This window comes from Shinella lacus, from assembly GCF_010994755.1.
GTDB lineage: Bacteria > Pseudomonadota > Alphaproteobacteria > Rhizobiales > Rhizobiaceae > Shinella > Shinella lacus.
In genome coordinates this window covers 1-55,597 of record NZ_WHSB02000014.1, presented here as the reverse complement: position 1 = coordinate 55,597, position 55,597 = coordinate 1, and the positions used below count along the sequence as shown (strand labels likewise).

Here is a 55,597-nt window from a genome sequence, read left to right as displayed (position 1 = left end):
GGATGAGCGTCAAGCCCTCACGTCATTCGCGGCCCTGTCGCAGGAGACCCGCCTCGCCATCGTCCGCACCTTGGTCGTCGCCGGACCGGACGGGTTGGCCGCCGGCCTGATCGCAGAGCGTATGGGCGTGTCGCCCTCGAACGTATCCTTCCATCTGAAGGAATTGGAGCGATCGGGCCTGATCGCGCAGCGGCGGGAATCCCGCTCGATCGTCTACAGCGCCAGCTACGATGCCCTGGCCGAACTCGTAAAGTTCCTGATGGAGGACTGCTGCGCCGGCCATCCGGTCATCCGTGAGGGTGTCCAGCGGTCCGATGGCTGTTGCAAGCCGGATCCTGCCCGGAACGAGGGCGACGTCGTTGCGTGATCGGAATGTACCTGTCGGTATCGTCGCCGCGCTCGGCCTTACCCAGATCATTGGTTACGGCACCCTCTATTACAGCTTCAGCATCCTGGCGCCCGGCATGGCGGCGGATCTTGGCATCACCGTCGCGCAGGTCTTTGCCGTCTTCTCCGCCTCGCTCTTCGTTGGCGGTCTATCAGCGCCCTACATCGGCCGGCAGATGGATCGCATGGGCGCCGCGACGGTTATGGCGATCGGCTCGGCATTGTCCGCGCTGACCTTGATCCTCTGCGCCTGGTCGCCATCAGTGGCCGTCTTCGCGCTGGCCATCGTCCTGTTGGAGATATCGTCCGGCATGGTCCAGTATCAGGCTGCCTTCGCGGCGCTGGTCGAGGCCGATCCCCGGTCAGCATCGCGGAGTATCACTTATCTCACGCTGATCGCGGGATTTGCTTCGACGATCTTCTGGCCGATCGCCACGGCGCTGCTTGGCTATCTGTCCTGGCGAGAAATCTACCTCGTCTATGCCGGTCTCAACCTTCTCGTCTGCATGCCGTTCCACGCCTGGATCATGCGGAAAGGCAAGGTGGCCGCGGCCGGTGGGCAAAGACCGATGCGCGATCCTGTCATCGGGGCCATTCCGCGCGAGCGTCGGCGCGGCGCGGTCGTCGTCGTGTCGGCTGCATTCGCGCTGATCAGCTTCACCCTTGGCGCGATGCTGGCGCATATGGTGCCGATGCTCGGAGCGCTCGGCTTCGGAAGCGCCGCCGTCGTCATCGGCTCGCTGTTTGGCCCGGCCCAGGTTCTTAGCCGCCTGATCAACATGATCTTCGGCACGCGGCTCGCACCGCCGGGCCTTGCGGTGGTCTCCGCAACACTCATGGTCCTGAGTGTCGTCATCCTGGCGCTGTCCGGCAATTGGCTTCCCGGTGCCGTTGCCTTCTCGATCTGCCTTGGCCTCGGATCGGGCATCAACAGCATCGCCCAGGGCAGCTTGCCCCTCTACCTGTTCGGCTCCGACGGATACGGCGCGCTGACCGGTAAGATGGCCGCCTCAAGACTGGCTGCAGGCGCAGCAGCCCCCTTCGCCTTCGCGGCGACGATGGAGCAGTTCGGCATAGGCGCGTCGCTCATCTTGAGCGCGGCTCTCGGTTTTATAGGCATAGCTGCCTTTATCTCGGTGGCGATGGCGACGAAGCGGACCCTCGTCGCCAGCCCGAGCCCGTCAAATTGACCGCAACGCCACGCGCTTCTCAAGTTCGGCCGCCTGTTCCTTGCGCTCGCTATAGCGGTCGGTGAGATAGGCCGAAGCATTGCGCGTGAGGATGGTGAACTTCACCAGTTCTTCGCAGACGTCCACGACCCGGTCGTAGTAGGGCGAGGGCTTCATCCGGCCGTCAGCGTCGAACTCCTGATAGGCCTTGGCGACGGAGGACTGGTTGGGGATGGTGATCATCCGCATCCAGCGACCGAGGATACGCATCTGGTTCACGGCATTGAACGACTGGCTACCGCCCGAGACCTCCATGACGGCGAGCGTCTTGCCCTGCGTCGGCCGGACCGATCCGACCGAAAGCGGAATCCAGTCGATCTGCGACTTCATGATGCCAGTCATCGCGCCGTGGCGTTCCGGGCTCACCCACACTTGCCCTTCCGACCATTGGGAAAGCTCCCGCAGCTCCTGCACCTTGGGGTGGCTCACCGGCGCTTCATCCGGGAGCGGCAAGCCCTTCGGGTCGAACATGCGAACCTCGCATCCCAGCCGTTCAAGCAACCGGCGTGCCTCGAAGGCAAGGAGGCGGCTATACGACACCTCGCGCAGGGAGCCGTAGAGGATCAGGATACGCGGCTTGTGCGTCGAGAATGCCGGGCGCAGGGCATCGAGATCGGTCGAGTGCAGGTGCTGATCCTGCAAAGCGGGAAGCGTGTCAGGCAATGCGCTTTCCTTCCTGGTCGAGAACCTGCTCGCCGTCTTCCTTGAAGAATGGTCCATCGAACGTCTCCGGCAGGATATCGAGGACAGCCTCGGAAGGACGGGCGAGCCTAGTGCCAAGCGTCGTCACCACGAAAGGACGGTTGATGAGGATCGGCGTCGCGACCATCGCATCCAGCAACTGGTCATCGGTAAGGTCCGGATTGTCGAGCCCGAGTTCGGCATAGGGCGTGCCTTTCTCCCGAATGGCTTCCCGAACGTTCAAGCCAGCGTCCGCGATCATCGTTGCAAGCTGCTCGCGTGTCGGCGGGTTCAGCAAATACTCAATGACAACAGGTTCGATGCCGGCAGCGCGGATCAGCGCCAGCGTGTTGCGGGACGTCCCGCAGGCGGGGTTGTGATAGATGGTCGTGTCCATGGTCAGTGCCTTTCGGTGGCGGTGGTTCTGGAAACAGCGGGGGCGGCCTCGTACCAGTCCTTCGAGCGGTTCACGATCCAGACGACGGAAAGCATGACCGGAACCTCGATGAGCACGCCGACGACGGTGGCGAGCGCCGCGCCAGACTGGAAGCCGAAAAGGCTGATGGCGGCCGCGACCGCGAGTTCAAAGAAGTTGCTGGCGCCGATCAGCGCCGACGGCCCGGCAACGCAATGCCGTTCGCCGGTTATCCGGTTGAGCAGATAGGCGAGCCCGGAGTTGAAGCAGACCTGAATCAGGATCGGGATGGCGAGCAAGCCGATGACGGCGGGTTGGGCGATGATCTGTTCACCCTGAAAGGCGAAGAGAAGAACCAGCGTCGCGAGCAGCGCCACCAGTGAGATCGGCTGCAACCTCGCCAGCACGCCATCCAGTGCCCGCGTCGTACCGCCAACCGTGAGGCGGCGGCGGATGATCTGCGCGATAATGACGGGCACGATGATGTAGAGGGCGACGGAGAGAACGAGCGTATCCCACGGCACGGTGATGGCGGAGAGACCGAGCAGCAGGCCAACGATCGGAGCAAAGGCGACGACCATGATGGCATCGTTCAACGCGACCTGAGACAGCGTGAACAATGGCTCCCCGCGCGCCAGGTTGCTCCAGACGAACACCATAGCGGTGCAGGGAGCCGCGGCGAGAATGATCAGCCCCGCGATATAGGAGTCGATCTGGTCGGCAGGCAGGTAGGGGCGGAATAGCCAGCCGATGAACAGCCAGCCGAGCAGCGCCATGGAGAACGGCTTGACAGCCCAGTTGATGAACAAGGTCACGCCGATACCGCGCCAGTAGGTGCCGACCTGCGCCAGAGACCGGAAATCGATCTTGAGCAGCATCGGAATGATCATCAGCCAGATCAGGATCGCGACGGGAATGTTCACCTTGGCGACCTCGGCCGCGCCGATGATCTGGAAGAAACCGGGCATGACGTGGCCAACGGCCACGCCTACGATGATGCAAAGGAAGACCCAGATGGTGAGATAGCGTTCGAAGGTGGACATCAGGCGGACTTTCCTTCGGGGCTGGTCGTACCCTCCATCGCACCGATCTGGCGGAGCCCGGTCTCCAGCGCCATGCGATCGATCGAGGCAAGCGGGAGGTTGATGAAGGCCGTGATGCGGTTCTTGAGGAAGCGGGCGGCCTGGGCGAAAGCACGTTGGATCTCGACGTCCGATCCGACGGCGGCTGCCGGGTCCTCGACACCCCAATGCGCCGTCATCGGATGGCCGATCCAGACCGGACAAGCTTCGCCGGCGGCGCTGTCGCAGACCGTGAAGATGAAATCCATCTGTGGAGCACCGGGTCCCGCGAACACATCCCAGCTCTTCGACGAGAAGCCCGTCGATGGATAGCCGAGTGCCTCCAGTTCCTTCAGGGCATGCGGATTGACCTCGCCCTTCGGCTGGCTGCCTGCCGAGAAGGCTTTGAACTGTCCGCCGCCTTCCTTGTTGAGGATGGATTCGGCGAGAATAGAGCGAGCGGAATTGCCCGTGCAGAGGAACAGCACGTTGTAGGTTTTGTCGGTCATGGTCGTGGTCCGTGGTTAGCTCGGCGGCTTGATAAGCTTCATAATGGTCGCCGATGATGGGCAGATAGAGGAAAGCTGGCGTGTCGCCAGCACCGCAGCAGGCACGCTGTCCCGCGGCACTTCAGAAAATCCGATGCTCGCGAAGAAGGAAGCCGCGCTCGTCGTTACGAGGAAGACGCCGCCAGGGTCGAGACTCGCCACCGTCGCCTCGACGACGGCTTTGCCGAGGCCGGTTCCGCGTCGATCCGGATGCAAGACGACTGAACGGAGGAGGTAATTGCCATCGCAGCGCTCGACACCGGAGAAACCAACGATCTGGCCATCCGCTGACAGCGCCTTGAAGAAGGTCCGTCCACTATCCTCTATGTCATCGGTAGGCAGATGGGCGTCCGTCAATGCCGCCTTGAGGTCAGCATCGCTGCCTGTGATCTGCTCTAACTTGATGGTGCTCATGACACCTTCGCCTTCGGGCTGCAGCAGGGCGCCAATTCGGCGATCAGCGGGGCGCAAAGCTCCGTCGATCCGCCGCAGCAGTCCTTCAGCAGGAATAGCGTCAGCTCACGCAGGCGGTTGAGGTCGGCGCGATAAATGATCGATCGGCTCTGCCGCTCGCTCGTGACCAGGCCTGCCCGCAAAAGCGTCGCGAGATGCGCCGACATGGTGTTCTGCGGCACGTCGACGAGACGGGCGAGTTCACCGGCGGGTATACCGTCGGGTTCGTGCCGCACGAGGAGGCGGAAGGTCTCCAGCCGCGTTGTTTGAGCCAAGGCGCCGAGCGCCGCTATTGCTGCGATGCTTTCCATATATCCAGATTATAGGATATATGGAGATTGTCAACTGAAGCGAGCCGAAAGTCTGATAGGGCTGACCCACGCTTGGGCCCGCAAATGTCCGAACACTACGGTGGCCGCATTTCTGATTTCGTCACGAGAGCAGACTGTCAGCTGCTAACTCGGCGGTTCCCGACGGCAAGTAGTAGGCCAAAAACTAGGCTTGAGTAAAACGACTAAGCGGCGGGGTCGGCGGTTCGAGTCCTTTCAAGAGCTTAATTAGCACATGGCGGCGCGAAAATGGTTTGAGTTCCACTCTGGCGTTCGTCATGCAATTGCATTACTATCTCCTTAGATATGGGAGATAGCTATGGCTGCAAACGCTCTTGTCCAAACACGCATTGATTCCGACGTTCGGGACCGTGCCTCCGCCGTGCTTGAGAGCATGGGACTTACGGTATCTGATGCGGTCCGTATTTTGCTAACCCGTACAGCCAACGAGGGTGCGCTGCCACTTGAGCTTCTTTCGAGAAGTGAAGCGCATGATGCTTGGTTTCGCGCGAGGGTGCTCGAAGCGTTGAGCGATACTCGACCAGATGTGTCCGATGAAGAAGTCGGTTCGCATTTTGCGCAACGTCGAGCGGCGGCCCGTCGCAAATCCGTTGCATCCAAATCGTGAAGCTCACTTGGTCTGCGTTTGCATTATCGGATCGCGACGGCATTTTCACATATACTGAGGCAGTCAATCCTTCAGCCGCCATCTTGATCGACGAACGGATCGTGGGCGCCACTCGTCGCCTAATCGATTTTCCCGCGAGCGGGCGCGTTGGTAGGATTGCCGGGACGCGCGAACTTGTGATCAACGGCACGCCTTATATCGTGGCATATACCGTTGCCGAGACAACAATCCGTATTCTTCGCGTCCTACATGGTGCGCAGGAATGGCCGGACTCATTGCCAGGCGGGTGATTCGACTCCAATCGGCGGGGCGGCAGTTCGTATCCCTCCTAGACCAAAAGAGATCTCGCAGCCATTTGGATTTGAGTTTCTCGCCGCAGTTCCCGTCATGGACGCGTTCCTATCCCTAGCCTCGCATGACCAATTGCCAGCCGCTCCCGACAGCGGCCGACATCGCTAGGACCGCGATGACGGACACGCAGAGACGAAAGATGGCGAGCGCTGCCAACACGGTCAGGACCAGCGACGGCAGGAGCAGCGATCCGGGGACAGGCGCGTCGAAGGTGAGCGGACCTAGGGCGACAGACTTGACCTTGGCGAACGGCACGTTTGTGCCGAACCAGACTGCGAGGTTAGGAATGACTCCGACGACCGCCGCCGTGATTGCCGACATCGCGCCGCCGAGCGCGACGTTGCCGCGCATTTTCTCGATGAGGGGCGCCCCGGCGAATATCCAGAGGAGCTTGGCAGGGAGGTCACCCAGGTCGTCAAGATCGCGCCAAACGTCGCCGCTGCCAGAGGAGACAGTGCCCCCGGATCGCGATAGCCCGCGAGAAAACCGACAAACTGCGTCACCATGATGAGCGGACCGGGCGTCGTCTCGGCCATGCCAAGGCCATCGAGCATTTCTCCCGGACGGAGCCAGCCGTGGTTTTCCACGGCAGCCTGAGCCACGTAGGCAAGGACCGCATAGGCGCCGCCGAAGGTCACGACGGCCATCTGGCTGAAGAACAGAGCGATCTTCGAGAACACGGTGTCCCAGCCGAGCGCCAGGACCAGCCCCGCGACGGGAATGAGCCAGAGCGCCGCCAGAGCACCGGAGGTCTCGAGCGACCAGGCGAGATTGGGCCTGGCGTGATGCGGGATATCCTCGCCGAGAACGGAATTGCTGTCTTCCAGTATCTTGCCCGATCCCGACTTGTGCCCAGCCTGCCTTGAACGCAGGAAGACCCGCCCGCCCGCCCGCCCCCCGATGTAGCCTACAAGCCCGGCCGCGACGATGATCAGCGGGAAGGGCACGTCGAGGAAAAAAGAGCGCTACGAACGCTGCCGCCGCGATGGCAACCGTGACGTTGTTTTTCAGCGCCCCACTGCCGATCAGGAAGACCGCCTGGACGACGACGGCAAGGACGCAATCGTGGTCGCGCTGACTTCAACGGTTTGAGAGGCGCATGGACGATTGCGCTCAACTCCGCGATTTCCATCTATGCACGCCGACAAAATGCGCCAAACCGACCATCAGCAGATAATTTGGCAGGCTCGACAGTAAGCTTTAAAGTGTGAGTAAGTCCTAAGAATGGGCGGTGCCTGGCTTGCCTTTGTGCGGTTTCATTAGTTGCGTTTCACATGAACGGTGAGAGCGCCGCGGGGATACCGAGAACGATGGTGAGGCTCAGGACTATGCTCATTGCCAGCTTCAATCGATTGCGTTTACGCGTCGTTTCGCCGGTCCAGTCGTAGGCCATAGTTGTCCCTTCATAGGCATGCAAGCCGCATACTGATTTGCGGAAACGCAAATCTGTCCTCGGCATCGGCGTAAGACAACCCGTTAAATCTTGGGGCTCGGATGGTGGATAGGGAAAACCCGGGAGCGCCTCGTGACGCTCAACCGGGTCCCTGCGGGATCGATCTGATCTAGGTATCGAATCGATCCGTGCAGCTCGTGTGTTGGAAAGTATGGGGATAGGGGGCCCCACTCGCTTGGAGCAGCGGGCATGTGCCTCTCCCAGAATTCGCCGAGCGCGATAGGCGTCAAATGGAATGGGCTCGTTGGCGTGTCTAATTTGCTCAAGTCGTTCATCTATATCGGCAATTGCACGAGCCAGATCGTCGGCCGGCGCGTGTTTTGGCGCGATGCGGCGAAGGTACCGGTGCGGCATGTTCATTCCTCGAATCAGGCTCCATCCTGGAGCTCGGCCAACCTATCCTTCTGTTCGATCGATCCAAGCTACCGGAGATTGCGCAAGGCCTTTTGGTCTTCAAAACCTTAATTCCCTCGAGCCACTGTCGATATTCGTACTAATTTCATACACCGTTTACACAGGATTGAGTGCCGGCAACGATCGACTTAAGGGGCGGTCATAGAAGTGCTCGAGTACACCTGATGCCCATCGCCCGGCTGATTTTGATCCCGAGCTTCTTCATGACGGTGTAAAAGAAAATGGCTATTGAGGCATCCCAGTGCTTACGACATAGGCCTTTACCATATAATCGAGTTTTTGCTTCCGCCAGGTCCGTGTCAAAGCTGCCAAGCGGAGGAAACCAATGACCATCACCCCAGTGAAAGTCACGGTGAAGCATGCTGTTTTGGTCGAGGGATACATAGTCCATTACGGAATCTACGTCGGACAGAAGATTTCGGGACCTGAGATTGAGCAACAGCATCACCGGAAGCAGCTCTTTTTTGCTGCATTTAGTCGAACCGGCCCGTGGGAGGACGTCAAAAATCGTAGAACGGTTTGACGTCGACGTTACCGCCCTTGTCTCCACTGGGGCAAAAAGCCGATAAACACGGAACCGGATACGATAGGCAGCTTTGGGTCGGGTCATATGGCCTAGGCGAGCCACGGAAGACATTTCGAAAACGTGCCGATTAGCAGACCAATTGTTGGTGTTCCTTGAAGTACCGTCGTGTGATTTCTGTTGCATCGACTGGTTTGCTGAAGAGGTAACCCTGGAGACGGTCGCAACCCGACAGGCGAACGGCCGTAGCCTGCGCTTCGGTCTCGATTCCTTCTGCCGTTACAGGCAGATTCAACGCGTTCGCAAGGGCTATCGTTGCATGCAGCACAGCTCCGCCATTGCCCTCCTTGTCAAGGTTGAAGACGAGGGAGCGGTCGATTTTCATGCTATCAAATCCGAACTCTCTTAGTGTGCCAATACTGGCATAGCCGCATCCGAAGTCATCGAGTGCGATCTTGACCCCCAGTTTACGCAATCCGTCAAACGCTCGCTTTGCCTGGTCTGGATTAGAGATAAATACCCCTTCAGTTACCTCGATTGTCAGGCGAGCGGGGTGGAAACGATATTCCTCGAGCACCTCTTTGATCTGCCTGCAGAGATAGGGGTTCTTTAGTTGAAGAGGAGAGATATTCACGGCCACCCCTATAGACGGCCATTGTGCACTCTCTTGAATTGCCATTCGCAAGACCTGAAGACCGAGTTGATCGATCAAACCGGCCTTTTCAGCGACGCCAATAAAGGTCTCTGGCGATATCGGTCCTCGTGTCGGACTGGTCCATCGTGCGAGAGCTTCCACGCCTCCGATCTCGCGGGTGGATGCCTCGATCAATGGTTGGAATACGACGTGGATTTCGCCTGCCAGGAGACCCAGGCGCAGCTCTTGCTCGAGTTCAGCATGCCAGATCGCTTCTTCGTCCAAGCCGGGTTCGTATTCAACCGCTACACCTCGCCCGACGCTCTTTGCCCGGTATAAAGCGAGATCAGCGCGCCGGAGAAGTTCAGTGCTGTCCAGCGCACCGTTCCCGGCCCTTGCCCAGCCGATACTGCCACCGATCTCTATCGTTCTCCCCTCGATTTTGAACGGTATCGATAGCGCGCGGAGGATGGTTTCATGCACGGTGAAATTGGATCCGATATTATCGGTTGCGCTCAGTACCGCGAATTCATCGCCACCGAGACGTGCCACGATAGCGCTTACAGGAAGGCCCTCTAGGAGTCTCACGGCAACTGCGTTAATCAGTTTATCGCCAACCGGGTGTCCCCACGCGTCGTTAACTGGTTTGAAGCCGTCAAGGTCAAGGATATATAGGTTTGCATTGGATCCTCCAGTCTCGGGACGTAGCATTTCATCGAGCTGTTCCAGGCACCCAGCTCGGTTCCAAAGGCCTGTAAGGGCATCATGGCGTGCCTTGTATCTAGAGACCTGTTCACTTTTCCGCAGGCCACGAAATATCAAGAGTCCGCAGATCACCACAGCTAGGAGGACAGATACGAGCACTATTGCAGCTAGGATAATCGTTGGCCGCGCACGAATATAGCTTGCAGTCCCAGGATGCATCGGCGGCCACGTCACCCTTCCGATCTCATGGCCGTCAATATCCAGCACGTCTGCATGCAGCATCGCTGGGTTTCCCAGCCCAACCTCCACTGCCAGACCTGCAATACTGAATGTCCGAGCGATCTCGGCTACGACGTTCGCACTCATCTGCTTAGAAAAGAGGAGCACGTTGGCGTTTTTCATGTCAAATTCGGCATCATCGGCTGGCTGAATTGCCGCCGCGCCAACCAGTGCCATCCCCTCGCTCGTTTTTGCAAAAGCGACAGGAAGGTCGTCCGCGGCATATTCAACATCACGCGCGGCGGCAACGATTTTGGGAAGCTTACCGAGAAAGAAACGCTCAACAGCTTCGTCGGTCAGGGTTATGCCCTTATGGTAGGCCATTAAGGCGCTACCTGCCGCGTCTAAAACGATTGCGGTATCATACAATGGGTAATCAGCGGTTGTGGCTCCCCAGTTTTCAGTTGCCCAGGCCTGCGCTCCATTTCCCTTAAGGCTTAAGTAAGCGTCGTCCCAATAGGCGTTGTCTCTGACGGTTGCGCCCAGTTGTTTTCTCAACGCGTCTAAAGCGCCTTTCGCTGCTGCCAGCGCGCGCATATCGTCCATCTCGTCAGCCGATGCAGCCATGGAGGAGATTGCGGCTGACACGACATATGCTAGTCCACCGAGCGTTGATAAAATTAGTGCGCTCGTCATCGAGACGGCAAAAAGGCGGGCGCGAAGTCGCGGAGTAACGGTCATAGTCAATCCATGACGACAAGGATGCCCACACATCGGGCGGTTGCTCGGCGTCATGCCTGCGTTCAGCGTCAGCCGGCAACCGTAGTACAGGTAACTGAATCGTCCGTTAAGCGAGCTCTGTACGGTAGCGGACCAGACGCCCAGCTTTTACCGCCGGGGAGGGCAATCTTCTAATCCGGACTGTTCGTTCGGCGAAACCGCTTTTCGCGCGTCACCCAGATCGGGCGCGTGGACCAACCGATACCGTGCCTCGATAAGATTGTATCCGCCAAATGAGAATAGACCTAGTGCCGCCAGTACATAGAGGATCCCTCCAAACGGCAGTTGACGCAACCAAATGAGTGCATCAGCAAGGCTGCCTGCTTGTTGAGGATCGAGAGTGAACGCCGCATAACAGAAGAATACACCGGCGACCGCAAACAGGACGCCGCGAGCGCCAAGCCCGTACACGCAGATGATTTTTATCAGCGTGCTACCCCTTGCCTGCGGTTCAAGGTATCGCTCGTATTTTCCCATCACGCCTTTTGCGACCGTGACCACGCCCCCGACCAAGAAACCGGACCCGATCAACGCTGCGAAGTAGCGACCAAACGGTTGCGCCATTGCCCAACCGGCGAGGTCCTTTTCACCGTCGGAGCTTCGTGCAGCCGCAATGCCAAACGCGTGGTCAAAGCTGTAGTACGCGAGGCTTATGTAAACCGCCGCGCTGCCAAACAACATGGCCCTGACCGTGTAGCCCTTGAAGTCCTGCTCGTGATTGTCAGCGTTAGCGATCGATTGCGCCAGTCGCCAGGCCACGAACCCAACAAGGCCTAAGCCAATCAGCCCAAGCCATAACCGGCCGAATGGTTGGTCAAGCAGGGAATCGAGCGCAGATTTCGTCGTCGCAGTTCCCGTGTACAGTGCCAAAGCCGCCAGAAGAAGGAACACGATCCCTCGAGCGACATAACCACTGCGTGCCAGGATTTGAAAGCCAATTCGTCGATTCATGGGTCACTCCCCGTGTTCGCGTTTGGAACGCGAAAGGAGGCGTCTGGTTCTCTCTATATCGTGAGACCGGCTGTCAAACGCTCAAAATTGTGAATGCTGCGCCAGCGGCGTCGTCGTCCTTGCCGCGTCTTCGAAAGCGCTTCCGCACTGGCTACTTTACTTCCCCCGTTCGTGACGGTTCGCTTGCGCCGGCACGATCTGCTCTCGCCATGAGAATTGTCTCGATCTTTCCAGCTGGGACATCATCGATGATCTTGATGGTGCCGGACTGGTGGAGTTGAGCGAGCCCCTCCGGGATCGGGACGTTGCTGGCAGCTAATATTGCCTTGATGTCCTCAATCGTCTGCTCGAGCGAAGCGATCGTTGGTTCGTTGTTCTCCAACCGTGTTAGGAGATACCGATAGAGAGACCTGCTCATTTCCCTGAACTCCAGGAGTGTTGTGGACATACGTTCGAACGCGAGGGACAACATCACGGGTTTCCTTTAACGTCCGAGGCCAGATACACCTTCGTTGAAGGCGGCGGGATCTCCACACCCATAACAGCAAGATAGGCGGAAATTCCAAGCATGCAGAAGACAATAATTCCTACGGGAAGGCCTACGCTGAACTCTTGATCGGCCGACTTATCGAACGCGCGTTTCGTCATAATTTAGTTCCTTTTCGGAAGTACGAAGGGGCGGTGATGCTCGCCCCTTCTCAAGGGTCTCAACTCGTCGATCACGCGGCGATAACGTAAACCACCTCCAAAGTGCCAGGTTCGACGATGATGATGCGGCCATCGGCCAGCACGAAATATTCGTAGCTGCGGTAGGCCGGTACGATTTCGATGATGCGGGACGGCAACGGCCGAAGCTCGACCGTCCTGGGAACGATGACGCCGACATTGACCTCGATATCGAGATCGACGGGCTCCGCCTTGGTCTTGACGATCACGTTGCGAATCTCTGTGCGCTGCTCGGTCGTAATATCGATGCTCGCCGTGATTTCGTTCGACGGCTCGCTTGTCGCGGCCTCATTGGATTGCTCGGTGGCTGGCGCGTCAGCCGAAGCTTTAGCATCTTTTTCGACAGTTGCGGCCGTCGAGGGTTGCCCATTGGCGTCAAGCTGTGGGGACTTCGCATTGTCTTCGTCCACGCCGCTACCCGCCGATCTGGCTGTCTCGGAGTTGCTGCCGCTGCTCTCGGACTGCGCAGAACTTTCGGCTACAGAACCGTTTTCGAGCTTCTTTGACGCAGCAGCATCGGCGCCAACTTCACTTCCCTCCACCGACGTGTTCGCGCCGGCCCTTGTGTCCACCTCGCCGGACGCTCCGTCCTGGGGGAGAATCACCTTTGCACCGTTCTGCGACGTGCCGGCGCCATCTACGGATTGGTCCTGTGCGATGGCCATTCCACCCATGAAGGCAGTGCTGCCCAGCAGGACAGCAGCGATCGCTTTTCTCGAGACGATATTCATGAGGCTCATTCCTTCCGATTGTTGCTCTGCGCGCTTAGAATGCACACGGAGCCGTCAACGGAAGACCGCTGGCGGTGTTCCAGGGATGAGGCTTCTGCCGAAGAGGACAGGACTAAAGGCTTTCCCAGACTGGACCAATGGACCGGTCATTCCGACATCAGTCCCAACTTCAGCCACATGAATGAACGTATAATGTTCTTGCGCGTTTCATCGGCAAGAACGCAGGATGAGTATGATGAAGCCCTACAAACCCGCAACCGCCGTGTTAACGATCAGCATCGCCTTGGCGGTCGCTGCAGTACCCGTTCATGTCAGGTGGAAGGCAAGCGTCCCCTCCATCACGCTTGCCAGCGCGGATGCGAAGAACGGCGGCGGAAATGGCGGCGGCGGGGGCGACAAGGGGGGATCTGATAGCAAAGGCGGCAAGGGCGAGTCCGACGGCAAAGGCAAGGGGCCAAATGGCTCCAATGGCAAAGCAAAGGGTCGCGCTGCCTCCGTAACCAAGAAGGAAGTCACGCCCAATTCCGTTGCCGTTCGCTATCGTAATGGCTACCAGGAGCAGGTCGTCAAAGGCCGCTTCATCATGAAAGATCCGAGAGGTCGAACAATTGTCAACCGAAGGGCAACCGCGCAGGACCGTATGCGGCTTTGGCTCAAGACGATCATGCCCTAACCAGCGGATGGCCGGTGCGTTTCACCTGCATCCCGGAAGGCCATCGCCGCCTCGGTCCGGTTGCTGACGTTCAATTTAGTGAATATACGCGTCAAATGATGTTTAATCGTCTTCTCATGAAGGTCGAGATCGCGCGCAATTCTTTTATTGCTCAACCCCGCTGAGACAAGGCGCAGAACGGCGTGCTCGCGCTCCGTCAGTTCCCCAATCCCTACTGGTCCTGCAGAGGCCGCTGTGTGCGACAAACCTGCGATCATCCGCGCGGATAGGGTTGGCGACAGGTACATCTCGCCGCCCTGTACAGCGCGCAAGATTTCCGAGAGCATTCGAGATCCGACACCTTTAAGCACGTAGCCCTTGGCTCCCAGCTTCAAGGCCGTTGCGATATCTGAATGAGATTCCGATACGGTTAGCATGATGATTTTTTGCGCCGGTCGCCGATCCAGGATTGAGGCCACAGCATTGAGGCCACCTCCCGGCATCGAGATATCTAACAGCATGACGTCGGGATCAACCTGTTGTGCGATCGCCAGGGCATCGTCACAACTTCCGCCTTTACCGACGATGTCGTAACCACCAATCTCGATTAAGCAACTCGCTACCCCCTCCCGGAAGATGGGGTGGTCGTCAACGACCGCAACGCGGATGGTATTCATGTCGATGTCTCCATGTCGTGGAGCGGCAATCTCATTGTCACTATTGTGCCAGCGGGGGCAGTCGCTACGCTGAATGCACCACCTAGGCTTTCAACTCGGTCTCTCATTCCGGCCAAACCGATGCTGCTACCACCTGAGCTCTGACGTAAGAGCCCAGGCCCTGCGTCGCCGACTTGGACCTCGATCCCATCACCATAGGGCGCTATGGCGATCCACTGGCCGACCCCGGCAGCGTGTTTGTAACCGTTGTTGAGAGCTTCCTGAATGAAACGATAAATGCAGATTTTTGCCGCTATCGGCAAAATCGAGACTATAGCACGATTGTGTAGTTCGACTGCCGTGCCGGTGCGCGCGCCATAGCTGTTTAGCAACTCTGCCAACATCTCTTCGAGACTGATTGATTCGATATGCGGCAGCACCAGTCCGCTGCATATCGTGCGTATCTCAGTCATAGCCTCATCAAGACTGGTCTTGATGACACTGACTTCTTTCTCCCGGCGTTCCGTGGAAGTGGTGGGATCAGTCAACAGACCGCTATCGACACGCAAAGCGGCGAAGGCGACCAGTTGCGCCGGACCGTCGTGGAGGTCTGCTCCGAGATTGCGAAGATAGCTTTCGTTCAGGGCAGTTGTCGCAGCGGCTGCGCGCTGAATTCGAGACTTCAAAGCGTCATTTTGGCTGAGAAGCTGTGTGAGTTCCGAAACGCGAGACTGAAGCTCCCTACTTTGGTGGTCGATTGTCCTGCTTCCTCGGAAAACGATTGCTGACAGCGAGAGAAAGAACGCAAGCGTGACAGTCGCCACCGCGCTCCAACTCTGCCATCGGGCCACGGACAGATCCGCCTTCAAACCCTGTGCAACTTCGTAAAATTCCGTGACAGCAACAACTTCACCGGACCATGGTTGCAGAAGCGGGCTATAGATCTCGAGCAGCGGAAGGCCAGACTCCCGCTCGGCCGCACTTTCGATATCGTCGAGTTCGTCGAACTCGGCAACAAGCTCTCCGCCGAATGCCTTTTTCAAATCCTCACTTGGCGTAAACTGTCCTCCGATTTGAGACGGGTCACTCGAATACAGGATCCGGCCGTCACGAGCCCATAGACGAAATGCTTTTAGCCGCTCGCCCAACGGACCTTGCGCAAGGGTTTCATCAAGGGCGCGGCTACTCGTCTCATCGAGAATATCGTTGCTCGCCATATCAGGGAGGAGAGGAGCAATTATGCTATCGACATATAGAGCTGTGGCAGAGGCGGCATTGCGAGTAACAGTCTGCTCGATAAGCTGTGTCACGAATAACCCGACAAGGGCCATCGCCGCCAGGGAGAATGCGCTGCCGGCGATGAAGAACTGCCGGGCGAGGGTTTGACGCCCCCAAAAAGAATAATGGGAGGTCGGTCGTTCCGATCCTGTACACGCGGGATCCGATGCGTTCACGCGCGTTAGCACCTTCTGTTCCCTTCGCCTCCATACAACACACTACCCAAAGATGATCCGACAAACGAGCAAACGAGGGGTTAGTTCCATGTGGGGGACCGCCTGCCGTCGGTAAGGATGGCAGGCGGAGTTGCGTCAGTTGAGTACCTGCACCACCGTGTAAGTGCTGGGATCGACGATGACCCTCTGCTTGTTTACCACAGCGTAAGCGTAGGTCGGGTCTTCGGGGATCGGAGTCAGCACCACGGTCTTGGGCAAGGGCTTGCCGACTTCCACCACTTCCTCGACGACGATCGTCTCGGATGGGATAGGTTGCTGCTCGACATAGGTAACCACCTTGCGCGGCGGCGGGTCAAGCGCAGTGCCTGCTATAGCGCCGACAACACCACCGACCACGGCGCCTACCGGACCACCGACGACTGCACCAGTTACCGCGCCACCGGCAGCACCGGTGACGGCGCCATCATTATCGTCATCGGCCATCACCGGCGATGTGAAGAGAGCGGCCGCGATAGCAGCCGATGCAAGAAGGTTGAGTTTCATTGTTCCACTCCTTTAGGTTGGACGGCAAAGGAAGCGGTTTGAGTGAGGAAGGTTCCGTCGTAGGACCAATGCCGATCCGATAGGGACAAAGGTCTGATCCGCGCGCCAGACCGGAACTATTTTTTCGGCCCGTCATTTTTACAGCGCGACATAACCGTTCGAAATGAGGACGTTACCATGAAAAAACTTTTCCTAGCCGCAGCGCTTGTCGGTGCGTCGACCTTTGGCGCCTTTGCTCAGACGTCCACCACGACGACGACGGAAGGCGACACCCCGGCGGTTGCTACACCAGATACCAAGAATGCGACCGCGCCGGTCGAGGGTGCCAATAGCTTCACCGAGGACCAGGCGAAGGAACGCATAAGCGAAGCAGGATATGCGGATGTCACCGGCCTGACGCTCGATGACAAGGGTGTCTGGCAAGGCAAGGCGATGAAGGACGGTAAGGCTGTGGCCGTCGCGCTCGACTATCAGGGCAACATCGTCGCCAAATAACCTTCACGATTCAGGAGATTTCCAATGAAAACCGTTACCGGACTGTTCGACGAGTATTCGGATGCAAGCGCCGCCGTCAGCGCCCTTGAGGCACGAGGCGTGCCGTCCAAAGATATCAGCATTGTTTCCAACAATGCCGACAAGCGACATGGCAATGACAACAATGCCGCGGAAGGTGCGGGCACCGGCGCCGGAATCGGCGCGGCCGTAGGCGGCGTTGGCGGCTTGCTAACCGGCCTCGGAATTATGGCCATCCCCGGCGTCGGTCCCGTCGTTGCTGCAGGGTGGTTGGCGACAACGGCTGCAGGTGCTGTTGCGGGAGCTGTGGCTGGCGGTGCCGCCGGTGGCCTTATCGGGGCCCTTACGGAATCTGGCGTGCCGGCAGAACACGCACATGTCTATGCGGAAGGTGTTCGCCGCGGTGGAACGCTGGTGACAGCGCGCGTGGACGAGAGCGCATACGCGGAAGCTGAGGCCATCCTTCGCCAAAATAACTGGGTCGATCCGACGGCGCGCCGCGCGGCCTATTCTGAGCAAGGCTGGTCGCGCTTTGACGACAGTCTCGACCCCTATGGCCCGGCGGAGATCGAAAAAGAGCGGCTACGATATCGCCGCTAGCTTAAAAAAGCAGGCGGCTCTGGAGCCGCCTGCCATCGTAGTCTGGATAATACTCAAAAATCGGAGAACAGTCATGAATCGCATCATTTACATTGTTGGCCTCATCGTCGTCGTCCTTTTAGTTCTTTCATTTCTCGGCCTGCGCTAAGCCGCCAAACGCGAACTACGCCGGGCGCTCCATGGAGGTGCAATTATGAAAACGTTGGCGGCCCTAATCGCGGGCCTTCTGCTTTCAATTTTTACATTTACAGTCGGGGTGCTCGGTTCCGTTTTCTATCTATCAACACCTGAACAGGCTTCGATTTCAGAAACTTCCGAAATATCGGATTTGTGGACCACAGAGCCCACCGTCGTCACGCGCAACGAGCAACAGCTGGAGCGAGATGCTGCTCGCCAGGAATCTGTTTTGCACACCGGATCGATCAGCCCCGACATCGAGAGCGTTGAACGAGAAGTTTTATCGAATGACGATTCGGACGCGCTGGTTTCTGGCTCGATCGACCAACAGGACAACCAACGTGCCATGACCTTGCCGCGCGAACATGTGCAATGGTGCGTGTCGAGGTATAATTCCTACCGAGTCGACGATGGCACCTATCAACCCTACCACGGTAAACGCAGGCTTTGTGTTTCTCCCTACATTGCAATTGATAGCGAAATGCCTCTTGAGGAAAATGGAGCCGCCGACGAGGTGCTTTCGAGCGCACGCCGTGCGCTTGGCGACACGGTTGTGACAGAAATCGTCGCGGACTTGGACAGCCATGTCTACAGGTGCAGCAAGCGCTATAGGTCTTACCGCCCTGAAGATAATTCATACCAGCCGTTCGACGGGGGCCCCCGGCGTCAGTGTCGGTAAAATCAATGCGACCTGGCGACCGCCAGTTTCCATGCTCAACTTCAGCGTCGGGCGGAATACGGCGAACGCTAAGACGAGCCCACAGGAGGCTATGTACGGTCAGCATATCTTAGCGCTAAAGTGGGTATTTGGATCACTGAAGCGTTGATGTCGGCGGTCGGGCCTGCAGACGCCCAATCGAATGGTCATAACGCATGTCTGTTTCGCTCCGGACCAGTCGGTCATCAAACCATCTGGCGCTCAGCAAAAGTCTCGGCCTAACGGTTGTCGTCGAGTGCATCGATCCGAAGCACAGCGAGTTCGCGTGACCGATAAAGCTCCCGATTCGTGCCGCAATCTCGTGTTTCATCCTTGTCATCAACCGCCACGACTGTGTAATTGGCCCAGACGCTCCGGGAGATCGCGTCGCTTTCAGCGTACACGGCGTCGAACTCTTCAAGGGGAGTGAGAAATTCGCCCAACTGTGTCGGCGTCGCTTGCTTCATAGACCGGTGGCCCGATTTCCTGTCCGAGCGATGAAAGATAAATAATGCCAACACCCAATCGACCCTGCAAAGACGCCGTGCTCGTCGAACTGGTCGCGGTCGAATGCACAGCCAAGAACATCGTCGACCTCCACTTGGTCGGCCAACCTGGTTGCCACGGGTTACAAGCAGGAATAGATTGTCAGCGCTCTCAACATGCTCGCCAATGCAAAGCGCCTCGAGTGCATTGGCGGCAGTCGGGTTCAGCTTTCGCGGTAACTAAAAGGGACCGCATTCTGCATGAAGGTGCCCCAATCGACATTCGTGCTGCAAAAGACGCTCGTTCGAACGGTTTTGCCAGGTCGCATAGGCTAATCGCGAATTTGGCACGTGTTCCTCGAGAGGGGCAGCCTATTCTTGGTCCACTGGGTTTCCACCAGCGTCGATATTGATTTCAACACGGGCCTTGTCGCTTGTGCGGTACTGGATCTCATAATACCCGCGGTCGCTCCACGACATTTCGTCGAGGCGCGCAAAGTCGGGCCTTGCTTCGATAAGCGATAAAATTTCCGACGGTTTTTTCCCCGCCTGCGGAGAGGATTTTTCGGCCTGCTGCTGGGCCTGTGCTGGCCACGCACAGAGGGCGGCGATACCCATACCGAATATCAAACTTCTCATAATGATCTCCGTTTCAATAACGGAGGCGAAACGAAGATCTCGAACGTAGGTTCCCATGCTTGATCCCAGGAGTGTGGGAACCGCCCGGGTCTGGAGGCGCAGGAAATGCGCGGCAGTGCCCGTTTTTCTCAGCCCCAGTAGGGCAAGGCGCCCGGAATCAAAAGGGCCGCAGAATACCGCGGCCCTCGAACGTCCCGTTAGCTTACCTGACTGCTAGTACGGCGACACGCATTTCGCCCTCACGCTCGCATAGGGGATACATGTGTTGTCGTACGCGCGATACGTCCTGTAACGGTTGGCGCACCATTGAGCGTGCGACCCAGCGCTGTACCATTGTTGGCTGCTAATGGCCCCGCTGATGATCGCGCCGGCGCCAAAGGCAGCCAGCGGGTATCAGAAGCCAGCGCTGTTGCGGCGGTAGCCTGCGCGGCGGTCGCGATAACCGCGATGCCCATTCCAATCCCGCCTTTCCGCGCGCCAGTTGTCGCCGCGACGATTGTCATGTCTGTCCCATCGCTGTGGTCTCTTTTTCGTATACTGAACCGGCTCCACGTCCGATCCAATCTCCAACCGGTGGGGACCAATGGAGGCGGCGTAGAAAGGAGACACGGACGTCATGGCCGCTATGCAGCCTACGGCGCCTAAGGCAATTTTGGAGATAATATTCATTATGGCAACTCCTTGGTTCAATTCCGTTGATAATAAATTGTCGCAATGAACCTGAGGGGAAAGGCGCGAAAGGCGTGTCGGATACCAACGCAAAATGATCTAGGAAGCTAAGGAGTTCTCGCCCCAAACTGAACGGGCGCGGCCGTGCAGCGAAGCTCCATCGACGTTTTCCAAGACGGCGACGAGTGGGTTGTCGTGCCTAACGCGAAGGTTGATTAAGCCCGGGGTCCTAGTTTCCAAGCTATGCTGAAAAACATATAATAAGGCGCGGAAATGACTTAATTTCATAGAGCCCGAGCTTGTTAGCAGGATGTATTTTAAGGCAAGGTTCGCTTCGCTCTCGCGGATCGTCAAGACCTCGCCATCGATTGAAACGACGAGCGCGGGTATGCTATTGCTGCTTGTCCATTCCAAATCCCTATGTTTTGTGTGGACATTGCAGCAGGCGGGGACTCCCCTCGAAATCTTTTCCCCGCCTGCTGCTGGTATCCGGCCGAAGCTGGCATTTCTTCCCCCCTCACACGCTCCATCCGTACACTTCTGTGTATGATTTCGCTCTTCTGTGAGCTTCCTTTGCGACGCTCCACGGAGGACCGTGTCTCCAAATTCAAGTGAGTTTCGTGATCAAAAAAGATGTACTTCAGCCGGATCGGGCTTGAGTTCCCTTGGAATAGGGATAGCCTATGGGGACCAGCTTGGCGGGCTTGCATTATTTCGCAGGCAACTGCGGCTTGTCGCTAGGTCATCTGTCGCAAAAGTCGTTCGATCTCAGGTGACAACGGCTCTGCATCGGAGTTCTCAGGCTGAGACCGGATCCGTGCTATCGCGTCCTGCTCGTACCAAGCGACAAGAGCCGATGCTATGCTCTCAGCTGCTAAAGAGTCTCTGGCCGCACCGTTTTCTTCGCACCATGCGCGAAGGATTCTCTCGAGCATCTCCAGATCTCCGGGCGACAGGGCTGCCTTTGATGTTGCAGTGGGTTGATCGCTCATATCAAGCTCTCGTTACAAGCTAATGCGAGCAGCAGTGCTCGAGTGTAGAGACTATTAGTACCGCCTTACCCGAGGCGTACGTTCTTTCATGAACTTCCAACTTCGGTTTCATAAGTGCCCATTATGCGGCAAAACCGAAACTTATCAGCGGCTTGAGCGACGCAGCTTAAGAGTCAGCGGGTAGAATCGACTCAAGACCGCCGCTTGCAGATCTGCAGCGCGTGACTGTAGCCTGGCTTGAATTTGCGTTTGGTTGCTTGTACCGACTCCCTCTCGTCGGTGGGATGGAGTAGGCTGTTAGGCCGCGCTGCTAAAATTTGGTACAATGGTTTCTGCGAGGGAGGACATCATGGGTATGCTTGACCGCTTGCTTTCGTCGCCAGAAGCATTCATCAGCGACGGGGGGATGTAGACAGACCTAATCTTCCACGACGGCGCCGAAATGCCACTGTTCGCCTCCTTTGTGCTGCTCGATACCCCAGAGGGGCGCGAGATGCTGCGGCGCTACGCGATTTCATATTTCGATTTGGCTCAAGCCAAGAGCCGAGGCTTCGTGATGGGCACGCCGACCTGGCGCGCTAATGGCGGCTGGGGGCCGAGGCTTGGGCTCGACGACGCAGGAATCCGTGACGTCAACCGGCGCGCGATCGCCTTCGCCCGCGATCTGCGGAGCGCTCATCCCTGGCGTGACCATATCCTGATCGAGGGAGCGCTTGGACCGGCAGGCGATGGCTATGCACCCGAGCAGCTTCTGACGCCAATCGAGGCGGCACGTCTGCATAGCGCCCAGCTGGAGACATTTGCCGAGGAAGGCGTGGACATCGCGTCGGCCTTCACCATCACCCATCCAGGCGAGGCCATCGGCATGGTCAACCGTGCGCACGACCTCGGCCTACCTTTCGCTCTCTCCTTCACGGTTGAGACAGACGGGCGGCTGCCGACGGGGCAGGACCTCGGTTCCGCGCTCAGCGAGGTCGAAGCCGCGACTGGCGGCTACGTTCGCTACTACGGGATCAACTGCGCCCATCCCGAGCATTTCAGTGAACAGCTACCTTCGCGCTGGCTCAACCGGATCGGCATGGTCCGACCAAACGCCTCGCGCCGCAGCCATGCCGAACTGGATGAAGCCACCGAGCTTGATGATGGTGACCCTGAGGAGTTCGGCGCGCTTTGCGCTGGCATGGCAAAGCGTCTTCCTAAACTTCGTGTCGTCGGCGGATGCTGCGGCTCGGACATCCGGCACATCAGGGCTCTGATTGCGGCGGGCATCTAAGTGCCGATCACCCGGACTTCGAGGGCAGACGCCAACGCAAAGGCCAAACAGGGGTTGCCTGATATCCAGGTGAGCCGTGCTTATAAGTGGGCGAGGTAATCGGAGGACCTACAATTTTCGATCCCGTCCCGTCGATGGAGCCGTCTGGAGGATAAGCAGGGCCTCCTCGCTTCTGTGCGGCGGGCACAACTACCCTAGTCAGGCCATGGTAAAGCGCTGTCCCCATTTCGGGCGATCTTCATATCGACCGCTCCACACAATCATAGCCGGGCAGTTACTCACTTACATCTGATCCACAGTGAACGGGATCGCAATTTCCTCAGCCGTGAATGGAGCCGAGGCGGCCCCCACCAGTCCGTTCGTAGGGTTCACTGTGCACGATTCCACTTCCGCCAAGCGCCTGGCGAGACCCCGAGGAGCCTCTTGAACGAACGACTAAACGCGGCCTCGGACTCATAGCCTACCGCACTGCCGACTTGCGCTACGCTCATTCCCCGCTCTTCCAGGAGGCGCGACGCAACCTGCATTCGCCACTGAACGAGGTAGTGCATTGGAGGCACCTCAACGAAGTGGACGAAACGTTCTGAAAATGCGGTGCGCGACAGCCCCGCCTCGCGGGCGAGAAGGTCGATGCTCCAGTTCTCCGATGGGCGGCCGTGGATAAGCTGGAGAGCCTTGCCAACATGTCGATCGCGCAGGCCAGACAGCCATCCAAGAGAGTGCGCCGGCAATGACTCGATGTAGCAACGGATGGCCTCGACAAACATGAGTTCACTGAGTTTGGCTAAGATCGTCTGATTGCCCGCCCTCTTGTTTCCTCCCTGAGCGAGAGCGTGGACGAACAGGTCAACAATCCAGCTCTCCTGGTCCGGAGGCTTGCGGACCGCGAATATCGGCGGCAGGGCGGAAAGAAGTGGATTAAAGGGTCTGTTGTCGCACCCAAGGTAGCCGCAGATGAATCTCGTCTGCTCGTCACCGCCTCCACCATGGATAAGTTGATAGGGTAGCTGTTCATCATCCGTGGGCCTGTAATAGATGCCCATGTTTGGTTTGCCTGTCCCGCCAGGCGATGAGCTCATGATGTTCGGCGCTCCTCCGGGAAATATAACCACGTCACCAGCGTTCATTTTGATGGCTGGGGTCGGGTCTCTGTCTATAGCGGCCCAACAGGAACCTGAAATGACAGCGTGGAAGGAGATGACGTGCTCCACGCCGGGCATAACCGCAGCGGCGATGTCGGCCGTGCTCGGTGACGCGCCCACCCAGGGCGCACTCGCACGGATGTCGAAGAAGAGCGCTCCGGATAAACGAACTGTGCGCAGTACGTCTGACAAAACATCCATCGCAAACGCTCCTTCACGTTACGACGTCAAATTGGGAACAAGCGCGAACTCCCAAGCATATTAGGGCATCATGAAGTTGTTCTGCAACAATCCCGCTCGTGCGTGTTCCAGACAGGCAAATTCGCCAAAAGATTGCATGAAATTTCCTTCGGTCACCCGTTCCGATCAGACGAGCATGGAACTCGGACGATCAGTCATGGAAACCCGCCGGGCTACGCCTATGATCGAGTGTCAATCGGCATTGGGAGGGTAGGATGGATAGCACAGCGATAAGCGAATTCGCCACCGACTTGCGCGGCAGGGTCATCCAGAGAGGCGACCCGGACTATGAGGATGCCTGCGGTCTGTACAACGGGATGATCCTCAAGCGACCCCTTGTGATCGCACAATGCGTGGACGCGGGCGACGTTATCACCGCGGTCAATTTTGGCCGTGAACAAAAGCTCGACATTGCAGTCCGTGGAGGAGGTCACAACGGGCCTGGTCTGGGGAGCGTGGACGACGGTATCGTGATCGACCTGTCACCGCTGAAGGGCGTACGCTTCGACCCTCGGGACAACACAGTGCGCGCCGGGGGCGGATGTACAACAGGTGATGTCGATCATGCGACCCACGCCTTTGGGCAAGCGGTACCCTTCGGTATTATCTCGACAACGGGGATTGGCGGCCTCACTTTGAGCGGCGGACACGGTTACCTCACCCGACAGTACGGTCTCGCTATCGACAACCTCATCGAAGCCGATGTCGTTCTGGCGGACGGTCGCCTGGTGGTCGCAAGTGAAACCGTAAATGCCGACCTGCTCTGGGCGCTGCGCGGCGGTGGCGGCAACTTCGGCGTCGTCACCAGTTTCCTCTATCGCACCAACCCAGCTAAAATGCTATATGGCGGGCCGATCGCCTTTGACATAGAGCAGGCCGCCGACATCATGCGCTGGTACCGCGAGTTTCAGGCCATATCGTCTCCGGAGTTTTATATCTTCCTCGGCCTTCAGGCGATCCCGCCGACCGAGCCATTCCCTGAAGAACACTGGAACAAAAAAATTTGCCTCTTGCTCGTCGCCCACAACGGTCAGGACGGTCAAACCCAAGTGGACAAAGTACGGGCAGTGCTGCCCACACCACTCTTCGATTGGTGCGGGTATCTCCCCTATACCGCCCTGCAAACCATGTTCGATCCCTTTTACCCGAAGGGCCTGCAATGGTACTGGAAGGGCGATTTCGTAAAGACGCTGCCCGATGAGGCGATCCCCATTCACATAGAGTGTGCGAAGAAAGGCAACGTGTTCTCAGCGATGCACCTCTATCCAATCGACAAGGCAGTTCACAGTCGTAGGAAAAGCGAGACCGCGTGGTCGACCCGAGACGCGACATGGTCCATGGTCATTGTTGGGATCGATCCAGACCCTGAAAATGCGGGGGTCATCAAGTTGTGGGCGCGGGATTACTGGAACGCAGTGCATCGCTTCGACCTTCCTGGTGCTTATCCAAACTTCATGATGGATGACGAGGGAGATCAGCGAGTACGGGCATCATTCGGCGAGAACTATCAACGCTTGGTCGAGTTGAAGCTGAAGTTCGACCCGACCAACGTTTTCCGTGTGAACCACAACATCAGACCTTAAGTGTATCGCAGGCGTTCTAAGAACGTCGCGGTGGGCCCGAGGCGGATGATCCAAGCTCAACGCTGGAGCGCGGGTGACCGATTGATGCTATGTTCGCCTGGCAATCCAGCGACTGGGCAGGGACTTTCCCGCCATTTCGGACAATGCCTTCAGAAGCGCCGTGTGAAGCCGTGTTCCATCGTGGCGGGGTCGTCGAGCTGACCAGGGCGGCACACGAAGTGGTAACCCTTTCCGAGGGCGAGAAGCTCCGCCTGCTCGGCCGCGCCTATGTCACGATACGGGAAAGCTGGCGGGTTCTGGTGGAATCTGTGCGTCTTGGGCGATCCGCCGAATCCATGGACCTCAATCCCGTGCACCTCTACGACGACGAGATGAAGGCTATCCTGCTCGAAGCCGCAAAGGCCATTTGGGAGATCGACGTCGCGATCGCAGCAAAAGGCGGCATCGGCCCACCAGCGGCGTCAGCGACGAGAGATCGGTGACGTCCGCCTGCTTAGATCGCGCGGACGTTTTCCACTCTAAAATGCTGGTTACCAGTGGCTGCGGAATCATAGTGTTCAAGCGGAACCATTTTCTCAGTTTTCTCAACACTGGGGCGCTATGGGGCTGATTTTCAAGATCTGGAACCCATAAGCCGCCTGTCTACCTCCGGCCCCATTCTGTCGTTCCGAGAGCAAGTGGTTGGCTGGGTTGGAAAGTAGCCAACGAATGAGCGGGTCAGCGGTTCGTGTCCCTTCAAGAGCTTTGCGGCCCCATTCCAACTAGTATCGCTCTCGCGCCGCTCGACGAGTGATTGCCCGCTCGCCGATCGGTCTGAACCTAACCGCTATCGCTTCACCGCGACGCATTTGACCTCGGCAAGCAAGCCAGGATGTGCGAGTTCGGATACGCCAATGCGGGTCCAAGCGTAGGTCCCTTTCGGGAAAACTTCGTTCTTTGCCGTCCGGAAAATGTCCATGTGCTTCGACATCTCCACATGGTAGCTGGTCATCTCCACCACGTCGTCGAAGGTGCAGTCCGCGGCCGCAAGGACGATGCGGAGGTTTTCCCACAAAGCGCGAAACTGTTTTTGCGGGTCTTCGATGACCTGCAGGTCACTGGTGCGGCCAACTTGCCCCACGACGTAGATCGTATCGCCGACCTTAACCGCCGGGGCATACCCTGCGCGGGCGACGATTTCGCGCATTTCCTCCGGGATGATGACTTCTCGATCCATCGCCCTGCCTTTTTCCTGTTCAAGATAGGCGGCCCAGTCAGAGACGGGCGGCGCCATAACGTGACGACCTTCTCCATAATCTCAGAAAATACCGCTTGCAATAGGAACTGAATGGTTCCATATTGGCTACATGATGAAACGCACTCAAACATCCCCGTCCGTTGGACGCCCTCGCGAATTCGAACTGGATGACGCAGTTCGCAAGGCGATGGGCGTGTTCTGGGACCGAGGATATCATGATGCGTCATTGCCCGACTTGCTTGAGGGCATGGAGCTATCGAGAGGCAGTTTCTATAAGGCGTTCGTAGACAAGAGGGGCGTCTATCTCCTTGCGCTTGATGTCTACGTCGACGATGCTGTTCGCAAGACTGGGGAAATCCTGCATTCCAACCCGTCTCCAAAAGCTGCAATCAAAGAAGCATTTTCGCGGCAGGTGGAAGAGTCCTCGGGCAGGGAGGGGCTGCGTGGATGCTTTGTCGTGTTGTCGGCTGTGGAAATGCTTCCGGCAGACGAAGAGGTTTCCACTCGAATTGCGCGCCTGTTTCGGCGACTGCAGAACTTGTACGCGGCCGCGATCATCCGAGCTCAAGCCCTGGGTGAGATTGATCCTGGGTTGGACGAGCGAACGCTGGCGAGGTTCCTTGTGTGTCAGATTCAAGGAATGAGAGTTTTAGGGAAAACAGGAGCGGACCGCGACGCCACAAAGGCGATGGTCGACTTCGCGCTGAAACCGCTTGGCTGACTTCAATTGGGAACCAACTGGTTCCGAAAGTGCGCATCTGTACGAGCCGATTGATCGGCTTTGCCAACCGACATGGAGAGACTTTTGGAGCATGTCCGTAATCTTGAGCAAGCCCCTGACCCGCGCAGATGGACGGCATTGGTTATCCTGTTGACGGGCGCGTTCTTGCCGCCGCTGGATTTCTTCATCGTCAACGTGGCGCTGCCCTCGATCCGTGAGGATTTCCACGCCTCCGCATCGACCATGCAACTGATCATCTCAGGCTACGCCACCATCTATGCTGTCATGCTGATCACCGGTGGCAGGCTCGGGGACCTCTATGGTCGCCGGAATGTCTTCCTGGCGGGAATGGTCGCGTTCGCAACCGCTTCTGCCCTATGCGGCTTTGCCTGGTCTCCAGCGGTATTGGTTCTCGGCAGGATCCTTCAAGGCTTTGCTGCGGCCATTGTGGCGCCGCAGGCTTTGGCATCCATCAATGCCATTTTTCCAGAACACGAGAAATCAAAAGCTCTCAGCTTCTACGCGCTGACATTCGGCATCGCATCGATGGCGGGGCTATTTCTCGGTGGCGCTCTGATTGCGCTCGATATTTTCGGGCTGGGATGGAGGGCCATCTTCCTCATCAACCTTCCGGTGATCGCCATAGCTGCGCCGTCTGCGGTGATGGTGCTGCGCGAGACGCGATCAGATCGCGCAAGCAGACTGGACCTTGGCGGAGCAGTGCTGATTGCACTCGCGCTCTGTGCGCTAATCGCGCCGCTCATCGAGGGCCGTGAACATGGCTGGCCGGTCTGGTCGCTTCTGCTGCTTGCCGCCTCCCTGCCGCTTCTTTTCCTGTTTTGGCATCATGAACAAAAGGTAGAGGCGGCTGGAGGAGATCCGATTCTCGCACCGCGCCTTCTTCGAGCTCCGGGCTTGAAGCGTGGGTTGCTCGCGGCGCTGTTCTTTTATGCCTTTGCGGCCTTCTGGCTGACATTCTCGGTCTATCAACAGGGCGGCCTTGGTCGCACTCCTTTCGAAGCAGGACTTGCAATCCTTCCCGCAGCGGTCGGATTCGTTCTGGGGCCATTTGCGAGCGGCTACATCTTCCGCCTTTTCGGTCGATATTCCACCGCCGCAGGCATGTCCTTGGAAGCGACCGGATTGTTCGGGACGGCAGCCTTGATCTCGTTCGGGGCGCCAGAATTCCTCTTCGTCGCACTCTTTGTTATTGGTGCCGGACAAGGGATTGCGCTTCCCAATCTCGTGAGAACAGTCGTCCAGCGCGTTGATCCGGCGCAGTCTGGTTTGGCGTCCGGCCTGGTCAACTCGATGCTTCAGATTGGGGGCGCCTTAGCGACAGCCGTGATCGGCGGATTGTTCTTTTCGATCCTCGGATCATCGACCGATGTCCGATCTATCGGCCATGCCTACAGCGTCGCAGCAGTCGCGATCGGTCTTTGTCTTCTCACTGCAGGGTGGCTTTCTGCCGACCTCGCACCGAAGAAAGAGGCCGTCCGATGAGCCTGCCCCTAGGCGGCTTCGGTCATCGGCAGGCCCGTTGAGGGCAAGACTGCTCCCTATGCCTCGCCTGCTACCAGCACACAATCATCTCCCCACAGAAGCCCAACATTTCGAGGTAACCTCCATGGACATCACCCCCGACCTTGCGCTTGCCGGTAAGCGAGCGCTCGTGACTGGTGCAGCACGCGGTATCGGTGCGGCCATCGCGCTGAAGCTGGCTGAGAATGGCGCCGATGTTGCGATCACCTACGAGAAGTCGGCCGAAAAGGCCGAAGCTCTCATCGCCGAGATCCAAGTGATGGGCCGCAAAGCTGTCGCCATCCAGGCCGATGCCGCGAGCGCCGAGACCGCGGCGGCCACTGTCGACCGGACCGTCGCTGACCTCGGCGGCCTCGACATTCTGATCAACAATGCCGGCGTCCTGTTCGCCGGCGACTTTGCCACCCAGCCGCTGGAGGAGATTCAGCTACAGCTGGACGTCAATGTTCGCGGCGTCTTTTTGATCACGCAGGCGGCGCTGAAATATATCCCGAATGGTGGTCGCATCATCAGTACCGGCAGCAATGCAGGCCTGGCGGTCCCGTTCGCAGGGATTGCGGTCTATGCAGCGACGAAGTCCGCTCTGGAAAGCTTTACACGTGGTCTCGCGCGCGAGCTCGGTCCGCGGGAGATTACAGTCAATCTGGTTCGGCCTGGGCCAATCGACACCGATATGAACCCCGCCGACGGTGCTCTTGCACCCGCTATCCTGCCGAGTCTGTCGATTGCCCGCTACGGTCGCACTCGAGAGGTCGCAGAAGCCGTCGCCTTCCTCGCCGGACCGGGCGCCGGGTACATCACCGGCTCAGGCATTCTCGTGGACGGCGGCATAAGTGCTTGAGCAGGATGTGGCGCAACCCGCCGCCGGCAAGGATTTCAACACACGCGATTTCGCCGCAGGATTGGAGATAGTCATGGAATACACGCGCCTTGGAAATACCGGCCTTGAGGTTTCCCGGCTCTGCCTTGGGTGCATGACCTATGGCGAGCCCGATCGCGGAAGTCATACCATTGCCGTGCGCCCGGATCAGGACACTTCGCATCCGGCGGAAGAGCACCGTGCGAGCAATCGCCGTGGCACTGGTCTTGCTCAGGGCATCCCGGATGCTGGTGAAAGCATCCTGATCGGCTTCGTAGACCGGGACCAGATAATAGCGCTTGTCGAAATAGACGTCATCGATCTTGCCACACGGAATATAGGCTTCTCATCCGATACTGCCCCGTCTGTGACGGGTTCGAAATTACGGATAAACCGATTGCGGTCATAGGCTCCGGCTCGCGGGCTTTCAAAGGTGTTGTGTTTCTTCGTAGCTATACCAAGAACCCCACTTAGGTATCGGATTGTGGCTGAGCATGGGTTATCCGCGGAAGAGGCGGGACGGTTGGAAGAGTTGGGGTGGCCGTGAAGAAGGGACCTGTCGAATTCGTTTCTGCTGAAGGGGGCGCGATCGAAACAACCGGCAAGTGGCCAACGTTTTTCGTTCGCGGCGGTATACCCCGCCCTTGGCTCTGATGTGCGTTCTGACGTCGCGGAGCACGCCGTTGATCCGTCCGTAAAATGGGCCAACGTCGATTAATCTAGATGCCTGCCTGAGGGTGATCCGAACGCATTCCGACTTCCGCCGAGCGCCTCCACATGACTGAAAGTCGTAGCACGGGTCTTCACAGTGTCCCAACCGACAGCTAGCCGGATAGCATCTGTGCGTGGTGCAGAGTTCCGGTTATTTCTCAACTGCGTTCGCTATCCCCAAGGCCTGCATACCACTCTGCGTAGGCAGTATTTTTGGCGAGGTGACGATTGTAGTCCGGGTCGCCGTCCAGCCACCAAACCGGTCCGCGTTCACCGAGAGCAATCTTCGCCATATCGACCCGCCGTCGCGCGTCGGCACGCGCCACTGGATCGGCTCCGGCCGTTCTTACCGCCCGGCGCGCCATCATGAGTTCCAGCACGAGGGCGTCGCGCTTGTCACGGTCAAGCGCGGGGTTTGACTTCCTCCACAGACGACCTCTGACAACGAAATAGCGGCCGTCTGGAGTGTCGGGAAATGCGTTCTTCTTCATTCACTCGCCTCCTCGATAGAAGAAGGAACTTTCGAGCGAGGCGGAGGTTTCCTACCAAGATCGCGGCGTGTCAATCGGACACGACAGAGATGGTGAACACGGAGATTTTTCCGATTTCTCTCCGTGGGCAACGAAACGCCAGGCGAGCACCCAACCTGTCCGCCGCGATCTGACCCGAAACGGAAGCCGCAGATGATCGACCCTGCCACCGGTGAACCCGGTACAACCGAACGGAAGGTCGAACTCGACCAGACGGTGGACTACGCCGTCCAACTGCTCGGCTGGGAGCGCGCGGAATTCCTGGCGTCAATCATCGAGGTAGCGAACGTGAGGTTGGCGATGCTGGACGAGGAGGCGCGCCTGGCAGGTGGGACTCCCGTCGGCGACGAAGGCAGCGGCAAGCGCTTACCGTGAAGATAGCAACCTATAACGTCAACGGCGTCAACGGCCGCCTCGAGGTCCTGCTGAGGTGGCTGGAGCTTGCCAAGCCCGATGTCGTATGCCTCCAGGAACTGAAGGCTCCCGACACGCGGTTTCCGGCGCGGGAGCTCGAGGCGGCGGGCTATGGCGCTATCTGGCATGGGCAGAAGAGTTGGAACGGCGTGGCCATCCTCGCTCGCGGCAAGAAGCCGTTGCTCACCCGGAAGGGGCTCCCCGGCGACCCGGACGACACGCACAGTCGCTACATAGAGGCGGCGGTCGACGGGATGGTCATCGGCTGCCTATACCTTCCGAACGGAAATCCGTATCCTGGCCCGAAATTCGAGTACAAGCTAGCGTGGTTTCGCAGGCTTGCCTCCTATGCCGCCGAACTGCTCGAACTGGAGGTCCCCGTGATCCTTGCGGGTGACTATAACGTCATGCCGACAGAGCTGGACGTCTACAAGCCCGAACGTTGGACAAACGACGCGCTCTTTCGAGTTGAAGTTCGCTACGCCTTTCGACAACTCGTCGAGCAGGGCTGGACCGACGCCATACGAACGCTACATCCACACGAGACGATCTACACGTTCTGGGACTACTTCCGGAACGCGTATGCCAGGAACGCGGGCCTCCGGATCGACCATTTCCTGCTCAGCCCCGACGTCGCGGCGAGGCTATCGAAAGCGGGTGTCGAGAGGAAAGTTCGCGGGTGGGAGCACACGAGCGACCATGCGCCGACGTGGATCGAACTCTCGGACAAACCGAAACGAGGAAGGAAAGCAAATGGACGGTGACGACTGGCGCACGGCCTTGCGGCTCGAGATCGAAAAGGCGGTAGACGACGCGGTTATCGCCGGAGGGACGCAGTCCGACATTTTCGGGGAAATCCTAAGCGAGGTCGATCGGCTGCGCGCGGCCCTCGAACGCGATCCCGACCCGGCCGAAGACGATGCCGACGAGATCAGAGAGCCTTCGAACGACTGGCCCTCCGCCGAGCGGTGAGCGACCGGGACGAACCCTAACCGCTTCTCTTGGTCTTCATCTCGCTTGCGACTGATTTGCGAAGGGCGTCCATGATGTTGACGACGTTCGACGGGGCAGCGGCCTGGCCCTTGGCCTTCGCAGGCTTCTTTGGCGATCTGAGGGCCTTCTTCTTGTCGGCGATCAGTTTCAGGAGGCTTTCTTGAATGGGGTCACTGACCATGTCCGGCGACCACCGCTCCGTTTTCTGCTTGATGAGTTTTTGCACGAGGGGGACGAGATCAGGGTCGGCTTCGTCCTCGATATCTTCGAAGTAGTTCTCTTCCGGCCGAACCTCGTCGCCGAAGCGGAGTGTCCATAGCACGATGCCCTCGTCGCGCGGTTCGAGGATCACGGCGCGCTCTCGATGGCCGATCACCAGCTTCGAAACCCCGACGACCTTATCGGCCTTCATCGCGTCACGTATGACGGCGAACGCTTCGTTTCCGACCTGGTCGTTGGGGACGAGATAATGCGGTGTATCGAGGTAAACCCACTCGATGCTATTGGTCGGCACGAATTTCTCGATGTCGATTGTCCGAACCGTATCGAGAGCGACCGCATCGAGATCGTCGTCGGTGAGAATTACGTAGTCGTTTTCCCCTCGGGCGTAGCCCTTGGCTTCGTTTTCTTCCTTCACGGGCTTTCCGGTCACGGAATCGATATACTGGGAGACAACGCGGTTACCAGTCTCCTTGTTGATCGTATGGAAGCGAACCTTCTCCGCCTCCGAGGTTGCGGGGGACATCGCGACGGGGCATGTCACGAGCGAAAGCTTGAGATAGCCCTTCCAGTACGGTCTTGCCATTGCCAGGTCTCCTAGCTCGCTTTGCGCTGCGACGCGGCCGATACGCGCGGTTTGGCGGTGGATGCGCGCCGGGGCTTGCCGCCGTCCTTACCCGCGTTGGTGTTCGCGGCGGTACGCTTAGGCTCCGCCCCCTTCTTCGATAGTCCCGCACTCTCTCGGAGTGCCGCCAGGAGGTCGTTGGGCTTGGATACCGCGACGGGTATGCGCTTCGGCAACGCCTTGCCTTCGACCTTGGCCTTTACGAGTTCGGCGAGGGCATCCTCGTAGCGATCGTCGAAGGCCGCCGGGTCGAATTCCCCCTTCTTCGTCGAGATGATGTGTTTGGCGAGGTCGAGCATCTCTCCCTCGATTTTCAGTTTCGGCACCTCTTCGAACGCTTTCTTCGACGAGCGCACCTCATAGTCATATTGCAGTGTCGTGGCGATCAACCCGTTGCCGTGGGGACGGATGAGAACCGTGCGGAGACGGCGAAACAGCACCGTTCGCGCGATGGCGGCCACCTTCGACTTCCGCATGCCGTCGCGGAGCGCCGCGAATGCGTCCTGACCGAGCCTGTCCGGTGTGAGGTAGTAGGGTTTATCGAAGTAGACGTCGTCGACGTCGGAGCAGGGGATGAAGGCCTCGACCTCCAGCGTCTTGTTGCTTTCCGGGATCGTGGCGGCGACTTCTTCGGGGTCGACGAGGATGTACTGACCGTTCTCGATTTCGAAGCCCTTCGTCTGTGCCTCCTTCGGAACCGCCTCCTGCGTATCGCTGTCCACGAACACGCGGTTAACGCGATTGCCCGTCGCCGTGTTGATGGTGTTGAACGTGATCCGGTCGGACGTGGAAGCCGCGGTGTAGAGACCGACCGCACAAGTCACCTCGCCGAACTTGATAAACCCCTTCCACTGCGCTCGCTGTGCCATGACGCTTTACTCCCAAGACTGATTCGCGAATCAATCATTACGGAGGCGATTCGTTCCGCGCAGAAACGAATCGTTTTTCAACGTCTTATCGGTTCTTATGGATTCTCGACTTGAGTTGCTAACACCTCGTTTATCAGTCTTCTCGCCCAGCGAGAAGACGCGAAGGTTCGGCGAGATGTTGCCACTCCGCGCATTCTACGAGCGGCGGAGCTGACGGTAGTTTCCTCAGAGTGTCACGACGGCATTCCACGCCTGTTCAATAGCGAAACGCAAATCCTCGGTCCCATATGGCTTCGTGACGACGACCGCATCGGACGGGATCGCCGCCGACCTCCGGTCGTGTCCGGTGGCATAGACCACACCCACTGACGCCTGTCTCTTGCGCGCCTCGGTCGCAAGCTTCAAACCGTCCATGTCGGGCAGCCCCAGATCGGTGACAAGCACATCGATCGCGCGCGACCCGAGGAGTTCGAGCGCTTCGCTACCCGATCCCGCTTCGGCGACCGAGTGACCGAGCTCGGCGATCATCTCGGCCGTATTCAACCTGATCAGCATGTCGTCTTCAACAAGCAATATGGAAAGCGACAAGGATCGCGCCTCCTCTACGGGTGAAGCGGCCATCGGAGATGATCCGGAGGCCTGAAAGCGTTGCGCGCGATTGGCAAGGACATGCCTTAGCTTCCGGGCGAGCGCCTCGCGCGTGTACGGCTTCGACAGCAGTTCCACGCCCGCGTCGAGCCGACCACCGTGAACGATCGAGTTTTCCGTATATCCCGAGGTGTAGAGTACCGCGATATCGGGTTGCCGTTCACGCGCCTTCTTCGCCAGTTCCGGGCTTTTCAACGTGCCGGGCATGACGACGTCGGTGAACAGAAGATCGATGGCGATACCCGCTTCGACGACATTCAGGGCGGCATCGGCGTTCGGGGCTTTCAGCACCTTGTAGCCGAGGTCCGTCAGCGTCTCGACAACCGTTTCCCGAACCTCGTCGTCGTCCTCGACAACCAGAATCGTCTCCGTGCCGCCGACGATCGGACCAGAGTGCAACACGACTTCCCGATCCTCCTTCTGCGCTGCGCGCGGGAGGTACATCTTCACCGTCGTTCCATGGCCGACCTCGCTGTAGAGTTTAACGTGACCACCGGACTGGCGAACGAACCCGTGCACCATGGAGAGGCCGAGCCCCGTTCCCTTGCCCTCTTCCTTCGTCGAGAAGAACGGCTCGAACACGTGCTGGAGGATGTCTCCGGGAATACCCATTCCCGTATCCGTGACAGACAGGACAACGTATTGCCCGGCCGTGACCTCGTCGTGCGCGCGGGCGTAGTCGTCGTCGAGATAGGCATTGCCCACTTCTATCGTCAGTTTGCCCGCACCGTCCATCGCGTCGCGCGCGTTGATGGCCAGATTGAGCAGCGCGTTTTCGACATTAGTGGGGTCTACCAGGGAGTTCCACAGGCCGCCTGCGATGACGGTTTCGATTTCGATCGCCTCGCCGAGGGAGCGGCGCAACAGGTCGTCCATCCCCTGGACGAAGCGACCGATGTTGATCACTTTCGGATCGAGCGCCTGCCGCCGTCCGAAAGCCAGGAGCTGGCTTGCCAGCTTCGCACCCCTGCTGACGCCAGCAAGCGCGTTCGTTACCCGGCGCTCGGCCTTCTCGTTCCCGCTCACGTCCCGCATCAGGAGCTGGAGATTGCCGGCCACGACCTGAAGGAGGTTGTTGAAGTCGTGCGCCACACCGCCTGTGAGCTTGCCGATGGTCTCGAGCTTTTGCGACTGCTGGAGCTTCGCCTCGGCCTTTCGACGCTCTTCGATCTCCTCGGCCACGCGGCTCTCCAGGGTCTCGTTGAGCTGACGAAGCTGGTCTTCCGCTCGCTGGCGGTGGCGAACCTGCCGCTCGAGGTCTTGGGATCGCTCCAGGAGAGCCTGTTCTGCCATGCGCTGCTCGGTAACGTCGGTGTGGACGCCGACCCATTCAGCGATCTCGCCGTTTTCCGCGATAAGCGGAACGGCGCGGATCGCGAACGAGCGCCACACGCCGTCTTTCCGCCGAACGCGATGCTCGTGAATGAATGTACGCTTCTCCGCGACCGCCAATTCCCATGCGCTGACCGTCGACGCGCCGTCTTCGGGATGCACGGCATCCGCCCAGCCATATCCCTGGTACTTCTGATAAGTCTGTCCGGTGAGCGCGGCCCAGCCAGGCTGTTCCCCAACCATTCGTCCGTCGGCGCTGTTGGTCCAGAGAACCCCGTGCATGGCATCGACGGCTGCGCGAAAGCGGCTGTTGCTTTCGGCGAGATCGAATTCGAAACGCTTGCGGTCATCGATGTCGATGATAAGGACGTAAATGCCCTCGACGCCGTTTTCCGTTTTACGCGGAACGTAGCGTGTCTCCGCATGACAGTTCTTGCCGTCCGGGCGCATGATGGGGGAGTCGGTGACGACCGTCTCTCCGGCTAAAGCCCGTCTGAGGAAGGGAAGGCGTTTCTCGAAGTATTCCGGAGCGATGATGTCGCTGACACGGCTGCCGACGACCTCGGTGGGACTGCGGCCGAACCATTCCATGTAGGCGTCATTGGCGAACCGATAGACGAGGTCCCTATCGACAAAGCCCACGAGAATCGGCAACGCGTTGGTGAGCCGCACAAGCTCCGACCGACTCTCGGCCAGGGCAGTCAGCGCGTCAAACTTCTCCGTATTCTCGAGAACGGTGCAGAGCACGCCATCTACCCTCCCGTCCTCGGCGTAGATCGGCGTGTAGAAAAGGTCGAAGATGACGGTCTCTGGCTTGCCCGCCCTGTTCAGGACCATCGGCTGGTCTCTAAACGCCTGGACTTCGCCCCTGAACCCGGCTTCGAGAACCTGTCTGTTCCAGTCCCAGATTTCCGGCCAGATATCGGGGACATGCCCGCCGAGGGCTTGCGGATGATAGCCCCCTGCGATTTCCGCGTATCCGTCATTGTAGATCATGACGTGGTCTTCGCCCCACATCAGAACCTGCGGAATAGGCGAGTTGACGATCGAGTTCACCTTGATCCTGAGATGCTGCGGCCAGGTCGAGACGGGTCCGAGGGACGTCTTGGACCAATCGAAGTCGCGCACCCGGCCACCCAGTTCGCCGCCGCCGATCGGCCACTCCGCCGCGCTCTCCATTCTCAAAGCCATTTCGTCGCCCATCCCCGTATACGTCAGCGGGGATAGATAAGGCGATTTCGCAGTTTTTTCTAGCCTCGCCATGTAGTTAGGCTGACCGCGTGATCCGTGAATGCCACGTCGACGAATTTAGGGCGTGACGCTCTCGCGAATGCCTTGCCGTGTGCAGAACCACGACATGGCGATGTGTGTCAGCTCTTCGTATTCGGCAGAGCCACGATTTCCAACTCGGCGGTGAACACGGTCCCGTCTCTCCGCTCGTAGATGTGTTCGCCGTGCAATTGGCTGATTACACCGCGGACCAGTCTGGTGCCCATGCCCGCCGCCGATATTGTCTTATCGAAGCCGATCCCGTCATCCGCGATTACAAGGCATGCCCGTCGACCGGAAAGTCTTTTCAGCGAGATCGAGATCACGCCCTTGCGTTCTCCGGGAAACGCATACTTGAGAGCATTCGTGACGATCTCGTTTGCGAGGAGTGCGACGGGTGTCGCGTGGTCCGCGGTAATTGAGATGTCCTCGATATCGTAGGTGACGCTGACGCGATCGCCGCATGCCGCTATCAAAGTGTCGACCACGGCGGGGATCAGGGCCTTCGCGGACACAGCACTGAACTGGTCGTGGCTGTAAATCTGTTCGTGTACGGCAATCATCGCGGAAATGCGGTCCAGCAACGACTGCTGCATGTCTTTTGGAAGTTGCTGGGTTCTGATGAGCGCCTGCACGGACTGAAAATTGTTCTTAACCCGATGGTGGATTTCCCTCATGAGAAGCTGGTTCTCCTCCAATGCCTCGGAGAGGCGCGCGGATTTGGCGGCGTCCCGTGCGTGAAGGTGCCTGATCCATGTTCCGGCCGCGAACGATCCGACGGCGGCGAGAACCAGAACTGCCCCCGCCACGAACGCGTCTTTCCAGAACGGTGCCATCCCGGCCGCCGTGCCCGCCGATCCCACTGCGACAAAATCCGTTCCATCGACAACCTTGTAGGCGACGATGCGACTGACACCGTCCGCCGGGGAGACCGCATCGTAGGTTCCCGAAGAGGCCTTCGGGATGAGATCGGTGAAAAGAACGTAGTTCGCCATATCGACCGGTCCTGCCGGCGGCGGAAAGCGGGCGACCAACTGGCCGTCGCGACGAATGATGCCAACAGTGGAGTCAGGACCGAGATCGACTGTGGTCCAGACCTCCGCGAGCAAGTCGCCCTGAAAGGACACCATCGCGGCCCCAGCGAACTGGCCATCACGTTCCAATCGGCGGCTGAAGACGAAAATCTGCTGGCCATTCAGACGGCTCACCAGAAGACTGGAAACATACGTCGGTTCCCCCTTGGCAAGCGCCGAGAAATACTCGCGGTCCGTGATGTTCATGGGTTTGATCGCGGGATCGGTCGATAACAGCGTATTTCCGTTGCGGTCTACGACATATGCCTGGACGGTCCCGGGTAGGTCCGAAATCATCGCATCGATGTCCCTCACGGTGTCCGAGGCGATCCCTATGTCGGGTCCCAGCGCGCTGTCGATTTTCTGAAGCGCCTGCCAGGCAAGGGCGTTTATCCATGTCACGTTCGTCGCGACGATCTTCGAGGCGGCGATTGCCCGTTCCTGCGTGCGTCGGACGGAAGACGAGTAACTTTCATAGAGCCACAGGCAAAGAAGAACGAGCAGGGCGGCGAACATCGCCACGATCACCGCCGTCGCCGCAGTGGCGATCTTCTGCGAACCAAACCCCAGCTTCATCTGTTTTCCCACCCGCGTGCGTTTCTCCTTGAATGTAGTGAAACACCAAGGAGTTGTCACCGGAGCGGGAACGAACGGAGGAGGTCGCGCGCACAGGTACCGTGGCGACGTTTGGACGCCGCCACGGTGTCAGAGCGTAGTCTCGTCAGATAACATCGGGCCTTGAGGAAGGATGACCCGCATGCCCGTTGGCACTGTCGTCATCGCCGTCTTCCGCAGGAAGTTGGCCATCCGGGGTCAGGTCGTTCACCGCAGTCGGGAGTTCCCGGCTGAGGCGCTTGAGGATTTCCTCCCGTGAAAGCCCTGTTCTGGCTACAAGGTCATCGAGGATTTCGGGGCCGAGCACTTCCGACAACTGAGTGTCGTCGATGGGGGCGTTATCGCCTGGCTTTACCCACGTGTCGGCCGTTTCGCCCTGACCCTTCTGCTGGAACTGGCGGAGCAATTCGCCAAGGCTCCCCGCAAGGCCGCCCCCCGCAGCTCCGGTAAAGAGCCCGCCGAGGCCACCGAGGCCGCCGAGACCTCCGCCCGTGCCGGAGTTGCCTGTCAGGCCCCCGAGGATGTCGCCGAGGCCGCCGCCAGACTGCGGTTTTCCGTCTGGACCGGGCTGTTGTGGGTTACGCAGGCCCTTCAGGATTTCGGCGATCTTGTCACGGTTCTGATAACCCGCGACGGCCAGTACGCCCAAAAGCGCTTTCAATGCACCGCTTGCCATTTCGTTTCTCCTTCGTAAAGCGAAAGGCCGGAAGATAAGAGCTCCCGGCCTCGACAAGTCCCAGGGATTAAACGCCGCGCGCCACGTTCTCCGTGACGATGACATTACGCTTCGTGCCGTACGAACCGCCGAACCACGCCGCGATCGCGCCGAGCGCCAGGGCGATGAAACCGAGGATCGCGCCGGCCGACACCGCCGCGGTAGCGGCCTGAGCGGCTTCGATCGCCTGCTGTTTTGCGGCTTCGACGTTTTCGCGATAGGTCTTCTCGTACTGTTCGACCTGCGTGCGTGCCTGATCGACAGGGATGCTCTGCGCGCGTGCAACAGCTTCCGCGGCCCGGTTTCTTGCGTCCTCCGCAGTCGCTTCGTCGCCTGTTACCAACGCCTGAACCGACGTCACGGCCGCAGTCTGAAGTGCCTGGGGATCGTTGCCTGTCGTCGACCGTATCTGCTGTTCGATCCCTGCCATCGGGTTTGTGGAATCCGCGAGAGCGGGAGCGGCCGCGGTGACTGCGGTTGCAGCCGTGTGGCCGACACCGCTAACGATGCTCGTCAGGCCGTTGAAGGCGCCGCCGATGAGTGCCCCGACCGAAGTCGTGAGGAGGTAGAGTACGACGAGGGTTGTAACGGCCCAGGTTGTCAGCCCGTGGTAACCGCCTGTCGAGGTGCTTGGACGGCCCGAAAGCCTGCTCGCGACGTAGCCGCCGAGAAAGGATGCAATTATTCCTGCCACGACGAACCAGATACCTCCGCCGATCGAGAACGTGCTGGCAGCCGGATTATCGGACGTGGCGGGGTCCAACACCGCAGCGCCGATGCCAACGCCCAGTAGGTTCAGCAGAAACTGGGCGGCGAGCGCTATCGCCACGCCCGCAAAAATCGCGCCCCAGCTGACCTTGTTAATAGCCGCGGTCGTCGAAACGCCCGTCTGGACGGTGTCGTGGGGAAGGGCGGTAGGAATGGGAATCGTCATCTGGCGTGCTCCAAGGCTAAACATCACGGGTTCGTGATATGCGGCCGTAACGCCCTGGGGGTTCACATGTTCCGGTCGGCGAGGTCACGGCACTTCAGGGCTGGCCCGCCTCCTGGGAGCGAGTTAACTGTGTAACGAAACACAGAGGCAAGCATGGCACAGCGTACACCCATCTGCTCGGCGGCTATAGCGGCGGGCAGGCGGAATATCTGCGCGTTCCCTATGCCGATGTCGGCCCGATCAAGGTGCCAGACGACCTGAGCGACGAGCAGGTGCTGTTCCTGTCGGATATCTTCCCGACCGGATACATGGCCGCCGATTTCTGCAACATCCAGCCGGGCGACACGATCGCGATCTGGGGCTGCGGGCCTGTCGGCCAGATGGCGATCAAGTCGGCATTTATTCTCGGAGCCGAGCGCGTCATCGCCATCGATACTGTTCCGGAACGACTGGCGCTTGCCCAGCAATCGGGAGCCATCACCCTCGATTACATGGAGAAGGACATCTACGACCGGATCATGGAACTGACCAACGGCCGCGGTGCGGATGCCTGTATCGATGCCGTAGGCACCGAATCCGATCCCGCTGCCAGCTGGGATGCCCGCATCGACCGCATCAAGGTCGCGACCTTCATGGGTACCGACCGACCGCACGTCCTCCGCCAGGCAATCCACTGCTGCCGCAACTTCGGCAAGGTCTCCATCGTCGGGGTCTACGGCGGCTTCCTCGACAAAATCCCGATGGGATCGGCAATCAATCGCGGCCTGACCTTCAAGATGGCCCAGACGCCCGTCCAGCACTACCTGCCGATCCTGATGGAGCGCATCCAGAACGGCGAGATCGATCCGTCGTTCATCATCACGCATACGGGAAGCCTGGAAGACGGGCCGGACCTCTACAAGACGTTCCTCGAAAAGAAGGACGGCTGCGTCAAAGTCGTTCTCAAGCCATAATAAAGAAGGAAATGATCATGGGAAACGCACTCAATCAGCTCGCCGTCGTCACCGGGGCATCATCAGGTATCGGCCTGGAGCTTGCGAAGATCGCCGCTGTACGGGGCTACAATCTCGTTATCGCCGCTGATGAAGGCGATATCGACGTTGCCGCAGACATCCTGCGCTCGATCGGCGTATCAGTCGATGCGATGCAGGTCGATCTTTCCACCAAGGAGGGCGCCGCGGACTTCGCGCGCTTCATCGCTGACAAGGGGCAACCTGTCGATATCCTTTTGGCAAACGCCGGCAGAGGACTTGGCAAAGGTTTCCTTGATCAGGATCTCGATGCGGCGCTGCATGTCGTCGATACCAACGTGACGGGGACCGTTGCCCTCATCCATATCATCGGCAACGAGATGCGCGCCCGTGGTGCGGGTAAGATCCTGATCACCGGATCGATCGCCGGCTTCATTCCCGGCACCTATCAGGCGGTCTACAATGGGACGAAGGCATTCCTGAACTCTTTCTCGTTTGCCTTGCGGCATGAACTGAAGGATTCCGGCGTCACCGTGACGTGCCTGATGCCGGGCGCGAAACCCGGTTCTTCGAGCGGGCGGAGATGCTCGACACCGAAGTGGGGCAGTCGGAAAAGGACGATCCCGCCGATGTTGCCAAGGTCGGGTTCGACGCTTTGATGAAGAATGAGGGCGATGTCGTTGCAGGCTGGAAGAACAAGCTCCAGACGGTGATGGCGAACGTCACGCCGGCGGGAATGCTGGCAGAGCAACACGCCAAGATGGCTGCTCCGGGAACGGCGAAGAAATGACGCCTTGACACGCCAACGATACGTTTCGCCGGCCCCTCGCCATCTGGATCTGCTGACAGCTCCAGAGCTGCTGGGGCGGCGCAGACCGAGGCTTCAACCTCCTAGGCGTGCGGTGACCGATGTTTCACGGATTCAAACTCGAAGTGATCCCAGTGGAATCGGGTGATATGCGGGTGCGACACGGTGGCTCCGGGCCGCCCTTGCTCCTCCTTCACGGTCATCCGCGAACGCATATGACATGGGGTCGTGTCGCGGACCTGTTGTCCTCCAACGAAAGCCGATGGCTTAGGAGCGCAAACTGAGCATTTCACGGACTTTTTTCGCAAGCGCGTCGATCGCAAAAGGCTTTGTTATCATCTCCATCCCTGGCGCGAGAAAATCAGCGCGCGACGCCGCTGCGGCGGCATAACCAGTGATAAAGAGTATTTTCAGCGATGGGCGGGCTGAGATCGCGATCTCCGCCAATTGCCTTCCGTTAAGTCCCGGCAACCCGACGTCAGAGACCATAAGATCAATGCGTCCCGGGCCTTCGATGACAGGGATCGCCTGTACGCCGTCAATCGCTTCAACGACCCGATATCCAAGTTCCTTGAGGAGGTCGACCACCAAGATGCGTACGGAATTGTCATCCTCTACAACAAGCACTGTTTCCCCTTCGCCGCGGGGCGGGGCGCCTTCCTGCTTCAGTGCGGCGTCATTCGACGCACCCTCGTCGAAGCTCCGCGGTAGGTAAAGCTTGATTGTAGTTCCTAGACCGACACGGCTGTAAATATGGACATGTCCACCTGACTGCTGGGCGAAACCGTAAATCATCGAGAGGCCGAGACCGGTTCCCTGACCGATGGGTTTGGTCGTGAAAAACGGGTCGAACGCCTTCTCGATTGTCGCTTCCGACATGCCTATGCCGGTGTCGCTGACGGCGAGCACGACATAGCTCCCCGGCTTCAACGTTTCTCCTTGAGCCAGATCGGATGCTGAAAGGACTACGTTACTTGTCTCGACGGTAAGTTTGCCGCCTTCCGGCATCGCGTCACGCGCGTTGATAACAAGGTTGAGAACGGCACTTTCCAGCTGATTATGATCTGTGACGGCCTTCCAGGTATCGGGCGCAAGATTGATAAGCAGTTCGACCTGCTCGCCCAGGGTGCGACGGAAAAGATCCTCCATCGATGTCACCAGCCCATTCACATCAACCGGTTGGCGGTCAAGAGGTTGCCGGCGGGAGAAGGCCAGCAGACGATGGGTCAGGGCTGCCGCACGTTCGGCTGAGGACGTCGCCGCATTGATGAATTTGTCCAATTCGTCCAGACGGTTTGCTGCAATGCGCCTCTTAATGAGCGACAAGGCTCCGATCACGCCGGTGAGCATATTGTTGAAGTCGTGCGCGATGCCACCTGTAAGCTGCCCCACAGCTTCCATCTTCTGCGCCTGGCGCAACTGCGCTTCGGTTTGCTCGAGAATGGTCTTTTGTTCCTTCTCCAACGTGACGTCGCGACCGTAGGCAAATATCCGATCGTCCTCCCGCGACGTTCTCCAGGAGATGGTGCGCGGCGCACCGTCGATACTGGATACACGGATTTCGAGATCATTGTAAACATTCTCGGCCGCTTTGCGCATTTCTGCGCGGACGAGATCGACGTCCTCGGGCCACACAAAATCGACGATCGGCCGGCCGATGACGTCGTCCGGATCGTGGCCAAGTATCTCCGCCCACGCCGGGCTGACGTCCCGAAATACGCCGGCGATGTCGAGCACCACAAAGAGGTCACGCGAATTGTTCCAGACGCGATTTCGCTCTCGCATGCTCTCTTGCGCAAGCTTGGCGAGGGCGTCGTTGGCCGCGTGCAGGCTTTCCTGGGTCCGCTTGGCATCGGTGACATCGAAGATCACCCCGACATAACGTCGACCGCTGCTCTTGATGTCATCGACATATTCACCGCGGCGTGCCAGCCAGCGCTCGGCGCCGTCGTCGGCGCGTGTGACGCGAAACTCGATGTGCCGATCATTCTGGAGGGCATCGGGATCGCTGAGGTCAATCACCCGCTCGTCGTCCGGGTGAATGAGATCATTCAGTGTTCCGATGGGGAGGACGCGCGTCGGGTGCAGGCCGAATAGCCGGCAGAACTGCTCCGAAACGCTGATCGTGCCATATCCGACGATATGCTCGAAGGTGCCTATCCCCCCGGCAGATTGGGCGATCCGAAGCTGCTCGCTGATGCGCTTCTGCTCGGTGATGTCGACCAACATGCCGGAAAACGTCAGAGGATCATCATTTGCATCAAGGATAGTCTGACCGCTGGCATGAACCCATCGATATCCACCGTCATTTCGGCGAAGTCTGTATTCCTTGGACAAGACCTCTGATCCCGCCAGCATGCCGGCGACGGCGAGCTTTACCCGCTTGAGATCGTCTGGATGGATCGAGGTGAAGAATCGGTCGGGAGAGGTTCCGTCTGCTAGCGTGAGGGGGTCTTGCTGCGTCATCGCAGCAAATCGTGCATCTGCAACGAAGCGTTTGCGCGGGATGTCCCATTCCCATCCGCAAGTCTCACCGGCCGCGTCCAGGGTCAATTGCAAACGGCGGCGCGCACGTTCGAGTTCGGCTTCGATTTGAACCAATGCGTCCGTTGCCTCGCTCATATCCTCAGTCATGACCAACGCCGATACGCATCCGCGCCCTTCATTCGTTTTCCGTCATCACGCGATCGATAAATGAAGCGATGAGCTGTTTTAGGTTCTCCAGCGACGGCAGGTCCATGATCATGGCGATGTAGCCACGAATGTCGCGTTCCCGGACGGAGAAGTTGATATAGAGGAACAACACGAAGCTCTCTTCGCCGCCGCTGACCAGGGTCTCGAAGAGTAGCGCGCTGTCCCCACGGCGAACGTTAGGCAGAGACATTTTCAGCGTGTGCTGCAGCATGTTCGCCATCGAACCGAGGCAGCCATTGAGGATCACATTGCCGGTTTCAGCAAGCGCTTCGTCTTCCATCTCGATCAGGTCGGCTTCCGTCATGTCGTCGCCGACGATGGCGCGAATGAGAGACAGGCCGTTGCTTTCGGGGAAAATGAGCAGCGCCCGGCCGGAGAAGGGGCCTTCGAACTGCTGTTGGACGGCGATCAAGGTCTCGCTTTCACGCTGGCCGATCAAGGAAGCTGCCGATTTTCGGGTCACGACTTCGACAGACGGCACGGACAGGATGACCTGCTTGTTGACCATCTTACGCAAGCTTGCCGCGGCTCGACTGACCCCGATATTGACGAGCTCCGTCAGCGCGTCGCGCTCAAGTTCATCGAGCTCCAAGGTGTTGCCGCTCATGCTCCGGCCTTCTTCAGCCGAAGCGCCGCTCCGGATAGAAAACCGGCGAGTGCTTCCTGTGTGACCGGCTTAGCAACGAACGTTGCATTTAGCGCGCGAACACCGGCGATGATCTCGTCCTGAACGTTGGCGGTGATCACGGCGATCGGCATATTGGGACGGAGGGCGCGAAGTTCCGACGCCAGTTCCAACCCATCCTTGTCCGGCATGTTGAAGTCGAGCACGGCGACGTCGATCGGCTGCTCCGCAACGATTGCCAGGGCTTCATCGGCATTGTTGGCCTCAACGCGCTGCCACTCGGGCTGAAGCGCTGCGATTGCCTTGCCCGCCACGATCCGGGCCAATTTGCTGTCGTCCACGAGCAGGACTGTAATCGTCATTTCGCACTCCAAATAGTCGTCGTAGTCTGCCGGCTACGAGCCTGAACTACACATATTTGCATGACCAAACGTTCGCAAGATTTACGTCCGCTATTCTTGGCTTTCTTCAAGATAGGCGCGAAACGCCGGCAGCACCTGACCAGATGTAAAGGATGACGCAGGTGTGCCAGTTACGACCGGTTTGAACACCATAAGGGCCTGCCAGAGAGCCGTATGGATGCTCGTGGCCCCGGCGAGATCCACAGGCAGGTCCTGTCGACGCTCAAGATATCCGACGAGGTTTTCGACCTCTTCGACGCCGCACGCTCCCGTCAATGTGATTGCATCGTCCTGCAATGTGACTGTCATTGGATGAGTTCCTCAAGGTTCAACACCAGCAAAACCTTTCCATCCCCCAGCAGTGTCGTGCCCGCGATGCCGGAAACACCTTTGAGAAGGCCCGTCAAAGGCCGCGTCAACGTTTCTGCCCGCTCGGCGATTGCATCGACGCCGATGCCTATCAAATCGGGTCCCACCTTCACGATAAGGACTTTGAGGTCGCCGGGGGTGGCGTCTGGCAGAGGCAAATGCAGGAGGTCCGACAGTATGAGCAGGGGGATGGTGCGATTGCGCAGCATGAAGGCACGCCCGGCCTTGACCGGCTGGATGGCGTGCATCGGCAACTTTTGTGTTTCGATGACGTCGGCGATCGGGACGCCATACCTTTCATCGCCAACCTCGACGACCATCAACCGCGTCATCGAAAAGCTGATCGGCAGCCTGAGGGTGAACGTGGTGCCGGATCCGACTGTGCTCCGCAGGTCGACTGTGCCGCCCAGGCTTTGAATTGAGCGCTGTACGACATCGAGGCCCACGCCGCGTCCCGACAGGTCCGTCACCGCGGCGGCTGTGGAGAAGCCGGGGGCAAAGGCGAGCTGTAGGATCTCCCGTTCCGAGAGCGTTGCCGCCTGGCTTTCGCTCACTAGGCCTCGGGCGATGGCCGTTGCCTTTGCTCGTTGTGGATCCATGCCGCAGCCATCGTCCGCGACCTCGATTTCGATTTGGTCGCCGCGTTGGCGCGCGCGCAAGACCAAGTGGCCTCTCGCCGGCTTGGACTGCTGGACGCGGTCTGCCTCCGCCTCGATGCCATGATCGAGGCCGTTTCGGATGAGATGCAGCAGCGGCTCGAACAAACTCTCGACTATTTCGCGGTCGGCTTCGACGGTTTCGCCTTCAATGACCAGGTCGATCGTCTTTCCAAGCTTCAACGCTGTTTCGCGGACAAGGCGGGGAAACCGGCGGAACGTGTGTTCGAGCGGGATCATGCGCGCCTGTGTCACTGCGCTATAGAGCGAGGCGACGAGACGCTCGATGTCAGTGTGGCTCGCCGCGATCTGCCTCGCAAGGGGGCCGTTGCCGTGGTTGCGGGCATCGTCCACGAGAGGAGCGAGCCTGTTCTTGGCGGTGATTAGTTCGCCGGCAATTTCGATCAGTCTGTCGATCCGTGCTGAGTCGACGCGCATGATCGAACTCGGCCGCACGGATGTGTTATCCGAAACGGCTGTCGGCCCGGCTCCGCCGGCCGGCCCGGAGATAGGCTCCAGTTTCACCTGGTCGGGGATGAGGCGGAAGACGGCAACGACCTCGGCAAGCGAACCGGCCGAGATGGCTTCGATCAGCAGATTGGAGCGGAAGGGATCGTAGGCGCCGGGCGAGGGAGCAGGCTCCTTGAGGGAAACCGAGAGATGCCGGATCGCGGGCAGTCGTGCCATCGTCGCTATTGGATCGTCGCCGCTAAAGAAGCATTCAGCGTGCGGTTCGTAACGTATGGCAACGACGGTCTCGTCATTACCCGACGATGCGAAGCGCTGATACAGGGACGTGGCCCAATCGGGAATGGATGTCCGAGCGTCTCCTACGGCGTCGGCGTCATGATCTGCCGTTTCCACCGATAGAAGCCCGAGCAGACGGGGCGCCTGCCTCTCCTGCGCATCCGGCAGGAGCCCCGCCTGGGCGATGCCGTCAATGCTGTCGTCAATCCATGCAATCACCGCTAGAAGAGGCTCGAGGAGATTGGCGTTTATAAGTATTTTTCCGGCGCGGGCCTGGGACAGGAGGTCTTCAGCCCGATGCAAAACGCGCAGCATCGGGCCGAACTCGAAAAGAGCGGCAGAGCCCTTTAGCGTATGGATCGCCCGGAACGCGCCTTCCAGCCTGTCACGACCCGTCGGATTCCCTTCAAGCGCCAGCAGATCGTCCGATGCTTGTTGAACGAGCTCGCGCGCCTCGATGGCGAATTGGGCGATCAACTCATCCATTCACCCGTCCCCGTCTCTCGGTAAACAATGGCATCCTGGAAGCGCACCGGTTCAAAGGTTTCCGAAATGCGCGACATGGACTCCGTGTGGCCAAGGCAGATATAGCCACCGGGATTGAGCAACCCATGCAGGTTGCGGGCGGCCGTCTCGCGAGCGGCCTCGTCGAAATAGATCAAGAGGTTTCGGCAGAATATCACGTCGAAAAGACCAAGCGCTGCGAGGCTTTGCCGGTCGATGATATTGCCCTTGGCAAAGATGACGGATTCGCGGAGGTCGCTGATCAGTCGCCGCTGCTGGTCCTCTTCCGGTTCGAAATATCGCTCGAGGATATCCGCCGGAAGGCGTGAGAGGGATCGGTGGCCGAAGTATCCTTCAATCGCCTGCTGCAAGATGGCGGTATCGATATCCGATCCGACGATCTCGATATTGTAAGCGTCCACCAGCCGCCAATTCTCAAGCAGCCACAGTGCGATTGAATAGGGCTCCTCGCCGCTCGAACAAGGCATGGACCAGATTCGGATACGATCACCCGGACCTTTCGAGCGGATGATGTCCGGCAAGATGGAATTGCTCAGGCAGGCCAGCTGGTGCTGCTCACGGTAGAAATAGGTCTCATTTACCGTGAAGCTGTTGATCAGAATTTCTGATTCGCGCATGTCGCTGCGCAGGAGCGAGATATAGTTCCTCACCGTTTGTGCCTTGCGCTGATGGATCAGGTCGGTGACGCGGCGCTCGATATAGTAGCGCTTCGTCTCCCCGAAGACCATTCCGCTCCGTTTATAGATTATGGCGCAGATTTCCTCGAGGTCCGCCGCTGAGAGCCTCGACGGGTGTTCAGCCGGCACGAGCGGAGGAGGTGCCATCAGCAAACCCGATCCGCAAGGGAGGCGCCGATCTCATCGACACGTTTGACCTCGCTCGCGCCGTCGAGCCGCACCAGTTCGCCCGGCATGCCCCAAACGACAGCAGTTTCTTCGGCCTCGGCGATTGTATAGCCGCCGGCCATCCGCAAGGCCGTCATCGCGGTCGCACCGTCGTTGCCCATGCCGGTCATCAGGACGCCAACGAGATCGCCCGGCGGGACGTGCTTCATCGCCGACAGAACCATCCGATCAACGCTCGGATGCCATCGGTAGTTGGGATCGCTCGGGGCCGGCACTGCGACGAGAAACCCCCCTCGGCAAGACACGAGCATATCGGCGTCACCTTTTGCAATGTAGATGTTCGCGGGCTCGATGCGTGTCTGCTCGGTCACCTCCCTGACCTTCATCGCGCACAACTTGTCCAGGCGTCGGGCAAGGGCACCGGTGAAGGACCCTGGCATGTGCTGCGCCACAAGGATGGGCCACCCAAAGTCCTCTGGCAAGTGGGCCAGTACCGCGTCCAACGCAGGTGGTCCACCGGTCGATGCGCCGATCAGCACGAGACCCCGTTTGGCGGGCCGCGTAGGGTCGATGCGTTCCGCGCTGGGAAGACGCACGATGGCGGACTGCCAACTTGCGGCCTTTCGTCCGAGACGCACGCGCTCGGCCAGCCGCAAGCTGCGGCGAATGCGAACGGTTGCGGCGGTGCGAACCTTCTCGACAAGCCGGGGTGTCAGCGCGTCGATCTCGAGTGAAATCGCGCCGGTCGGCTTGGCGATGAAATCCACGGCGCCGATCTCCAGGGCCGTAAGGGTCTCCTCGGCGCCCTCCGCTGTCAGCGAAGACACCATGACCACGGGGCAGGGGTGCTCGAGCATGATGCGATTGAGACAGGTCAGGCCGTCCATCAAGGGCATATGGATATCGAGCGTGACGACGTCGGGTCGGAAGCGCGGGAGGATATCGAGGGCTTGGACGCCATCGCGGGCGAATTCGATCTCGAAATCCCCTTCTGCCCGGAAGATCTGGCCCAACAGTTTCCGCATCAGGGCGGAATCCTCGACGATCAAGAGACGGATCACGGACCGCCTGCCAGAGTGTTGCCATCCGTGATCGCGGCAACGATATCCCGCTCCGCCCGGGTCAGGAGCGCTTGCGGATCGATCAGAAGGATCATGCGACCATCGGATTCGATATGTGCGATGCGATCGAAGACATCCGTTTGATCGGAGGAGAATTCCGGTGCTGCGGACAGGGCGGTCGATGAAACGGCTTTCACTTCTGAAACGCCATCGACGACGAAGCCCGCCTGGAGGGGTCCGAGCGTCAGAATGATCGCGCGCGCCTTGACCGTCTCAGCTGCTGCGGACGTTGCGAAGCGGGTGCGCTGGTCGATCAGCGGGATGGCCTTGCCGCGCAGGTTGATGACGCCCATCACGAAATCCGGCGCCCCGGGCATGCGCGTGATTTCGCTCGGAACCCGGATCACTTCATCCACCGCCACAATCGGCAGACCATAAACTTCATCGCCGAGCTGGAAGATCAGCAACTGCTCGATCGCATCCTGCGTGCCCGGCCTCGCCTCCACGGATTCTGCTCCTGTGTTTTGTTCGATCGCCTGCGTGACGGCATGGTGGCCGAAGAGCTTATCGGGGGACAGAATGGATATAAGCAATCTTTCCTCCACAACCCGGCCGATGGCGGCGATCTGTCCGTTTCCGCGTCCGCGCTGCAGCACCGCCGGCACGACATCGATCGCCTGTTCCGGCAGCCGTCGAATGACATCGACCTCGTCGACGACAAGCCCGATGCGGTCGCCTTCATGCTCGACGATGATCATGTAGCAGCCCTCTTCCCCGGTACGCCCGATTCCAAGGAGTGCGGCGAGAGACACCAGTGGTAGAACGCCGTGACGCAGCTGAAAAAGTCCGATCAACGCACTCGCCGCATTGGGGATCGCTGCAACTTCCCCTGCAAGCAAACCGACCTCGCGAATGTCCGTGAGCGGCAGGCCGTAAAGCTGACCGGCCACGCGAAACGATAGCAAGACGGTAAGCGTCTCGGTCGACCTGTCTTCGGTCTCAGCCGTGGCAAGCGTGCTTCTGTCGACCGGCTTTCGTCGGGCGACCTTGAACGACGCGTCGAGCAAATCCCCCAGTCCCTGCAAGGGCGCTGAGGCGTGGTCGGCGGAAACGCGAAGGACATCGTCGACAAGCAGGCCGACCGCTCCGCCGTGATCGTAGACGATGATCCTACCATCATTTTGGCGCGCGTCCGGGCCGCAATCCAAGATCCTGCGCATCGAGAGCACCGGTACGGGGCGGCCGCGCAGGTTGGCAATGCCGGCCAGCGCGTCCGGGCCATGCGGCACCCGGGTAATGGCAGGCACCCTGACCACCTCGAACACCCGCCGCGCGTCGATCTCATGGCGCTTGTCTCCGACCTGGAAGACCAAGCGCCGATCGTCTAGTCCGGCCGAGGAAGAGAATGCTGTCATGATTTCAGCTTCCGGAAATCTGCAGTTCATCTGCCAGGGATGCGATTTCCTCGACGGCAGCCGCAAGATCTTCCGAGCCGCGCGATTGCTCGCGTGCTGCCGTTGCAGCCTGTTGCGAAGCGGCACTGGCCTCCTGCGCAACCAAAGCAATCTGCTGCGTTCCCGCTTGCACCTGTTTGGCAGCGACAAGGATAGACTGCGTGGCCTCGAGGATCAAAGCGTTGCCCCGCGCCAGCATTTCTACATCGGCTTCGGCGGCGACAAGGCGTTCCAGGATGAGATTGCTCTTGGCAATTTCCGCCTCGCAAGCCGTAACGATTGCTTCAAGTTCGCGTTGAACGACCGCGATCTGTTTCTGGAGCAGACGCACGATGTCCTTGACGCCATCGATGTTTTCCGCCGCGTCCTGTGCAAGTCTGCGGATGTCCGTCGAGACAATCGCGAAGCCCCGTCCCGCGTCGCCAGCCCGTGCCGCTTCCACCGAGCCGCTAACGGCAAGCATGCTCGTCTGCACCGCGACGAGAACGATCCGATCTACCGTGCGCTCGATCTGGAAACCGACCTCGCTCAGTGACGTCAAGTCGACCAGTGCATCGCGTGTATCCGCAAGCGCGTCGAGTATACCGGCCGCAATTTCATTGAGGCCGGCTTTGTTATTGCCAATCAGCAACCTAATTTCTTCCGCCCGCGCGCTCGCCTGCCTCGCGTTTTCCTGGGCATGCGAGGCGCTTTTCTCAATCTGTGTCATCGCGGCATTGGCTTGCTGTGTCGCGGCGGCCTGAGCCTCGGCGCCACGGCTGATCTGCTCGATCGCGATGAGGATTTCACCGGCCGCGCCCGACAGCTCCTGCACCGTTGCAGACAGCTCTTCCGCCGCCGAACTCAGTTCTTCCGCTCTGGAACCCCGGCTGGTCTCGTTCATAAGTTCATCGGCAAGGATAGCAAGTGCCTGTGCGGTCTGTTGGCTCTCTTCAAGCGCGGAACTTTGCTGAACGACCGCCCTTTGTGACTGCGCTGCCGCGGCCGACTGCTGCTCGGCGGCGGCAGCGACGGTTTCGGCACCTTTCTGCGCCTCGCGTGTGGCGACTTCGGCCTCAATCGCCGCGATCAGGATGGACTGGCTGTTCGCCGAGAGGTTCGTCAGACCAGCGCGAACGCCATGAAGCTCCTCGGAGACCATCCGTCCAGCCTTCGTCTGGGCCTGAGCCTTCTCCGCTGCGGCGGCAATTCGTGCAGCAATCCGAGTAACACCGCCGACGATCGTTGCCGCATGCTGGCTGACGTCGCGCGAACTGCGTTCGGCAATTTCGGCAAGCGCGCGCACCTCGTCCGCGACGACGGCAAAGCCCCGACCATTCTCACCAGCGCGGGCCGCCTCGATAGCCGCATTGAGAGCGAGCAGGTTCGTTCGATCCGAGATGTCGGCGACCGCCGCAGTCGTCGTACCAATGTTTTCCGCCTGGGATTGAAGCTTGGCGATAGTCGCGACAGATGCGGTCTGCCGGGTGGCATTTGCTTCGATCGCCGAGATCGACGACTCGATCTGCGCGGCGGATTCGAAGACTGACGTTTGAAGCCTGTCGGTGCGACCTCGCGAGGTTTCGGCTTCGGAGCGGGCTTCGGAAAACCGTTCGGAGAGGTGGGTCGTTGCGGAGAAGGATTCATGGGCTGCGCCTGCCGCCTCTTCCGCCCCGCTTGCGATCTGCTCCAGTGCGCGCCGAAGTTCTTCAGCTGCCGATGCGGCCTCGGCTACCCCGGTCGCGAGTTCCTCTGTCGCTGCGCCGATACGCTCTGCCGCCTTCTGTCGGCGGAGGCGAGTGCGGTCCAGCGATCGGCGGGTGGTGGCGGCCTTACCGTCATTGAGAGCCAGGGGCTCGACCTGACTGGTTTTGGCCGACGTAGCCTTCGCGGCCAGTTGAGATGTCTTCACCAGTGCCATGGATAATCCAATATCTCAGAAAGCCTCAGGGCAAGCATGCAAGGAAAGAGACGGCTGCACACTTGGAGGCGGCTTATTAATCGTATTTTTATGGCGTAAAGGTCGAACCGACGCAATCAGTACCAGCGTCTTGCGTCAGATGCCCTCGGATATGGTTTATGACGCGGCTAATTTCATAGGGTTTGAAGAAAAACGGCAACTTCTTAGGCAGGTCATTGAGCGGGACTTTCAGGTATCCCGACGCCATCGACAATCGAAGGTTGAGATAGTAACGCAAGGACCGCGCGCGTCGTTATAGCAAATTGCCTTTTGCAGGGGTCCAGCTATGGCGCAACAAAAAACCTGAGATTCCTCCGGTGTTCGACCTCGAACCACATCAAGTGGCCCGAGATCGTGTCGACGCAGGAAGCGGGGCGCCGCCAACTCGTCATCTTCAAACATGCCAGTTTTCAAGATTTTCGCTGTAGGGCTGACGGCTGCGCCCAACCTTCTGTCGGAAAGGCAAAATTTCGGCGGAACTTAGAAGCAACGACCGGATTAAGAGAGGGTTGAAAACGGGAGGTCACAATGAAGAAAATTATCGTCTTGAGCTGCGTCGCACTTTCCTTGGCCGCTTGCACCGCTACCGAGCAGGGGGCGGGTGTGGGCGCTGCCACGGGCGCTGTCATTGGCGGCGTTGCGACGGGGAACGTGCGCGGGGCCGCGGTCGGCGCGGCAGTTGGCGGTGTCGCAGGGGCCCTTATCGGCAATGTTGCGGGCCAACCAGGCCGTTGCTATTACCGTGACCAGTATGGCCGCCGCTATGTTGATCGCTGCTGACCGCATCGCGTGAAGGAAGGCGAGTGTCTTTAAATCGACTTAGGGAATAGGCGTTGACTTTGTCGGAAGCGGTTCGAACGCCGTGGCCATTATCATTTCTGGTGCGGTCCGTTCCGGAGGGTCGCTTACTATTGGCATTGATCTTCGCTAGACGACCGCGTTCATCGCAGGCAGCGCGTTGGTGCGCGAAGCGGGCTCAGACGATGGAAAGTCCGGGTTAAGGCGCGCTTTCGCGCGTCGTAAAACTCTGGGCGAAGTCCGTTGTTCGGTTGGCGTGGCTAGCCAATGTAGGGCCAATCGAATGAATTTCTCCTCCACGCGGCTACATTGACGGTCGATGATCATCCGCTCCAATTTAGGCAAGCAGCGCCAGAAGCACGACGACGGGAAAGGCGACCCCGCCCAAGGCGATCAGCCGCCCGGCCTTCTCCGCCGACAACGGCGTTTCGCGCCGCCGCCCGGCATGGAAGAAGCGGCCGAGCACCGCGACCCAGCTCAGCGCGCCACTCACCACCATGACAAGAAAGAGCTGAAAAACCGCCGCGGCCTCCTCTTCAGCCGGGTCGAGCGCGACTGCACGCGAGTGCAGCCGCTCAGCGGGACCAGCAGGATAGGGAGGGCCCGTGGGGGAATCGATTTTGCTCCTGAGGGCTTTCTTTGAGCGATATCCTCGGCTCCGTCCCTAAGCATGTGGAGGACGACGCCAAAGCGACTCGGCCAGCAGGACGCGCCTTCCTAATAGGGCGGCGCGTCCCTTTGCCGAGCTTTATTTGGCGGGCTGCGATGCCTTGCCGAGCTTCACGGATGGCTCTCGGCCCCATACGCGCAACTTGCCCAGTTCCGCCACGAAACCGGAAAGCCCATCCTCGCCGGGAAGGGCAAG

General features: G+C 59.2%; 55 protein-coding genes and 5 pseudogenes (1 of these 60 cut by a window edge). 22 read left to right on the top strand and 38 right to left on the bottom strand.

Annotation, left to right across the window (positions count from 1 at the left end; translation table 11 throughout):
* Together GB927_RS26870 and arsK are read left to right on the top strand one after the other, a co-directional pair.
* Positions 1-367 carry the 3' portion of an ArsR/SmtB family transcription factor gene (locus GB927_RS26870; protein WP_256120301.1) on the top strand. It extends 2 nt beyond the left edge of the window, so only the last 367 of its 369 coding nucleotides appear in the window; only part of the start codon is in view: it crosses the left edge, with 1 base visible at position 1; it ends in the stop codon at positions 365-367.
* Positions 315-1,577 carry an arsenite efflux MFS transporter ArsK gene (arsK, locus tag GB927_RS26865; protein ID WP_256120300.1) on the top strand — a complete coding sequence of 421 codons (1,263 nt, stop codon included), beginning with the start codon at positions 315-317 and terminating at the stop codon, positions 1,575-1,577. The genes GB927_RS26870 and arsK overlap by 53 nt, the downstream gene beginning before the upstream one ends.
* Here arsK and arsH read toward each other — a convergent pair.
* The 6 genes from arsH to GB927_RS26835 are packed head-to-tail and all read right to left on the bottom strand — an operon-like array spanning position 1,569 to position 5,085.
* The gene (arsH, locus tag GB927_RS26860) at positions 1,569-2,336 is read right to left on the bottom strand and encodes an arsenical resistance protein ArsH (protein WP_256120299.1); all 768 of its coding nucleotides are present in this window, start codon (positions 2,334-2,336) and stop codon (positions 1,569-1,571) included. The genes arsK and arsH overlap by 9 nt on opposite strands.
* Positions 2,272-2,700 carry an arsenate reductase (glutaredoxin) gene (gene arsC, locus GB927_RS26855; RefSeq protein WP_256120394.1) on the bottom strand — a complete coding sequence of 143 codons (429 nt, stop codon included), beginning with the start codon at positions 2,698-2,700 and terminating at the stop codon, positions 2,272-2,274. The genes arsH and arsC overlap by 65 nt, the downstream gene beginning before the upstream one ends.
* Complete coding sequence (gene arsB / locus GB927_RS26850) at positions 2,697-3,755, bottom strand: ACR3 family arsenite efflux transporter (RefSeq protein ID WP_256120298.1); 1,059 nt, start codon at positions 3,753-3,755, stop codon at positions 2,697-2,699. Before arsB ends, arsC begins: the two co-directional genes overlap by 4 nt.
* Positions 3,755-4,282 (bottom strand): arsenate reductase ArsC, encoded by a 528-nt coding sequence (locus GB927_RS26845; protein WP_256120297.1) that lies wholly within the window; start codon positions 4,280-4,282, stop codon positions 3,755-3,757. Before GB927_RS26845 ends, arsB begins: the two co-directional genes overlap by 1 nt.
* Before the next feature lie 15 nt (positions 4,283-4,297).
* Complete coding sequence (gene arsN2 / locus GB927_RS26840; protein WP_256120296.1) at positions 4,298-4,735, bottom strand: arsenic resistance N-acetyltransferase ArsN2; 438 nt, start codon at positions 4,733-4,735, stop codon at positions 4,298-4,300.
* Complete coding sequence (locus GB927_RS26835) at positions 4,732-5,085, bottom strand: ArsR/SmtB family transcription factor (RefSeq protein ID WP_256120295.1); 354 nt, start codon at positions 5,083-5,085, stop codon at positions 4,732-4,734. The genes arsN2 and GB927_RS26835 overlap by 4 nt, the downstream gene beginning before the upstream one ends.
* Before the next feature lie 337 nt (positions 5,086-5,422).
* Between GB927_RS26835 and GB927_RS26830 the strand changes: the two genes are divergently transcribed.
* On the top strand, positions 5,423-5,731 hold the full coding sequence (locus tag GB927_RS26830) for a type II toxin-antitoxin system RelB/DinJ family antitoxin (RefSeq protein WP_256120294.1): 309 nt from the start codon (positions 5,423-5,425) through the stop codon (positions 5,729-5,731).
* Entirely contained in the window at positions 5,728-6,021 is a 294-nt protein-coding gene (locus tag GB927_RS26825) for a type II toxin-antitoxin system RelE/ParE family toxin (protein ID WP_256120293.1), read from the top strand. Before GB927_RS26830 ends, GB927_RS26825 begins: the two co-directional genes overlap by 4 nt.
* A gap of 115 nt (positions 6,022-6,136) precedes the next feature.
* On the opposite strand, the pseudogene GB927_RS26820 reads toward GB927_RS26825, so the two are convergent.
* Positions 6,137-7,141: pseudogene (locus GB927_RS26820) on the bottom strand (chromate transporter); the annotation flags it as partial.
* Between the two features lie 1,133 nt (positions 7,142-8,274).
* Between GB927_RS26820 and GB927_RS26815 the strand changes: the two are divergent.
* Positions 8,275-8,472 carry a hypothetical protein gene (locus GB927_RS26815; protein WP_256120292.1) on the top strand — a complete coding sequence of 66 codons (198 nt, stop codon included), beginning with the start codon at positions 8,275-8,277 and terminating at the stop codon, positions 8,470-8,472.
* A gap of 130 nt (positions 8,473-8,602) precedes the next feature.
* On the opposite strand, the gene GB927_RS26810 is transcribed toward GB927_RS26815, so the two are convergent.
* From GB927_RS26810 to GB927_RS26790, 5 genes are all read right to left on the bottom strand, one after another.
* Positions 8,603-10,726 (bottom strand): putative bifunctional diguanylate cyclase/phosphodiesterase, encoded by a 2,124-nt coding sequence (locus tag GB927_RS26810; protein WP_256120291.1) that lies wholly within the window; start codon positions 10,724-10,726, stop codon positions 8,603-8,605.
* Positions 10,727-10,918: 192 nt separating this feature from the next.
* Positions 10,919-11,761 (bottom strand): DUF1206 domain-containing protein, encoded by an 843-nt coding sequence (locus tag GB927_RS26805; protein WP_256120290.1) that lies wholly within the window; start codon positions 11,759-11,761, stop codon positions 10,919-10,921.
* A gap of 151 nt (positions 11,762-11,912) precedes the next feature.
* Complete coding sequence (locus GB927_RS26800) at positions 11,913-12,233, bottom strand: hypothetical protein (protein WP_256120289.1); 321 nt, start codon at positions 12,231-12,233, stop codon at positions 11,913-11,915.
* A complete protein-coding gene (locus tag GB927_RS26795; protein WP_256120288.1) occupies positions 12,233-12,409 on the bottom strand; it encodes a hypothetical protein in 177 nt (58 codons plus the stop codon). Before GB927_RS26795 ends, GB927_RS26800 begins: the two co-directional genes overlap by 1 nt.
* Positions 12,410-12,480: 71 nt before the next feature.
* Complete coding sequence (locus GB927_RS26790; RefSeq protein WP_256120287.1) at positions 12,481-13,218, bottom strand: DUF1236 domain-containing protein; 738 nt, start codon at positions 13,216-13,218, stop codon at positions 12,481-12,483.
* 235 nt (positions 13,219-13,453) lie between these two features.
* Here GB927_RS26790 and GB927_RS26785 point away from each other — a divergent pair, with 235 nt between their 5' ends.
* Positions 13,454-13,891, top strand: coding sequence for a hypothetical protein (locus tag GB927_RS26785; protein ID WP_256120286.1), 438 nt, complete (start codon positions 13,454-13,456; stop codon positions 13,889-13,891).
* Here the strand turns inward: GB927_RS26785 and GB927_RS26780 are convergent.
* The 3 genes from GB927_RS26780 to GB927_RS26770 form a co-directional block, all read right to left on the bottom strand.
* Positions 13,888-14,547: a response regulator gene (locus tag GB927_RS26780; protein ID WP_256120285.1), complete on the bottom strand. Its 660-nt coding sequence runs from the start codon at positions 14,545-14,547 to the stop codon at positions 13,888-13,890. The two genes, GB927_RS26785 and GB927_RS26780, sit on opposite strands and share 4 nt — an antisense overlap.
* Positions 14,544-15,980: a sensor histidine kinase gene (locus tag GB927_RS26775; RefSeq protein WP_256120284.1), complete on the bottom strand. Its 1,437-nt coding sequence runs from the start codon at positions 15,978-15,980 to the stop codon at positions 14,544-14,546. The genes GB927_RS26780 and GB927_RS26775 overlap by 4 nt, the downstream gene beginning before the upstream one ends.
* 135 nt (positions 15,981-16,115) lie before the next feature.
* Complete coding sequence (locus tag GB927_RS26770; RefSeq protein ID WP_256120283.1) at positions 16,116-16,523, bottom strand: DUF1236 domain-containing protein; 408 nt, start codon at positions 16,521-16,523, stop codon at positions 16,116-16,118.
* Between the two features lie 177 nt (positions 16,524-16,700).
* Here GB927_RS26770 and GB927_RS26765 point away from each other — a divergent pair, with 177 nt between their 5' ends.
* The 3 genes from GB927_RS26765 to GB927_RS26755 all read left to right on the top strand — a co-directional run bounded on the left by GB927_RS26765 (position 16,701) and on the right by GB927_RS26755 (position 18,492).
* The gene (locus GB927_RS26765; RefSeq protein WP_256120282.1) at positions 16,701-17,018 is read left to right on the top strand and encodes a PepSY domain-containing protein; all 318 of its coding nucleotides are present in this window, start codon (positions 16,701-16,703) and stop codon (positions 17,016-17,018) included.
* A 24-nt stretch (positions 17,019-17,042) separates the two neighbouring features.
* The gene (locus tag GB927_RS26760) at positions 17,043-17,636 is read left to right on the top strand and encodes a general stress protein (RefSeq protein ID WP_256120281.1); all 594 of its coding nucleotides are present in this window, start codon (positions 17,043-17,045) and stop codon (positions 17,634-17,636) included.
* A 193-nt stretch (positions 17,637-17,829) separates the two neighbouring features.
* Positions 17,830-18,492 (top strand): BA14K family protein, encoded by a 663-nt coding sequence (locus GB927_RS26755; RefSeq protein WP_256120280.1) that lies wholly within the window; start codon positions 17,830-17,832, stop codon positions 18,490-18,492.
* Positions 18,493-18,749: 257 nt separating this feature from the next.
* On the opposite strand, the gene GB927_RS26750 is transcribed toward GB927_RS26755, so the two are convergent.
* The 3 genes from GB927_RS26750 to GB927_RS34520 all read right to left on the bottom strand — a co-directional run bounded on the left by GB927_RS26750 (position 18,750) and on the right by GB927_RS34520 (position 19,982).
* Positions 18,750-18,977, bottom strand: a complete 228-nt coding sequence (locus GB927_RS26750; protein WP_256120279.1) for a hypothetical protein — start codon at positions 18,975-18,977, stop codon at positions 18,750-18,752.
* Between the two features lie 390 nt (positions 18,978-19,367).
* Positions 19,368-19,691, bottom strand: coding sequence for a PepSY domain-containing protein (locus tag GB927_RS26745; RefSeq protein ID WP_256120278.1), 324 nt, complete (start codon positions 19,689-19,691; stop codon positions 19,368-19,370).
* Between the two features lie 156 nt (positions 19,692-19,847).
* On the bottom strand, positions 19,848-19,982 hold the full coding sequence (locus GB927_RS34520; protein WP_439655534.1) for a BA14K family protein: 135 nt from the start codon (positions 19,980-19,982) through the stop codon (positions 19,848-19,850).
* A 1,755-nt stretch (positions 19,983-21,737) separates the two neighbouring features.
* Between GB927_RS34520 and GB927_RS26735 the strand changes: the two genes are divergently transcribed.
* On the top strand, positions 21,738-22,568 hold the full coding sequence (locus GB927_RS26735) for a homocysteine S-methyltransferase family protein (protein ID WP_256120277.1): 831 nt from the start codon (positions 21,738-21,740) through the stop codon (positions 22,566-22,568).
* A 368-nt stretch (positions 22,569-22,936) separates the two neighbouring features.
* Here GB927_RS26735 and GB927_RS26730 read toward each other — a convergent pair whose 3' ends face one another.
* Positions 22,937-23,911, bottom strand: coding sequence for an AraC family transcriptional regulator (locus GB927_RS26730; RefSeq protein WP_256120276.1), 975 nt, complete (start codon positions 23,909-23,911; stop codon positions 22,937-22,939).
* Positions 23,912-24,165: 254 nt separating this feature from the next.
* Here GB927_RS26730 and GB927_RS26725 point away from each other — a divergent pair, with 254 nt between their 5' ends.
* On the top strand, positions 24,166-25,533 hold the full coding sequence (locus GB927_RS26725) for an FAD-binding oxidoreductase (protein ID WP_256120275.1): 1,368 nt from the start codon (positions 24,166-24,168) through the stop codon (positions 25,531-25,533).
* A 218-nt stretch (positions 25,534-25,751) separates the two neighbouring features.
* Positions 25,752-26,015, top strand: a complete 264-nt coding sequence (locus tag GB927_RS26720; RefSeq protein ID WP_256120274.1) for a hypothetical protein — start codon at positions 25,752-25,754, stop codon at positions 26,013-26,015.
* A gap of 344 nt (positions 26,016-26,359) precedes the next feature.
* Here GB927_RS26720 and GB927_RS26715 read toward each other — a convergent pair whose 3' ends face one another.
* On the bottom strand, positions 26,360-26,749 hold the full coding sequence (locus tag GB927_RS26715) for a RidA family protein (RefSeq protein ID WP_369431736.1): 390 nt from the start codon (positions 26,747-26,749) through the stop codon (positions 26,360-26,362).
* 133 nt (positions 26,750-26,882) lie between these two features.
* Here GB927_RS26715 and GB927_RS26710 point away from each other — a divergent pair, with 133 nt between their 5' ends.
* The 3 genes from GB927_RS26710 (at position 26,883) to GB927_RS26700 (ending at position 29,874) form a co-directional block, all read left to right on the top strand.
* Complete coding sequence (locus GB927_RS26710; protein WP_256120272.1) at positions 26,883-27,491, top strand: TetR/AcrR family transcriptional regulator; 609 nt, start codon at positions 26,883-26,885, stop codon at positions 27,489-27,491.
* An 84-nt stretch (positions 27,492-27,575) separates the two neighbouring features.
* On the top strand, positions 27,576-28,994 hold the full coding sequence (locus tag GB927_RS26705; RefSeq protein WP_256120271.1) for an MFS transporter: 1,419 nt from the start codon (positions 27,576-27,578) through the stop codon (positions 28,992-28,994).
* A 124-nt stretch (positions 28,995-29,118) separates the two neighbouring features.
* Positions 29,119-29,874 (top strand): SDR family oxidoreductase, encoded by a 756-nt coding sequence (locus GB927_RS26700; RefSeq protein ID WP_256120270.1) that lies wholly within the window; start codon positions 29,119-29,121, stop codon positions 29,872-29,874.
* A gap of 163 nt (positions 29,875-30,037) precedes the next feature.
* Here the strand turns inward: GB927_RS26700 and GB927_RS26695 are convergent.
* Together GB927_RS26695 and GB927_RS26690 are read right to left on the bottom strand one after the other, a co-directional pair.
* Positions 30,038-30,238: pseudogene (locus tag GB927_RS26695) on the bottom strand (Ku protein); the annotation flags it as partial.
* 523 nt (positions 30,239-30,761) lie between these two features.
* The gene (locus GB927_RS26690) at positions 30,762-31,094 is read right to left on the bottom strand and encodes a hypothetical protein (protein ID WP_256120269.1); all 333 of its coding nucleotides are present in this window, start codon (positions 31,092-31,094) and stop codon (positions 30,762-30,764) included.
* Between the two features lie 192 nt (positions 31,095-31,286).
* On the opposite strand from GB927_RS26690, the gene GB927_RS26685 reads away from it, so the two are divergent.
* From GB927_RS26685 to GB927_RS26675, 3 genes are read left to right on the top strand one after another with little or no spacing between them, the layout of a single operon-like run.
* Entirely contained in the window at positions 31,287-31,508 is a 222-nt protein-coding gene (locus GB927_RS26685; protein ID WP_256120268.1) for a hypothetical protein, read from the top strand.
* On the top strand, positions 31,505-32,311 hold the full coding sequence (gene xth, locus GB927_RS26680; protein WP_256120266.1) for an exodeoxyribonuclease III: 807 nt from the start codon (positions 31,505-31,507) through the stop codon (positions 32,309-32,311). The genes GB927_RS26685 and xth overlap by 4 nt, the downstream gene beginning before the upstream one ends.
* On the top strand, positions 32,301-32,519 hold the full coding sequence (locus GB927_RS26675; RefSeq protein ID WP_256120264.1) for a hypothetical protein: 219 nt from the start codon (positions 32,301-32,303) through the stop codon (positions 32,517-32,519). Before xth ends, GB927_RS26675 begins: the two co-directional genes overlap by 11 nt.
* 16 nt (positions 32,520-32,535) lie before the next feature.
* Here the strand turns inward: GB927_RS26675 and ku (GB927_RS26670) are convergent, their stop codons facing one another.
* The 6 genes from ku (GB927_RS26670) to GB927_RS26645 all read right to left on the bottom strand — a co-directional run bounded on the left by ku (GB927_RS26670) (position 32,536) and on the right by GB927_RS26645 (position 40,839).
* A complete protein-coding gene (gene ku, locus GB927_RS26670) occupies positions 32,536-33,345 on the bottom strand; it encodes a non-homologous end joining protein Ku (RefSeq protein ID WP_256120263.1) in 810 nt (269 codons plus the stop codon).
* A gap of 11 nt (positions 33,346-33,356) precedes the next feature.
* Positions 33,357-34,253: a non-homologous end joining protein Ku gene (ku, locus tag GB927_RS26665; protein ID WP_256120262.1), complete on the bottom strand. Its 897-nt coding sequence runs from the start codon at positions 34,251-34,253 to the stop codon at positions 33,357-33,359.
* 225 nt (positions 34,254-34,478) lie between these two features.
* Positions 34,479-37,436 carry a hybrid sensor histidine kinase/response regulator gene (locus GB927_RS26660; RefSeq protein ID WP_256120261.1) on the bottom strand — a complete coding sequence of 986 codons (2,958 nt, stop codon included), beginning with the start codon at positions 37,434-37,436 and terminating at the stop codon, positions 34,479-34,481.
* A 167-nt stretch (positions 37,437-37,603) separates the two neighbouring features.
* Complete coding sequence (locus GB927_RS26655) at positions 37,604-39,151, bottom strand: sensor histidine kinase (protein WP_256120260.1); 1,548 nt, start codon at positions 39,149-39,151, stop codon at positions 37,604-37,606.
* 145 nt (positions 39,152-39,296) lie between these two features.
* Entirely contained in the window at positions 39,297-39,866 is a 570-nt protein-coding gene (locus GB927_RS26650; protein ID WP_256120259.1) for a YidB family protein, read from the bottom strand.
* A gap of 67 nt (positions 39,867-39,933) precedes the next feature.
* Positions 39,934-40,839: a PhnA-like protein gene (locus GB927_RS26645; RefSeq protein WP_256120258.1), complete on the bottom strand. Its 906-nt coding sequence runs from the start codon at positions 40,837-40,839 to the stop codon at positions 39,934-39,936.
* Positions 40,840-41,003: 164 nt separating this feature from the next.
* Between GB927_RS26645 and GB927_RS26640 the strand changes: the two are divergent.
* From GB927_RS26640 to GB927_RS26630, 3 pseudogenes are all read left to right on the top strand, one after another.
* A pseudogene (locus GB927_RS26640) lies at positions 41,004-41,792 on the top strand (zinc-binding dehydrogenase); the annotation flags it as partial.
* Positions 41,793-41,809: 17 nt separating this feature from the next.
* Positions 41,810-42,600 (top strand): annotated as a pseudogene (locus GB927_RS26635) (SDR family NAD(P)-dependent oxidoreductase).
* A 119-nt stretch (positions 42,601-42,719) separates the two neighbouring features.
* Positions 42,720-42,866, top strand: a pseudogene (locus GB927_RS26630) (alpha/beta hydrolase); the annotation flags it as partial.
* Positions 42,867-42,885: 19 nt separating this feature from the next.
* On the opposite strand, the gene GB927_RS26625 reads toward GB927_RS26630, so the two are convergent.
* The 9 genes from GB927_RS26625 to GB927_RS26585 form a co-directional block, all read right to left on the bottom strand.
* Positions 42,886-45,252: a PAS domain-containing protein gene (locus GB927_RS26625; RefSeq protein WP_256120257.1), complete on the bottom strand. Its 2,367-nt coding sequence runs from the start codon at positions 45,250-45,252 to the stop codon at positions 42,886-42,888.
* Positions 45,253-45,280: 28 nt separating this feature from the next.
* Positions 45,281-45,919 (bottom strand): chemotaxis protein CheC, encoded by a 639-nt coding sequence (locus GB927_RS26620; RefSeq protein ID WP_256120256.1) that lies wholly within the window; start codon positions 45,917-45,919, stop codon positions 45,281-45,283.
* Positions 45,916-46,299, bottom strand: coding sequence for a response regulator (locus tag GB927_RS26615; protein ID WP_256120255.1), 384 nt, complete (start codon positions 46,297-46,299; stop codon positions 45,916-45,918). Before GB927_RS26615 ends, GB927_RS26620 begins: the two co-directional genes overlap by 4 nt.
* 90 nt (positions 46,300-46,389) lie before the next feature.
* On the bottom strand, positions 46,390-46,647 hold the full coding sequence (locus GB927_RS26610) for a hypothetical protein (protein WP_256120254.1): 258 nt from the start codon (positions 46,645-46,647) through the stop codon (positions 46,390-46,392).
* Positions 46,644-48,596 carry a chemotaxis protein CheA gene (locus tag GB927_RS26605; protein WP_256120253.1) on the bottom strand — a complete coding sequence of 651 codons (1,953 nt, stop codon included), beginning with the start codon at positions 48,594-48,596 and terminating at the stop codon, positions 46,644-46,646. Before GB927_RS26605 ends, GB927_RS26610 begins: the two co-directional genes overlap by 4 nt.
* On the bottom strand, positions 48,584-49,459 hold the full coding sequence (locus tag GB927_RS26600) for a CheR family methyltransferase (RefSeq protein WP_256120252.1): 876 nt from the start codon (positions 49,457-49,459) through the stop codon (positions 48,584-48,586). Before GB927_RS26600 ends, GB927_RS26605 begins: the two co-directional genes overlap by 13 nt.
* Positions 49,459-50,541 carry a chemotaxis-specific protein-glutamate methyltransferase CheB gene (gene cheB, locus GB927_RS26595; RefSeq protein WP_256120251.1) on the bottom strand — a complete coding sequence of 361 codons (1,083 nt, stop codon included), beginning with the start codon at positions 50,539-50,541 and terminating at the stop codon, positions 49,459-49,461. Before cheB ends, GB927_RS26600 begins: the two co-directional genes overlap by 1 nt.
* Complete coding sequence (locus GB927_RS26590; RefSeq protein WP_256120250.1) at positions 50,538-51,956, bottom strand: chemotaxis protein CheW; 1,419 nt, start codon at positions 51,954-51,956, stop codon at positions 50,538-50,540. The genes cheB and GB927_RS26590 overlap by 4 nt, the downstream gene beginning before the upstream one ends.
* 4 nt (positions 51,957-51,960) lie before the next feature.
* A complete protein-coding gene (locus GB927_RS26585) occupies positions 51,961-53,895 on the bottom strand; it encodes a methyl-accepting chemotaxis protein (RefSeq protein ID WP_256120249.1) in 1,935 nt (644 codons plus the stop codon).
* Positions 53,896-54,462: 567 nt separating this feature from the next.
* Between GB927_RS26585 and GB927_RS26580 the strand changes: the two genes are divergently transcribed.
* Positions 54,463-54,714 carry a YMGG-like glycine zipper-containing protein gene (locus tag GB927_RS26580; protein ID WP_256120248.1) on the top strand — a complete coding sequence of 84 codons (252 nt, stop codon included), beginning with the start codon at positions 54,463-54,465 and terminating at the stop codon, positions 54,712-54,714.
* Positions 54,715-55,069: 355 nt separating this feature from the next.
* On the opposite strand, the gene GB927_RS26575 is transcribed toward GB927_RS26580, so the two are convergent.
* Complete coding sequence (locus GB927_RS26575) at positions 55,070-55,231, bottom strand: hypothetical protein (protein WP_256120247.1); 162 nt, start codon at positions 55,229-55,231, stop codon at positions 55,070-55,072.
* Between the last annotated feature and the right edge of the window lie 366 nt (positions 55,232-55,597).

Excerpts from the sequence above, each read along its gene's own strand:
- arsK (WP_256120300.1), top strand. The coding sequence starts at position 315 with ATGGCTGTTGCAAGCCGGATCCTGCCCGGAACGAGGGCGACGTCGTTG.
- arsH (WP_256120299.1), bottom strand. The coding sequence starts at position 2,336 with ATGGACCATTCTTCAAGGAAGACGGCGAGCAGGTTCTCGACCAGGAAG.
- arsB (WP_256120298.1), bottom strand. The coding sequence starts at position 3,755 with ATGTCCACCTTCGAACGCTATCTCACCATCTGGGTCTTCCTTTGCATC.
- GB927_RS26845 (WP_256120297.1), bottom strand. The coding sequence starts at position 4,282 with ATGACCGACAAAACCTACAACGTGCTGTTCCTCTGCACGGGCAATTCC.
- arsN2 (WP_256120296.1), bottom strand. The coding sequence starts at position 4,735 with ATGAGCACCATCAAGTTAGAGCAGATCACAGGCAGCGATGCTGACCTC.
- GB927_RS26835 (WP_256120295.1), bottom strand. The coding sequence starts at position 5,085 with ATGGAAAGCATCGCAGCAATAGCGGCGCTCGGCGCCTTGGCTCAAACA.
- GB927_RS26830 (WP_256120294.1), top strand. The coding sequence starts at position 5,423 with ATGGCTGCAAACGCTCTTGTCCAAACACGCATTGATTCCGACGTTCGG.
- GB927_RS26815 (WP_256120292.1), top strand. The coding sequence starts at position 8,275 with ATGACCATCACCCCAGTGAAAGTCACGGTGAAGCATGCTGTTTTGGTC.
- GB927_RS26810 (WP_256120291.1), bottom strand. The coding sequence starts at position 10,726 with ATGACGAGCGCACTAATTTTATCAACGCTCGGTGGACTAGCATATGTC.
- GB927_RS26805 (WP_256120290.1), bottom strand. The coding sequence starts at position 11,761 with ATGAATCGACGAATTGGCTTTCAAATCCTGGCACGCAGTGGTTATGTC.
- GB927_RS26800 (WP_256120289.1), bottom strand. The coding sequence starts at position 12,233 with ATGTTGTCCCTCGCGTTCGAACGTATGTCCACAACACTCCTGGAGTTC.
- GB927_RS26795 (WP_256120288.1), bottom strand. The coding sequence starts at position 12,409 with ATGACGAAACGCGCGTTCGATAAGTCGGCCGATCAAGAGTTCAGCGTA.
- GB927_RS26790 (WP_256120287.1), bottom strand. The coding sequence starts at position 13,218 with ATGAATATCGTCTCGAGAAAAGCGATCGCTGCTGTCCTGCTGGGCAGC.
- GB927_RS26785 (WP_256120286.1), top strand. The coding sequence starts at position 13,454 with ATGAAGCCCTACAAACCCGCAACCGCCGTGTTAACGATCAGCATCGCC.
- GB927_RS26780 (WP_256120285.1), bottom strand. The coding sequence starts at position 14,547 with ATGAATACCATCCGCGTTGCGGTCGTTGACGACCACCCCATCTTCCGG.
- GB927_RS26770 (WP_256120283.1), bottom strand. The coding sequence starts at position 16,523 with ATGAAACTCAACCTTCTTGCATCGGCTGCTATCGCGGCCGCTCTCTTC.
- GB927_RS26765 (WP_256120282.1), top strand. The coding sequence starts at position 16,701 with ATGAAAAAACTTTTCCTAGCCGCAGCGCTTGTCGGTGCGTCGACCTTT.
- GB927_RS26760 (WP_256120281.1), top strand. The coding sequence starts at position 17,043 with ATGAAAACCGTTACCGGACTGTTCGACGAGTATTCGGATGCAAGCGCC.
- GB927_RS26755 (WP_256120280.1), top strand. The coding sequence starts at position 17,830 with ATGAAAACGTTGGCGGCCCTAATCGCGGGCCTTCTGCTTTCAATTTTT.
- GB927_RS26750 (WP_256120279.1), bottom strand. The coding sequence starts at position 18,977 with ATGAAGCAAGCGACGCCGACACAGTTGGGCGAATTTCTCACTCCCCTT.
- GB927_RS26745 (WP_256120278.1), bottom strand. The coding sequence starts at position 19,691 with ATGGGAACCTACGTTCGAGATCTTCGTTTCGCCTCCGTTATTGAAACG.
- GB927_RS26735 (WP_256120277.1), top strand. The coding sequence starts at position 21,738 with ATGCCACTGTTCGCCTCCTTTGTGCTGCTCGATACCCCAGAGGGGCGC.
- GB927_RS26730 (WP_256120276.1), bottom strand. The coding sequence starts at position 23,911 with ATGGATGTTTTGTCAGACGTACTGCGCACAGTTCGTTTATCCGGAGCG.
- GB927_RS26725 (WP_256120275.1), top strand. The coding sequence starts at position 24,166 with ATGGATAGCACAGCGATAAGCGAATTCGCCACCGACTTGCGCGGCAGG.
- GB927_RS26715 (WP_369431736.1), bottom strand. The coding sequence starts at position 26,749 with ATGGATCGAGAAGTCATCATCCCGGAGGAAATGCGCGAAATCGTCGCC.
- GB927_RS26710 (WP_256120272.1), top strand. The coding sequence starts at position 26,883 with ATGAAACGCACTCAAACATCCCCGTCCGTTGGACGCCCTCGCGAATTC.
- GB927_RS26700 (WP_256120270.1), top strand. The coding sequence starts at position 29,119 with ATGGACATCACCCCCGACCTTGCGCTTGCCGGTAAGCGAGCGCTCGTG.
- GB927_RS26690 (WP_256120269.1), bottom strand. The coding sequence starts at position 31,094 with ATGAAGAAGAACGCATTTCCCGACACTCCAGACGGCCGCTATTTCGTT.
- GB927_RS26685 (WP_256120268.1), top strand. The coding sequence starts at position 31,287 with ATGATCGACCCTGCCACCGGTGAACCCGGTACAACCGAACGGAAGGTC.
- GB927_RS26675 (WP_256120264.1), top strand. The coding sequence starts at position 32,301 with ATGGACGGTGACGACTGGCGCACGGCCTTGCGGCTCGAGATCGAAAAG.
- ku (WP_256120263.1), bottom strand. The coding sequence starts at position 33,345 with ATGGCAAGACCGTACTGGAAGGGCTATCTCAAGCTTTCGCTCGTGACA.
- ku (WP_256120262.1), bottom strand. The coding sequence starts at position 34,253 with ATGGCACAGCGAGCGCAGTGGAAGGGGTTTATCAAGTTCGGCGAGGTG.
- GB927_RS26660 (WP_256120261.1), bottom strand. The coding sequence starts at position 37,436 with ATGGGCGACGAAATGGCTTTGAGAATGGAGAGCGCGGCGGAGTGGCCG.
- GB927_RS26655 (WP_256120260.1), bottom strand. The coding sequence starts at position 39,151 with ATGAAGCTGGGGTTTGGTTCGCAGAAGATCGCCACTGCGGCGACGGCG.
- GB927_RS26650 (WP_256120259.1), bottom strand. The coding sequence starts at position 39,866 with ATGGCAAGCGGTGCATTGAAAGCGCTTTTGGGCGTACTGGCCGTCGCG.
- GB927_RS26645 (WP_256120258.1), bottom strand. The coding sequence starts at position 40,839 with ATGACGATTCCCATTCCTACCGCCCTTCCCCACGACACCGTCCAGACG.
- GB927_RS26625 (WP_256120257.1), bottom strand. The coding sequence starts at position 45,252 with ATGACTGAGGATATGAGCGAGGCAACGGACGCATTGGTTCAAATCGAA.
- GB927_RS26620 (WP_256120256.1), bottom strand. The coding sequence starts at position 45,919 with ATGAGCGGCAACACCTTGGAGCTCGATGAACTTGAGCGCGACGCGCTG.
- GB927_RS26615 (WP_256120255.1), bottom strand. The coding sequence starts at position 46,299 with ATGACGATTACAGTCCTGCTCGTGGACGACAGCAAATTGGCCCGGATC.
- GB927_RS26610 (WP_256120254.1), bottom strand. The coding sequence starts at position 46,647 with ATGACAGTCACATTGCAGGACGATGCAATCACATTGACGGGAGCGTGC.
- GB927_RS26605 (WP_256120253.1), bottom strand. The coding sequence starts at position 48,596 with ATGGATGAGTTGATCGCCCAATTCGCCATCGAGGCGCGCGAGCTCGTT.
- GB927_RS26600 (WP_256120252.1), bottom strand. The coding sequence starts at position 49,459 with ATGGCACCTCCTCCGCTCGTGCCGGCTGAACACCCGTCGAGGCTCTCA.
- GB927_RS26590 (WP_256120250.1), bottom strand. The coding sequence starts at position 51,956 with ATGACAGCATTCTCTTCCTCGGCCGGACTAGACGATCGGCGCTTGGTC.
- GB927_RS26585 (WP_256120249.1), bottom strand. The coding sequence starts at position 53,895 with ATGGCACTGGTGAAGACATCTCAACTGGCCGCGAAGGCTACGTCGGCC.
- GB927_RS26580 (WP_256120248.1), top strand. The coding sequence starts at position 54,463 with ATGAAGAAAATTATCGTCTTGAGCTGCGTCGCACTTTCCTTGGCCGCT.
- GB927_RS26575 (WP_256120247.1), bottom strand. The coding sequence starts at position 55,231 with ATGGTGGTGAGTGGCGCGCTGAGCTGGGTCGCGGTGCTCGGCCGCTTC.